Below are 55416 nucleotides of genomic sequence, written 5' to 3' on the forward strand. Positions count from 1 at the left end.
AGTCCTAGAAAAAGCGGTGAAATGCGCCCAGGACGCGTTGGCCAGCCTCCAGGAGGCAGAGGTCGGTTACACTGTCCTGTCAGTAAGGGACAAGTTCATGGACGGCGAAAAACTAGACAAGATATCAGTTGCTACAAGGAAAAACACAAGGGACGGCTTGCTACTTGTCTTCCTGGCCCTAGCTATATCGGTTCTACTCTTGCTCTTTTAGCAGCTTGGCGATAGACTCCCACTGTGCATCTACGAGCCTTTGGATCTCCTCTATGTCCTCCTCTCTCAGGTGTGCAAACCTTCCCTGAAGCTTTAGATATTCTTTAACAGGTTTTCTCTTGTCTTTGTCTAATAGGTTCTTGCTGGGTCCCGTAAGCCTGAACTTTCCATGGTCAACCTCGTAGAGAACCCACATGCCCGTCTCAACGGCTAGACGTGCAATCTTTACCGTCAGGCTCGAGTCGTATCTCCAGCCCGGCGGGCATGGCGAGAAGGCATGTATATATTTTAGACCATCCTTTATGCCCTGCGCCTTTCTGAGCTTCTCGTAGATATCGTTTGGGTATGCGAGGTTAATCGTCGCTACATAGGGAACCCTGTGGGAAACCATTATCGACGGGACATCCTTCTTAAAGCTTACATTACCCGTTGGGGTCGTAGTGGTCCAGGCCTTGTACGGCGTAGAGCCGGACTTCTGTATACCCGTGTTCATGTATGCCTCGTTATCATAACATATGTATATTATGTTGTGGCCCCTCTCAGCCGCTCCACTCAGAGCCTGGATGCCTATATCAACAGTGCCTCCATCTCCCGCCCAAACCACGACGTTCGCTGGCTTCCCAAGCTTGTCGAGTGCCTCAATCATGCCTGAGGCAGCAGCCGCGCTGGCCGCGAAGGCTATGTGGAGAACCGGAACCTTAAACGCCGACCTTGGATGGGGGCCAGCAATCACGCTCGTACAGCAGGCAGGTATAACGAGGTAAGTGTTTGGCCCTAGAGCCTTCAAGACATGTCTAAGTAGCAACGTGGCTCCACAGCCTGGACAGGCAGCGTGCCCTTTGAGTATGTATTCCTCTTTCGGGAACATCCTGTGCGACATCTATCTCACCCACCAAACATTCCTACCAGTATTCTTGTGAGCATCCTTAACCATTCCAACAAAGTCCTCTGCATAAACATCCATCCCGCCAACGCCAGCCGCATAGTCAGCTATCTTTGCGTCTAGACCCCTAGACGCTATCAGGGACGCAAAGTCCAGTCCGATCGGAGACATGCTCCCAAACACGGAAGACCTAGACACAGTGACTATTGTATCCACGTTTTGGACAGCCTTGTAGAGCTCCTCATATGGGAACGGCCTATACACCCAAAGCTTTAGAGCACCAACCTTCATGCCCTCGTCACGTAAATTGTCAACAGCCCTGTAAGCCTCGCCCATAATGGACCCCATGCCAACGATTATTGTATCTGCGTCCTCACACCTGTAACACTCATACATCCCCGAGTAGTCGCGGCCCGTAAGCTTCGCATACCTTACCGCCGCCTCCCTAAATACCCCGAGAACCTTGTCAGACGCCTGGCGCATGGTATGCCTAATGTCCAGATACTCGGGCGGGTAGGCGAGGTTTCCAAGAGACCCGGGCTCCTCGCTACTCAAAGACGGCTTAAACGACCCCTTCGGCGGCAGGAATCTTGAAGCTTCCTCTCTTCCTAGAACGGAAACAGGCTCATACGTGTGACTAACCTCGAACGCATCCCAACCCACACAGGAGGGCAGGACCACTTCCTGGTTCTCGGACACCGCATAGGAAATCAAGAGCAGGTCGTATACCTCCTGGGCGTTTGAGGCGAAGAACAGGTTCCACCCGCTATCCCTCATAGTATAGAAATCTGCATGTTCGCTCCATATGCTCCAGGGCGGTCCAAGAGCACGTGTAACCAGCCCCATGATTATGGGCAACCTGGCGCCCGACGCCCACCACACCACCTCATACATGTATAATAGGCCATGGGCGCTCGTAGCTGTAAAGGTCCTTGCCCCCACGCTGGATGCGCCTATGAGGGCAGCCATAGCGCTGTGTTCGGACTCAACACGTACAAACTTTGCGTTCAGCTCTCCCGAGGCAATAAAGTCGGCGATCTTTTCTATGACAGTCGTCTGGGGAGTTATGGGGTAAGCTGAGATCACGTCTACGTCTGCGTCCCGTGCGGCGTATGCGGCGGCATAGTTTCCAGTCAAAAGGAGTCTTTCCTTGCCAGCCACAGTCTTCACCCCTCCCTCACCATGGATATAGCCTTGAACGGGCACTCCTGTGCACAGATACCACAACCCTTACAGTAGTCGTAGTCTATCTTGAGCATCTTCTTTTCGTCGTCTATCTCTATTACGCCGTCAGGGCAGTATAGCCAGCAAACGCCGCAAAGCTTACACTTAGACATGTCGACGACCGGTCTCTCGGTTCGCCAGGACCCCGCAGATACAGCCCCAACTGTAGGCCTCGCCAAGAGCTTAACTGCACTTCCCGACATTCTCCCAACCCCTCTTCACAGCCTCAACATTCTTTTCGACCTGGGACCTAATAAGGTCTTTCACGGCTTCTTCGAGATGCATAAACTCTACCCCGCCATACATCCTTGCAGTTGCACCAAGCATAGGCATGTTTACAAGCACTATGCCCGCGAGCCTAAGCCCAAGAGACTCGGCAACCGAGACAGCGTCAAGACAGTAAGACTCTACCCCGCTAGGCAATTTAAGTCTTCTCCCCCCACTATTCACCACTATTTTCCCTCCAGGCTTCAAAAAGCCTTCAAGCCTAAAAGTCTCCAGAAGAGTAGGGTCAAGCACAGCCACGAGATCTGCCCGAGTCACACGGGCCCTGCTAAGAATCTTGCCGCCAGAAATCCTGTTATATGCAAAGACCGGGGCTCCTCTTCTCTCGGCACCGAAGAAGGGTATAGAGAGTGCATACTTGCCGCTCCTAATGGACGCCTCTGCCAGCAGGTTTGCCGCCGTAACAACGCCTTGGCCACCCCGCCCAAGCCATATAATGTCAAATGTTACATCCATAACACTTCGTGTAGAAATCTTCGCATAGAAATATATATATTTACCGTTAATAGTTTATAAATCGATGAAGCCAAACATCGTGGTTCCCCCTCCGGGACCCAAATCAATGGAAATAGTCAAAAAAGACTCCGAGCTACTCATGCAGAGCTTTGCCAGGTGGTACCCCCTCGTCGTTAAACGTGCCTACGGCGTATGGATCGAGGACGTTGATGGAAATGTTTACCTAGACTTCAACTCGGGCATAGCCGTAACAAATGTAGGCCATGCACACCCCAAAGTCGTCCAGGCAATAAAGGAGCAGGCAGAAAAGTATCTCCACTACTCGCTTACAGACTTCCTATACGAGGAGCCAGTAAAGCTTGCCGAAAAGTTGTCAAAGATAACGCCAGGAGCCTTCCCAAAGAAAGTCTTCTACACCAACAGCGGGACCGAGTCTATTGAAGCCGCAATAAAGACAGCTAGGGGACACTTCCGCGGGACACGGCCATACATCATAGCATTCGCTGGCTCCTTCCACGGGCGGACATACGGGTCCCTCTCGCTGACCAGTAGCAAGCCTGTCCAGAGGAGGCACCTAGGACCCCTACTCCCGGGAGTATATCACGCCCCCTACCCCTACTGCTACCGTTGCCCCTTCAAACAGAAATACCCAGAATGCAACACGTGGTGCGTAGATTTCATCGAGGAATGGATGCTCAAGAAATACGTCCCGCCAGAAGAAGTAGCCGCAGTCGTCATAGAGCCAATTGCAGGCGAGGGAGGATACATTGTGCCCCCACCAGAATTCTTCAAGAGGCTCCGGGAGCTAGCAGACAAGTACGGCTTCCTACTCATAGTGGACGAGGTACAGAGCGGCATGGGTAGAACAGGCAAGTGGTTCGCGATAGAACACTTCGGCGTAACACCAGACATAATAGCAGTCGCCAAGGGAATAGCCAGCGGCCTACCCCTAGGAGCAATCATAGGAAAAGCAGAAGTAATGGACCTCCCGCCCGGCTCACACGCCTCAACGTTCGGCGGAAACCCAGTAAGCTGTGCAGCTGCACTGGCAACCATACAGGTAATTGAAGAAGAAAAACTACTCGAAAACGCCACACGGGTCGGAGAATATGCGATGAAGAGGCTAAGAGAAATGCAGACAGAGATACCCGCCATAGGAGACGTAAGAGGCAAAGGACTAATGATAGGCGCAGAACTCGTCACAGAGAAAGGAGAACCACACACAAAACTCCTACAGCTAACCCTCGACACGGCATTCAAAAAGGGACTGCTCGTCATAGGTGCAGGCCAAAGCACAATCAGAATAGCGCCACCACTCACAATCACACAAGAACAAATGGAGACAGGACTATCCATACTAGAAGAATCTATAAAAGAGGCACAAAGAAAACTCTAAGAAAAACTTTTTCCTATTTCATTTAATAGTGATCCTAATAGATATCCTATTAAAAACGAGATCGCAGTTCCAGCTATCGTCCCAAAAACACCTCCTGCATGCCTCCTACTAGTTCTCTGATTAGTGCGTAAATGCCCAGCAAAGAAAAATTTATTACCAAAAAACACCTCTATCTAATGACCTCTTGGGCCCGTAGCTCAGCCAGGTGGAGCACCCGGCTCATAAGCGCGCGCCGCGCGCTGGAACACCGGGGGGTCCCGGGTTCGAATCCCGGCGGGCCCACCATATGTTGGGAAGTTTCTATTTGCTTCGGAGCTTTAATAGGATCTCAATGACTTTGTCTTCCCTGGATGTTTTTGTATGGTTTTTGGGAAAAGTTGTTTTCTGTTAGAACAACTTTAATAAAATGTTGTTTTCTGTTAAAACAGTATGCGTGATGAGGATTTCCGTTGGGTTCTAGCCGATTGGAAGACTCGGAAACTTCCAAGTGTCATCGAACGAGAGATAAAGTTGCCCCTGGATCCGACCTATATAGTCACTGTTACGGGTCCAAGGCAGGCAGGAAAGACGTATAGGCTTTTCCAGCTGGTAGGCGAGCTTATGGCTCTGGGTGTCCCGAGGAGCAACATTCTCTATGTTAACTTTGAGCATGAGAGGCTACGTAGGCTTGACGCTAATGATCTCGAGGACATGGTTAAGGTCTACTATGAGATGTTTGAGCCCGACGTGAGCCGACCTATATACTTGCTCCTCGACGAGGTACAGCTCGTGAACGACTGGGACAAGTGGGTCCGCAGGGTCCACGACTCGGAAAAGTACAAAATATACATAACGGGGTCTACCTCAAAGCTTACAAGCAAAGAGATAGCAGACGCCCTCAGGGGCAGAAGCGTAGACTATACAGTCTTCCCATTTAGCTTCCGGGAATTTATCAAGGCGAAAAGGGTCGAGATACGGGACCCAGAGACCCTTTCATACCTAGAAGAGAGAGGCATAGTTCTACGCCTACTAAGAGAGTACCTTGTCTATGGGGGCTTCCCAAGAGTAGTCTTAGCGGAGACCCCAGAGGAAAAAAGAGCGCTCCTCAAGTCCCATTACAACGCCATATTCTACAGGGACCTAGTTGAAAGATGCAGGCTGGACCCAGGCATCCTCGACCTTGTACTCTCCTCCCTCGTCACGGGCGCGACAGGTCTATTCAGCGTTTCAAAGCTCTACAACTTTGCAAAGTCCCTGGGATACAGGACAAGCAAAGCTAAACTCATTGAATACGTCGAGTGCGCCAGGCAGGCCTACCTAGTACTCCTCTCCGAGATATACTCCCCAACAATCAGGAACAGGAAACAGTACCCCAAAAAAGCCTACATAATAGATAACGGCATCATCACTACCTTAAGCACGGAATCTACAGAAAACCTCGGCAAACTAATGGAAAACATCGTCGCAGTCGAGCTAGCCAGAAACGGCTACACACTAAACTACTGGAGAGAATACGGCAAAAGGGAAGGACCAGAAGTAGACTTCGTAATTACAGAGGGACAAAGACCAAGACAACTCATACAAGTCACCTATGCATCGAGCAAGACAGAAATAAAGCCTAGAGAAAAAGCCGCACTCATAAAGGCATCCCAAGAACTCCAAACAACCCATGCACTAGTAATAACCTGGGACCTCAAAGCCCAGGAACAACAAGGCGACCTAAAAATAACATACATCCCACTATGGCAATGGCTACTACAGCCACAAAAATACCTCCAACCAGTCTAGCAATCTGTACCAGCGCTATCATTATCCAGCTTATTCAACAATTTAAGGAAAAAACCGTGAAACAAGTAAGACCCAGAATTTTATAGGCTCCCATGAAAAAGTCCACCCGTCCCAGCAATCGTACAGCACGCGAAAACAGCTACTGCCGCGGCTTCGCATACAAAAGAAGCTTCGCAATGTCACTCTTAGTAATAATCCCCACAATCTTCATCTCGTCCTCCACCAGCACAGCCGGCAAGCCCCTACCAAGCATCCTCGCAACACTCCTAACCTTCGTAGAGCAAGACACAATCGGCAACGGGTCCGACATCACGTCCGCAGCGGTAAGCATAGACGCCCGGGCATTCTCACGAATAAACGCCCTCAAAACATCATCATCAAAAACCGTCCCCAAGTTCTCGGACCCCTCCTCGTCCAGCACAGGCAACTGGCTAAACCCCTTCTCCCACATAAGCCTGGCAACCTCCAACAGAGACGCAGAAGGCAAAACATACACAACAGGGCTACTCATAACCTCACAAGCCGTCAACTCCTCCTCCATAAACTCCTCGAGCGCCTGATAAATCCTAACAAGAGTCGACACCCTAGGATTAACCTTCCCAGACTCAATCCTAGCAATCAAGCTCTGGCTCACACCAGCCCTCTCAGCCAGCTCCGCCTGGGTAAGACCAGCACGAATCCTCAACAGCCGAAGCTCCTCCGGCGATGGAATGGGCATACCAAAAAACAATTAACCGCAAGCATTTTTAACATTTATGGCAGTGATGACTCCTAGCCGGATGAAAAGTGATTTAGAGCCTAAAAACTGAGCCGCCCGAGCCTAAAATTTCGAAAATGCTTATAAGCTATTCCAAACACGGATAAGCCTTCAAGCACCGCACAAGAAGAAAACACACGAAGCTACCCCCTAGCATACATTTACTCCTGTAAAACTTTGGTTTCAATTATCGGAGCCTTAAAATAGAAACCCTTTGAAACTTTACGACGCTAGGTCACACTCGAATATTTCTAAGAAAAATAACGATTTCTATCAACCAGCTTCATATTTATGATGACAACTTCAGGCGCAGGCTAGACAAGGTCGCCCGGAAATAGAACGTTTTTTGCCCAGAAGATGCAGCGTCCCTGAGCCCGTTCGCATAAAAGAAGGCATTCGCCTTGATAGCTACCTTAAAATATAGGACCCCTCTTATGGATAAGCCGCCTCCCGCCTAACCGACTGGACCCTATAACGAGTGTTCGGCTTCGACCCCCTCTTAACAAGCCTCCCCTCGCCGACGAGGCGGGAAACATACGTAGACACAGCTGTAATCTTCAGGTCCGGCATTTCCCGGGAAGCAACGTTATACAGGTCCCGAATGCTAAACCACGTCCCATCACCAAAATTCTCCACAATAACCCTCCAAATCCTCTCCTTAATGCTCTCTCCCTCCTCAACCACGCCCCCGCCAGAAGACTTGAGAAGCCGAAGCATCTGCAAAACCTGCAGAACCTTCTCCTCGCTGATCTCCGACCCCTCAATAGTCAACGTGATCTTCTCCCCAGACCCCGTCGTATCCTCAATTTTGATCTTAGGCGCCATCAACAACTCTAACAATAATACAACTACGGGGTAATATAACCCCAACTCTTAATTTAACACACCCACTCAAGAAGCAACCAAAAACGAAAAACAGCTCAACCACATAATATTGACTGCCCTGATTGCATACACCTCCAGCACACCAATATCACTCTTAACAGAAAAAGCGCGCCCCTCCATCACTTATGTGCTCATGCTTGGATACACAGCGACGCCAGGGCATGGGCTACCCCATCCATCTATTATGCGCAGCTATTAGATCTCACGTTATCCCCATTAGAGTTATAGGATTATGTTACGGTTCCGAAATCAGAGATGCAACAGCAATTGTTGAAACTGTATAATCATGGAAAATTCTCTGTTTTTTCAACAGATATTTTTCTACTAAACTAAAAATAAAAAGATAATGAAGACTGTGAATAACACCATAAAGAGCCAGAACTAGACCGTTTCCAAAACTCCAGTGGAAACGGAGGGGTTATTTAAACCCCTTTTCCCATCCCCATTATACAGTTATACGGTTGAAAAATCCCCGTAGCATGTATAATCTTCTCAGACCCCTCTATTTCAAGTGGAAACTATATTAAAGAAAAACTTGTGAGTAGAGTAAAAGAGAATATATTATGCCTTCTTTTTTATTCTACTCCAGTAGAAATCCAGGGGTCAATCACGTTTCTAGTAGGCTTAGCTCTTTGGTATGGAGCGGTAAGTTATGCCTAAGAAAGCAGAGGAAATCTTTGCAACTATGTAATCATTTATAAATATTACAATAAGGTTTGCGGCGAGTACTTGGCGTGTGACACACGCTAGATTTCTTTATGCTTGGCTATTACCATTATGACTGTGTGCCCAGCGAGCCGCGCACCGCGCAGTTGTTGTTCTTGTGCGGTTGTGGGGCTAGGATAACGGTCTGTGTCAATACTAGTATTGCTAGGAGTGCTGTGGAGACTTTTCTCAGGGCTTGTTTTTGGGTTAGGGGAAGGTTTTAATTTTAGCATGGTGTTATTGATGGTGGTGTTTATACGGGTGGGTATGTTTTTGGTCCTGTTTTTTCGAGGCGTCTTGGCCGTAGTTTGGGGGTTAATAATATTCCTTATAAGACATGTACGTATAGCTGTGTGTATTGTCAGCTTGGCCGGACGGCTAGGTTGAGTGTTGAGAGGAAGTGTTTCTATGACTGGAGGGACGTGGCTGGAGAGGTTGTGGACATCGTGTCGAGGAATAGGGATAGTGTTGACTATGTGACTTTTGTTCCGGATGGTGAGCCGACCCTGGACGCGTGTATGGGCAGGATTATAGAGTTTGTTAAGGGGGGAGACTGGTGTCAGGGTGGCTGTCTTGACCAATGCTTCCTTGTTGTGGATGGAGGATGTGCGTAGGGACTTGGAGCAAGCCGACGTTGTCTCGGTGAAGGTTGACAGCGTGTCGGAGCGGGTTTGGAGGAGGATAAATAGGCCGCACCCGTCGCTGGTGTTGGAGAGGGTCCTAGATGGGATAAGTGAGTTTTCGTCATCCTACAAGGGGACTCTGATCTCTGAGACAATGCTTGTTAGGGGCGTGAACACGGATAAGGGGGTGTATAGGGACATAGCCACTTTTCTCAGGGGGCTAAGGCTGTCAAAAGCATATATCTCTGTACCTATAAGGCCGCCTGCGGAGTCCTTTGTCGAGCCGCCCACGGAGAGGGAGCTTGTGGAGGCCTACGAGGAGTTTCGGGAGATTCTAGGATCCGGTAGGGTGGAGCTCTTGAATATGCCGGAGCCTCCCCCGAGGCTGGTCAGTGGGGACCCTGTTGCGTGGCTTTTGAATACGTGTGCTGTTCATCCTTTGAGGTATGGGGAGGCCGTGGAGGCACTGGTAGGCAGGGTTGAGGACCCCGTGGGGCTTATTGAGGGGCTTGTGAGGGAGAACTTGTTGTTGAAGACGGAGTATGGGGGGACAATGTTCCTTGTTAGGAACTTTAGGCGTAGGCAGTGAATGTGGGTAGCGTATAGGGCTGGGTCTTTGGGATAAGTTGTTTGCAGGTTCTTTGAGGGGGTCCCTGCCCATATAGACGCCCACTGTTTTTCCATAGTTGACGCTTATGTGTATTCATCCTTACCATGTTTTGGCTAAAGCGGAGATGGTGGCTAGTATGGAGTCGAAGCTGGAGAGGGCCTGCTTGTATTCGAGGTGCTTGCTTTCTGTCTTGTCTATTCAATGTTGATAACGGATTGCTTCCTGTAAATTTACCGTTACGGAACGGTATGTAACGGTATTTCTAAGGGAGTGTTGCGTTCTGAAGTTTCTATGCACCGAGGCTGTGGGCTGTTTTTATAGGGCTAGGTTGTATTGGGCGCGCTGGCCTGCCTGTATGGGTTTATTCGACTAGTGTCTTTACCCGTACTAGGTCGATGGAGTACCTGTATAGAGATACTCCTAGGGGGAACAGGATTAAGGCGGAGAGTGTTAAGGCTGCGAAGTCTTGCCAGAGGCTGCTGAGCCCGAGGCCTTGTAGGAGCGCCAGCCTCGCTATTCTCATCGCATATGTCTGTGGGAGTAGTCGGGAGACTGCTTGGAGTTGTTCTGGTAGGGCCTCGACGGGGAAGTAGTGCGCGCTCCGCAGGGCATGTTCCGTACAAAAAACAAAGAAATATTATTTTGTCTCTATCTGGGATGAGATAGCCCTAAGGACGTCGTATAGTTTCTCGTACTCTTGCCTACCCTTTTCGGTTAGGTAGGCAACTGTCTCCAGTACTTTTTTCTCGCCTGGCTCTTTCCAGAGCTCTACGTAGCCTTGTTCAACTAGTTTCTTTATGTGGGTGTCTAGGTCTCCCCATGACAGGCCGAGTATTTTCCTTAGCTCTGAGAGCTTCATTTTTCCAAATATGTAGAGTAACGAAACTATCATGAAGCGTTTCGAGTTGAAGAGTTCGCTGTTTAAGTTTCTGAGCAGGTAAGCCACGTCATTGGTCTTATGCACCTTGGAGCCACCTGTAGGCTTTACGTATAGAGATAAAGGCGGCAATCCCGTAGCCGAGAAGCGTTAGCCCGACGGCCAAGATGTTTCCCGCGCCAATATATAGGTGTCCAAAATAGTAGACTGCCGGAGATGTTGCCAGCATAAAGACTCCTGCGATCAGGAAGGGTTTTGCTAGAATTTGTCCTTTATTATATGCTTGCTTCTCCCAGACAAAGTGGTTTAAAAGCAGGCCTAGTGTGACGGCCAGGTACCACCCAGCGCCACCCATGTTGAGGGTTTTTCCCATATCGGTTAATAGAGGATCTTTGGAAAGGATTAATGAAATGCTAGCTGTGTATAGTATGATAAATGGCAGAACCCAGGCGGAAAGCTTTTTCACAATAGAGGCTGTTTTTATAGGTGAAGGATAGGGAACGAGCCGCATAGAGAAGGGTATAAGGACCCACATTAAGATTAGAGCCCCAAGCCAAAAGGTTAGCGACTCGAAGAGGTTGAAGACAGTAGCTGTAGCAAAGATTATCATCCAGTACGATGCTATCACAGTACCTATAACGAGGAAGATGTTGGCGCCATAAACCGTGTCAAAGTATTTGCGTAGCTTTATGGTTAGCTCGGCAACTGTTATGCCTTCTACGGGTGGTACGCTTTCGCTCATATTTTTCAACATTAATGTTTCTGGCCTGCTTATATTCCCAGAAGAAACTCTTAAATCAAGAGTTTAGGGGTGGTGCGAGAAATGCCTCTTGACGGCGTATGCGAGGCTTTTCTCTCATCACGTTTATTAAAAATATTGTCTCTGAGGGTCGGGGAGGGCGAGTTTGTATGTGTTCTGGGTCCTAATGGGTCTGGAAAGACGACTCTCATCAAGATTCTGGCTGGGATTATACCGCCGAGTAGCGGGAGGGCTGAGGTTATGGGTTATGATGTGGTTAAGGAGAGGGATATGGCCGTCCGGCAGGTTACCTATATTCCTTCCCTGGCTGTTGCTGGGGCGTGGGCTCAGGCGAAGTTGACGGTGAAGCAGAATCTGCGCGCGCGGCCGCATACTGGAGCACCTTGAGAAATTGTCTTCTGGCTCTGAGAAGCCTTCTGGAGGAATCGGGGAGGCGAGAGTGGAGGTTCTCAGAGACAAGGGGAGCAGGTTCGGTAGGATTGAGAAGTTTTAGGGGGTCTTAGAAGGGTCGAGTTTTTCTCGTTAGCTGAGGAGGTTTTCCAAGGTGAAGGCTTAAAGGGAGGCGTTATCTCAAAAATGTTTTGCTTAGGAGCTGGGAGGGGGTTTGTGTTAGATTTCGTCTAGTGTTTTGACTAGTTGTCTAAGTTGGGGCGTGAGTTTGTTTTTTAGTTTTTTGTCTGCGGTGTAAAGTGTTGTGTTTTTGATTATGGCTAGTGCAATGTATGAGGCGTCGTAGATTGTTATGTTGTTTTCGTGTGCTGTTTGGATTGTTGTGTCGCGGAGTTTCCCGTCTAGTGGATATAGGTCTATGGAATAGGCCTCGAGGGCTTCGCCTATTGTTTTTAGCTCTTCTATTGTGAAGAGGTGTTTGTAGCGCAGGGCGTTTAGTACTTCATATGGGAATAGTTGGGGCGCTATAAGTTTTAGTTCTCCATCTATGTAGCGGTCTCTTAGTTCTAGTGCTTTTTGTGTGCCGTGTTCTTCTACGAACCACTTGACTGCTACGTTTGCGTCAATTACCGCTGTCTCCATAGCGGCTTTCCCTGAATGTTCGTATGATCTCTTCGGCGGGTGGTTCGCCCTTGGATTTTTTTCTGAGTTTCTCGTTTAGTAGGACTGCTTTGGCTATGTTTTTTCTTTTTTCTTCTTCTATTCTTTTCTCTATGGCGGATCTGATGTATTCGCTCCAGTTAATGTCTATTTCGCGCATTTTCTTTTTTAGATCTTCGGGGATCCTAACGGTAATGATTGCCATACATGTACTTTTTGTAATACATGTGTATATGTTTTTCTAGAGCTTACTTCGTTGTTTAGCTGGCTTTTCAGGCGTGTAGCTGAAGTTTGGCGCCGGGGATTTGTAAATAGGTTTATAAAGTCGTGGTTTTAGTTATATAGTGGTATGGTATGCTGATTTATCAGGGCGTGTCCAAAAGGTTTGGGGACACCGTTGTCTTGGATGGTGTTTCCGTGGAGTTTAGACCGGGTGTTGTTCACGCGTTGCTGGGTCCCAATGGGTCGGGTAAGAGTACGCTTATGAAGATGGCTCTTGGCCTCGTGAGACCTGATTCCGGGCGTGTTGTGGTTGGTGGTGTTGACCCTGTCCGGGATCCGATTTCTGCTAGGCGGATTGTTGGGTATTGTCCGGAGGAGGTTGTTCTTTATGAGAGTTTGACTCCTGGTGAGCTGTTCTCGTTTGTCGGTTCTATATATGGGGTTCCAGGCGAGGTTTTGAGGGAGAGGGTAGAGCGGCTCGTGAGGCTTTTTAAGCTTGGGGACCAGGTGGGGAAGCTTTGTGGGGAGCTGAGCTTGGGGAACAAGAGGAAGCTTTCGCTGGTCTTGGCCCTTCTCCACGAGCCTGCGGTGCTCATTTTGGATGAGCCTTTTAATGGTCTCGACCCGGAGTCTGGGAGGATTCTCAAGGAGCTTTTGAGGAAGCTTGCAGGTGAGGGGAGGACTGTCGTGTTTTCTACTCATATTCTCGAGATTGCCGAGGCTGTAGCTGACAATGTTGTTATTTTGAGTAGGGGGAGGGTTGTGGGAGCGGGGTCCCCGAAGGAGCTAAAGGAGAGGCTTTCGGCGCCCGACCTGGAGTCAGTTTTTCTTAGGGCTACTGGCCTCAGCGACGAGGTTAAGGAGATGATCCGGTTGCTGTGGGGGTACTGATGGGCTGGAGGGAGCTGTCCAGGGTTCTTGTTAGGGAGACTGCTTACCGTGCATCTAGGAAGTTTGGGTCTGGGGTATCTGGGAGAAAGTATTTTCTTGGAGGGTTTTTCTCTGGGTCTATGGCCCTAGGCATCCTGTTTATGAGTTTTTTGTCTGTAGTGTCTTCTGTAATGTTTTTGTCTGATATAGGTGCGCTCCCCTTGCTTATGGGGGCTCTCGGCCTTCTCGGGCTCTTTTTTGGCGCCTTCGCCGTGACTGCGGCTACAAATACTATTCTTAGCGAAGACCTTTTGAAGCCCATTTCTTTTATGCCAGTGGACGAGTGGGACCTTAGGATTGCCCTTCTCCTGGTGGGGGTGTATCTTGGCGGCGCTTCGGTGCCGTTTCTGGTGATTCCGGGGGTCATAGTGGCCTCGCTGTATTTCAAGATGTGGGGCCTGATTTTCTGGGGCCTGGTGGAGGCTTTCTCGGTTCTCTTGTTGGCTTTTGGCATTGGCTATATTGCGGGGTCCCTTGGGGGGAAGTATACGAGGAGCTTGTTTTTGAGAGGGGTCCAGACGGCTGTGTGGCTTGTCTTTTTGAGCTTGGCCGGTATCCTGCAGATTGTACCCCAGCTTTTTCCAGGGGCTAGTTTGCCCAGGGAGGTTTTGGACGTGTTGCCCCCGTTTTCCTTTGGGGGAGCTGTATTGGGCTTGGGTCCTGCTATCCTTTCCTCAGTCATTTTCGTCGTTGCTGGGGCGTTGGTTTTCTGGTATGGGGTGTCCCGGCTTTGGCGAATGGCTGGCTCAGGGCTCTCTTCTGTGCCTGTGTCTCCAGCTGGCGGGAGACCGCTTCTGCGGTCAGGGTTTTTTGAGCCTTTGTTGAAGGATTTGAAGCTTCTGGCTAGGAATCCAAGGATGCTCGCATATGTCGTATACTACATGAACGTGGTCCCGTTAATGATTATATTCTCTTTCATGAGGGGATCCAAGACTGCACTGATGATCCCGTCACTTAGCCTGTTTATGGCGGGGTTCGCCGGTGCAGGTGCGGGCTACTTCTATGTGGCTGAGGGGGAGGGCTCGCTTCTACTATATGTTCTACCTGTAACTAGGGGCTGGCTGGCTAGGCGGAAGGCGGCGACATGTCTCGTTTTTTCACTTCCAACAATGGCTATTATAGCGACTCTTGGATATGTTTTTGGGGAACCGAGTATAGCGGTTACAGGAATTATCATCTTTTTATTGGGGGCTATCGGGTCTAGCTTGGCTTTCTCTTTTCTCGCCGCTAGGGGTCTTCCTAGAAGTCCAGCCGTGTGGACATATGAGACTCTCCGGGAGGGCTATGCAGGGGCACAGATTATTGGTCTCCTGTTTGTCATCGGGCTATTCCTGGTGTCTGCTTTTCCTGTTTTTGTAAGCGAATCACAGGGTTTTCACTCGTCCTTGCTTATGGCTCTTTCGGCTTCTATAGCCTTTTTCCTCGTGGGTCTAGCAACTATCAAGGTCAAAGATGAGCCACTATAGGTATTATGTAACAGGTTATAGCACGGCTAAGTGTTTACCACGAGGATTCGTTGTTTTGTGGGGATCAAGCAAGTTTGAGACGCAATATTAATATATTGATGTAGTGCTATATTGTTGTGCGCAGGAAGGTTAGGACTGTAGCTGTGTCTGAGGAAACATATGTTTTGTTGAGTGAGTTTAAGCAGAGGGCAAAGTGTTCCACTTTTGAGGATGCTATACGCATGGCTGTAGAGCTGGCTAATCGTGCCTTGGCCGTGGAGGTGTTTGAATACGTGAAGAATAAGGATTTGTCCGAGGAGGAGAAGCGCGTACTAGCAGAGGTTAGGGGGAGGCTGAGGGAGGAGAGCGCTTGGCTGAGAAGATAGTTGTGGATACGAGTATTCTCATAGATGTGTTAGAGAATGGAGACGAAGAGCTATTTATGAAGCTTTCAAGCAGAATAGCTTTAGTTCCGTTTGTAGCACTATACGAGTACTTATATGGCTATGCGTATCTAGGCAAGAGCGTTGAAAGGGAGAAAAATGTTATCGAGAAGCTCTTTAGTGTTGTCTTTCTTGATCAAAACATACTAATGAAGGCTCTTGAGCTTGATGTAGCATTATATAAGGAGGGCTATAAGGTTCCCCAGGCTGATGTGGTTATTGCTGCAACTGCTATATCACTGGGTCTGCCATTGTTGACGCGTGACCTTCGACACTACCCTAGATTTCAGAAGCATGGTTTGAAGCTGTTGACAGAGCTATAGGTAGACGTTAGTTAGGCTCTGGGTTCAAAGTATTTTTCCTACAAGTTATACCGTTACTTATTGTTCTGCAACTTTCTGAGGGAAGATTTTCAGATCGAGAGAAAAAGGTTGGGAAGCTCGCTACGAAAGAGGTCTAGAATTGCGGCAAAAATGAAAAAGGCTGTTAACATGTTTTAGTTATTTGTTTTCCTGTCTTTTTACGAAGACTGTGTATGAGAGGGCTAGGAATATTATGATGTATCCTGTTAGAACCAGTAAGGAGACCCATGCGTTTGTAAGTATTTCGGGGACATAGATTTCTTGGGATTCTTGTCGTCCATATATGGCTGAAGCGAGCGTCGAGAAGTGCTGATCCGGAACAATGGAGAGAATGGTGCCAACGATGATTGTGAATTTTTGGTAATAGTCTTTTGCCTGTGGAGGGATCTGTGGGACTCCGCTTGTCTGTGTTGGTAGGGCTGGTGGTGGTCCTAGTATCATTACGGCGGCCAAGTAGGCTAGTAGGGGCATAATGATGTGGAAGAGTATCCAGGCTATGATTGAGAGGACAAGCGAAGTTCCCGACCTGTTGGAGACTGTCGAGAAGAAGAGAGATATCGAGAGATACACGAGGGCTAGGAGCTCTGCTGGGACTATTAGGAGAAGTAGCTTTACGACATCAGTCGTGGTCAGGTTCACGCCTCTAAGCAGGATGGCTGAGGGTATGATCAAGGAATAGGAGACAAAGAGTGCCAATAATATTAGTAGTGCCCCTGCGATAAGCTTTCCGTTGAGTAAGTCATCTCTGTATATTGGCCTAGCAAGTAAGAGTCTTATTGTGCCCCTCTCTCTTTCCCCGGATATCGAGCTAAAGCCAAGGGATATTCCAATTATTGGTAGTATGAAAGAGAGGGAACCGACAAAGCTACTCCAGAAACTTGTGAAGAGTCTTTCCCGTCTCTCTCCAATCGTGATTGATACAGTTAGATAGGTGGAGAGGGCTATGCCAAAAAGTACTAGGATGGCTACAAGCGCCCAATATCTCTTGCTCTTTATGTTGTCTTTTATCTCTTTCTTTGCAACTATCCACGCCTTACTCATTCCAGCCACCTTCCTAATAGAACATGTAGACCTGGTTCCATACTGGTTTGATCTGGCTGATTGAGGCTAGCCATGTAAGCGCGCTTTGAGTACGCATATGATAGCTTGTAAAAAAGGGGATTTAATATTTTTGTAATATATTCAGAAAGAGGTTTATCATTATCCAATATGTGGAGTGACTAGGTTTTTTGAACCTTGTTAGGTTAGTCTTTGGGAGTTGTAGAGAATTATGTCATATGATGTCATATTTTAGGGCTTCGATGAATTGTTAGCTTCGGAAAATTCCCACGCAATATATGTTATTCTCGGTGTTCATAATGTTTAAAAGGGGTTGTTGTTTGTTGTTGGCAGGGTATAGAGTGATGTCTGAAGGGAAGATATACGTCCCTGACACGTCTGCGATACTTAGCGGCGTGTTTCGAGAGTACATACTAGATGGGAAGGTGTCTGGCAAAGTCGTTGTTCCAGCGTACTTGCTGAACTACTTTGAAGAGCAGGCCCGTAAGGGTAGCAGTATTGGGTATAGTGGGGTCCGTGAGCTTAGCTTGTTAAGGGAGGCAGTCGAGTCTATGCCAGAGGTTGTCGAGCTGGAGTATGTCTACGAGTTGCCGGGCTCTGTTAGGGGCCAGCGGGACCTGAGTCCAGATGTCGTGTCGAGGCTTGTGGCCCTGGAGGTCGACGGGGTTCTTGTGACGTGTGACGAGCTATCCGCAACTGTTGCCAGGTCTATGGGTATAGATGTTTGGGTGTTGCCTCCTAGAGGGGAGAAGGAGTTCTTCTTGGAGAAGTTTTTTGGGCCCGACGTTATGAGTATACATTTGAAGGAGGGGGCCAAGCCCTACGCGAAGAAGGGCGTGCCTGGCCAGTGGAGCTTTGTTAGTCTACGTGAGGAGCCGTTAACGAGAGAGGAGCTGGAGGACTACGTGAGGCAGATCTTTGAGATGGTTAGGACTAACACTAGCACGTCGTTTATCGAGTATGAGGGTGTAGGCGTCGTCATTGCACAGCTTGATCTTTATCGTGTGGTTATAACTAAGCCGCCCTTCTCAGACGGCATAGAGATAACTGTTACAAGGCCGGTCGCCAGGTTGCGGCTGGAAGACTACAATCTGCCTAAGAAGCTTTTGGAGAGGTTAGAGAAGCAAGCCGAGGGTATACTTATTGCGGGCGCGCCGGGCATGGGTAAGACCACTTTTGCCCAGGCCTTGGCGGAGTACTACTACAGGAAGGGCAAAGTTGTCAAGACGATTGAGTCTCCGAGGGACATGCACCTGCCAGCCGACATTACGCAGTATTCCAGGAACTACGCCACATCCGAGGAGATACACGACGTCCTGTTGCTGAGCAGGCCCGACTACACGTTTTTCGACGAGATGCGTGACACGAAGGACTTTGAGCTCTACGCGGATCTGAGGCTTGCAGGCGTGGGTATGGTTGGGGTTGTACATGCTACTTCGCCTATAGACGCTGTCCAGAGGTTTATCGGGAGGGTGGAGCTAGGAATGATTCCGTCGATTATTGACACTGTTATCTATGTTAAGCATGGACGTGTCGAGAAGGTCTACTCGCTTGAGACAACGGTCAAGATTCCTTACGGCTTGAAGGAGGAGGATTTGGCAAGGCCGGTGGTCGTCGTTAGGGACTTCTTGTCGGGGGACCCAGAGTACGAGCTATACGTGTTTGGTGAGAGAACCTTTGTGGTCCCGATCAAGCGCCACTCCGAAAAGATAAGCGTCGAGAACTACAAGATGAAGAATGCCTTGGAGAGGGCGCTCTTCAAGATTATTGGAGACAGTGGCTACGAGATAACCATCAACGATGCTGATGCAGTTGTAACAATCAGGGTGCCGGTCGACGAGTTTAATTATCTCGCCGGGAAGCCCAGGAGAAAGCTTGAAAGAATCGTGCGTAGATACGGCTACGACTTGGACTTGAAGCCGTCGCTGGGCTAGTTTTCCCATGCGATACCTTTATTAATGATACGTCGTTAAACACGTTGCCGAAAAGGTGAACAAAATGTCCGTGACAGAAGGAAGCGTACTAGTAGGAAACAAGAGCGTAATGAACTACGTCCTAGCAGCCGTCATACAGTTCAACCAGGGCGCCAAGAAGGTTCTCATAAAGGCAAGGGGAAGAGCAATCAGCAGGGCTGTCGACGTTGCAGAGATCGTCAGGAGCAGGTTCCTCAAGGGCGAAGTCGACGTTAGTAGCATAAAGATTGGCAGCGAGACTGTCGGCGAAGGAGACAAGAAGAGGACCATCAGCACCATCGAGATACTGCTCGAGAAAAAACAGTAAAGAGATTATAGCGTCGTCTTTTGCTGTTTTTCTTTTATAGTATCTCTGGCTTCTTCGAGAAGTTTACTATTGGTATCGTAATGTAGCCGGGCTTAGTGCCCTTGGCTACCTCTAGTTGTTCGCCCGAGTCGTCCATCTTGAATAGGATGTAGTTCCCGTTTAGGGGCTTTTCGGTCTCATAGTAGTAGAACATGGGGAGGCCATACATCTTGTAGTAGTCCCGAAAAACAATGAATACCCCGTAGTAGTGTTTAGAGTTTTCCTCGTAGTGTATGATGTAGACCATGTGTCCAAGCGTGGTTGCGCTACTTGCTAGTCTCGCCAAGTCACCGAGTGTCTCCACTTTGACTTTTATTGCTCTCTCTATTTTTGCCTCGTTTTCACCGCTAGACACGGTCTATAGTGTGCGGCTTGGCTTTTAAACAGTTTGCTCTTCTTCGGCTATGATTCTGGCCTTGAGCGTGACTATGGATCCGTCTTCCAGTTTTAGGAGGTTTTCCAGCCCGTCCTTTACTGTCCCAGCCTTGTATACCTCTAGGGGTAACGAGTCCTTGTCCTGTGTGACTATTGCCAGTGACTTAGAAGAGGGAACCGTGAGTACTTCGCCTGTCTTGTAGCCCGAGGCAATTGAGCCCTCGGGGCTCATTGGTAACTGGATGTTTATGAGGAGGAGTGGTCCGGCCTTTTTTACCACGGTTACGAGCCTGGTTAGTTGGGATAGATTGCTAAAGGAAAGGGGTATCTGTGCCTCTTTTAGTTCGAGTACTGCTAGCTGTTTCCCGAACTTCTCAATCGTTATCTCTATTTTTCTTGGCATGTGTTGTGTAGGGATATTCAGTATCTAAAAGGTTTTCGACTCTTCTCGTTGGCGCCGTTAAAAGCATAGTGTTTATTTATGTTGATTGGTCTTGTTTTGTGGGTGTAGGTCTTGTCGATAAGCGAGTACAAGAAGAAGTACGTGTATGGAGAGGACTACGGGACAAGCCAGTTCAAGTTTGGTCCCATAGCCGAGAAGCCTCTAGTCATAGATAACAGGGGCTTGTTTCTTATCGGCGAGTCGAAGCTCCTGCTGGATATCTTCGGCGTGAGGAAGGATGTTGTTGTTGGTCCAGAGCTCTCTAGGTACCTGGGTAGCATCGATGATGTTGGACGTTACCTGGTTTATCCCATGCGTGACGGTATAGTTGACAAGGACGACGAGAGAGCTTGGAGGGTCCTTCTAGAGATTACGAGGTATGGCTTCGAGGCTACTCGTCCAAAGAGCAAGGACTTTGAGGGCTTCTATGTGACGGCGGCCTTGTCAGCAATTGCCCCAGACTACATGTATGAGAGGATATTCGATATTCATGCAAAGATCGACGCCGAGGAAAAGCTGGTCAAGGCAGTCACAATTATTCCCCAGCCTCTTGCGGTAGCCATTGCAGAGAAAACTGTCACATGTGTTGTTATAGAGTCTGGACATGGGAACACACAGATAACGCCTATCTCGATGTATCCCATAAGGAATGCAATCGTCGCGCTTAACAGGGGAGGAGCCGAAGCGGACGCAATTGCCGCCGAGATACTTAGGGATCTTGGCTACGAGGATAGGGCTCACGAGGAAAAATTTGTGAGACAGTTTAAAGAGGCTGTGGGCCTAATCCCCAGGGATCTCAGCCAGGCAGTGGAGAAGGCCAGGAAAGAGCCCGAAAGGTTTAGAACTGTCTTCAGTGTTCCGGGGACCACTATACAGGTGGATCTCGGGAACATGGGCTGGGCGAGGTTCCTCATAGGGGAGGCTATCTTCAATCCGGAGCACGAGATGTTTGAGAGCTACTATAAGCGTGGAATGCCCAGGCCCCGTGACACTGTTATTGGAGGCGAGAGGATAAGGGGAACAATGCCGCTATCGCAGGCCATTGTGCACTCTGTGTCTAGGACAAGCATAGAGCTACAGCCCGAGCTTTACAGGGACATTATTCTCAGCGGTGGCAACTTTGCCTGGAGGGTTCCGAAGGGGCTTGAGGATGTGGCTGTCGATAGCGCCCAGAAGGTTGCCTATGAGTTGAAGAAGCTGGGCATTGAGAGCAATGTTAGGCTTGTGTCAGACCCGCTTTACTCGGTGTGGAAAGGGACCATTGTGTACGGTATAGCTGTTCCAGACGAGGTAGAATGGAACTGGAAGACCCGTGAGGGATGGTACAAGAGAGGGGTTCACTACTAGGACGCGGCACCTGTTGTGTGTTTATATATTAGTTATGTGTCTCTTTTTTAGGAAAAATGTATAGTGGAGGGCTCCAAAAGCGGAAAATACTAGGTCTGCTATCAGGCTATCTTGTTGAAGAGCAAGGATTAAAGATAGTGGAGGAGCCGGCCGGCGACTTTGACCTCGTCGCCGAGGACTCGTCTGGCCTAAGGTATGGCTTTATTGTTGTAGAGGGAGCCGGCAAGGTCGAAGACAAGATACTTGCGGCTGGCCGTGTCTGTTACAAGGCACCCTACGACAGGGTCTATATAGTGATTGACCGCAGGGCGTGGCTTAAGCTTACGGGTCTAAGAGAGCTGAAGAACCATTTTAAAGAGGTTTATCAGGCTGGCCTCCTAGTGGTTAGCGAGGAAGGCGTTCTAGAGATTTTTTCTGCGCCCAGGCGTGGCCCGAAGCAACCCGTGGAAGCACGGGAAGGTCCCGTTAGGGAGGAGTTACCTGCACGTCCAGTAAAGGTTCCCGAGGAGCGGCGGGTCGAGAAAAGGACTGTAGAGGCTCCACACGTAGAGGAGGAAACATACAGCATAGAGGCGAAAAGAGTAGAAGAGGAGGTCCCCGAGTCCCCGAAGACAGAAGATTTGTCTGGTCTTCCAAGCTTTATACAGGATAATCCTTGGCTTAGGATTCTCTCCAGGGAGAGGAAGAGGTGAGCGCTACGTCTGAAGAGAAACACATTGGGAAAAGCATAGAAAACATGTTGCGGGAGATTTTCGAGAAAGAGCTGAGCGGGGATCCCGAAGCAAGGGACCTAGCCCTGAAGATACTTGAGGAATATAAGTCGAGGGGTAGAAAAGGTGTAAAAGAGCTGCTTGAATCCCTGGTGGAACAGTATGACGCTTCTCTTGAGGGAGCTTGAAGTTGAAGGATTCAGAGTCTTTAGGGATCCCTTCAAGATCAAGATAAATGAAGGCTTAACGGTTATCTCTGGACCAGTCGGATCCGGAAAGAGTAGCATCATCTCCGCCATCGAGTATGCCCTCTACGGGACAGACGCCAACATCGACAAGAAGCTTTACACCAGGCGGGATCTAGTAAATGATTCATCGGAAACGGCAAGGGTTTCACTGCTGGTCGAGGCTGAAGGGGAAGGTCTCTATAAGTTTGAACGTATAATAACGAAGAGTGGAAAAGAAAAAGCCACACTTGTGTTGCCAAGCGGTGAAACAATCCAGGGAGCCGAAGCGATAAAGGGTCTTGTCGAGGAACTCACCGGACTAGACTTCTTCGAGTTCTCTAGGAGCGTCGCTGTGAGCTATGTCTCGCTTTTCCTGCTCGCCTATGGTGGCCCGTCAGCTAGGAGCAATGTCATAGATCGATTGCTGGGGATAGAGTCTGTCAAGGAGCTTGCAAGTTCCCTCTCAATAAAACTCTTCGAAAACAAGCTCAACGAGATAGATTCACAGATAGAGAGCATTCGGGAACTATTCGGCGGAGAGACCTACGAGACAAGTGGCCAAGAAGAGTATACAGTTGTAAAGAAGGAGCTCGAGGGTCTTAAGGCAGAAAAGGAAAAGCTTGAAAACGAGAAAAAGAAGCTCGAACCCTACGCAGAGAAGTATCAACAAATAGAACAACAGATTAAGGGTGGAGAAGGGGCTTTAAAGGTTCTAGAAGAACAGCTAAAGAAAGGAGTTCTAAGCATGGAAGAAATAACAGAGGCTCTAATACAGGTTCAGGAAAAATTACTAAGTACAGCTGAAAAGCTCCAGGTACCCGATTCCACGAGAAAAAAAATAGAGAACATAGAGATAGGAGGCAAAAACCTGGAAAATGTTTTTGGAGAACTCGAGGCCGCTTATTCGGAGCTTACAAACATATACTACGAGAAATATGAAGCACTAAAGGAGCAAGAGGCCCACCTTAAGGAGCTCCATGGCAGGCTTAGAGCCATAGAGGAAAACCTTGTCAACTTTGAGAGGGACGTGGATAACTACGAGAAAGCCGAAAGAATAGTTGAAGAGCTAAAAAACAAGTATGGAGACGAAAAGGAGCTTCACCAGAAAATACAGGAGCTTTCTAGGGAACTCGATGAACTTCAGAGGGCAAGCCAGATGGAACGCTATGCACTTGTCTTGAAGAGACACGTTGCCGAGAAGGTTGCAAAGAACGGCGAGGCAGACTGTCCAGTATGCGGCTCCAAGGTAACGTCGGAGTTCCTTGAAAAGGCCAAGCTAGACGTGTCCCAAGGCTCAAAGAAGATGCGGGACATAGAGGAAAAAATAAGACAGCTGGAAGAAAGAATAAAAGAACTTAAATCCGCCCTCGAGGACCTCAGGACATACAACTTGGTTATTATTTCTCTACAGGACAGATATGACACCTATCATGAAATGTTAGACCAGAAACAGCAAATCGAGGAAGAGCTGGAGACAGAGAACATGGAGTTCCAGAAGGCTAAGGCAGCTCTCGAAGATATAGAGGTAGAGCTTAAACAGGCCAGGAACGAGCTTTCAAGGCTTCGAAAAGAATATGCAAAGATACCCCTCGTAAACCAGGCATACGAGATAAAGTCAAATTTATCCAAGCTTCAAGCCAATTTATCCGAGCTCAAACCATACTGGGAAAAATACAGAGAGCTCGAGGAAAAAATCAGGGAACTGGATAGCCGGATAAATGAGAAAACGCAAAGGCTAAGTTTTCTCGAAGAGAAGTCAGAGGAAATAAAAAGAACAATGGATAAATTGGAAGAACTCAGACTAGAACGTGAACGCATAGCCCGCATGGCACAAAACATCTCAAGGATAAAGGGTATCCTAATAAACGTCCACTCGGAGCTCAGAAAAAACAAGATCCATGAACTCAACAACACAATGAACAAGCTTGTGAAAACCATGTATCCATACACTGACATAGAAGAAGTTAGAGTACGCATCAGGACGCCCCCAAAAGCAGAGGACAGGCAACCCCAGAAAAAGTACAGCACCTACGTTATAGAGGCAAAAACCTCTGGAAACTGGCTCCCGTTCACCTCCCGTATGAGCGACGGACAAAAAACAATAATTTTCCTGGCACTGGTACTCGGAATAAGCATGCTCACAAACAAGAAAGTCGGCTTCGTCATACTAGACGAGCCACTGCCCAACGTAGACACACAGATCAAGATATCCTTCCTGAAAAATATTCTCCCCAGTCTGGGACTTAGACAAGCAATCATAACTACCCAAGCAGAAGACATAGCCGAAAAACTCGAAGGAGTCACGCTCGTAAAACTAAAAAGGTAAAGAGTCTACCCTAAGTCTGTACAGCCTCGGGAGCCTCCACGCCTAGAACAACATGGGGAGTATTCTCCTGACACCTTGGACAATACAGATAAACCTTCTTAAACTCATAAAGATTAAAACCAAGATCCAGTACCCTTTCAGACGAGCACTTCTCACACCTCAGCCTCCACTTCGACATATCACAACCACGCAAACAATCCATCACACACATATAAATAAATCTACAGCAGTCAGTGGCTGCTCACACGCTCACAACTCGCACCACTAAGAGTCATCATCCCAGGAACAAATGCCGAGAAACAAGTATTTTTACGTTACGCCCCAGTAAAATTAATATCTACTTGCAACCATTATTTCTTAGCCGGGGTGGCCGAGCGGACCAAGGCGGTGGACACCCCAAAAGCCACACTCGAGATCCACTACCCCAAAAGGGTGCCCGGGTTCGAATCCCGGCCCCGGCGCCATTCTACCTCCCACATGCGCAAAACAAATTCTAACAATGAGAAATACGTGTCGACGTCAGAAACAGAACTATTATTGAATAGCTAAATGAGATGTTTGTTTCCATGATCATATAACAAAAAACCTATGGGGCCCCGGCCGGGATTTGAACCCGGGTTCGCCGGATTTATGCGCGCAGGAGCGCTCCACACTCCGGCGTGTATAAGGGCACGTGTCCGGCGTGCTACCGCTGCACCACCGGGGCCTCCGTTGCATGAATACTATATTTGAGGAGTTTAAATGTTTTATGAAAGGGAATAAGGTTGGATGATTCTGGTGGCGAGGGATAGCCTCATTGTGATTCCATATATTATGAGGTTTTTCTTTTTGTTCGCGTTAACGTTTTTTATAGGTGATTCTGATTGTTGTTTATAAAATGATGGTCTGGGGCTCTTGTGGCGCGTGGTATGCTTAGGGAGTATGTGTATGGATTGGCGGGTCTTGTTGGGGTGAAGAAGCGTCTTGGCCAGCATTTTTTGGTTGATGACTTAGTTGCTGAGAGGGTTGCGTCTCTGGTAGAGGACAGGGTTGTCTTTGAGGTTGGGAGTGGCTTGGGCAGTTTGACTCTCTATATGGCCAGAAAAGCGGAGTATATCTATGGCTGTGAAGTTGACAGGGTTTTTCTGGGGCTTTTGAAGCGTGAGCTGGAGAGGCGGGGTGTCGGCAATGTGGATCTTATGCTTTGTGATGCTACGTGTTTTGAGAATAGTTTGTCGAGGCATGTTGCAGTGTCGAACACTCCGTTTAACCTGTCGTCTGTTCTGATTGTTAGGCTGTGTTATGACCTCGGTCTGGAAGAGGCTTTTCTGGGGGTTCAGAAGGAGGTTGCTGACCGCGTTCTCGCTAGTGAGGGGTCGAGGAACTATGGCAGGCTCAGTGTTATAGCGAGGCTGTGTTATGACGCTGAGAGGCTGTTTGATGTTTCTCCCTACTCTTTCTATCCTAGGCCCAAGGTTTACACGTCTTTTTTGAGGCTTGTGCCTAGGCGGGACAGAGACCTCGAAGAGGTAAGGGTTGTTGAAGAGTTTACTAGAAGGGTTTTTCCCTACATAAACAGGAAGATAGCCAGGGCGCTTGAATTTGGCCTGCAAGTGGACAGGAAGGCGACGAGAGAGCTTCTCGAAAATTGTAATATTTCGGAAGAGAAAAGGGTTAGGGAGCTGTCCCCGAGAGAAGTGGCCTGTCTAGCGAAAAAGTCTCTAGAGTCCCATTTGTTTTAGTTCTTCTGGTGTGAATGTTTTTCCAGCTTCTGTCTTTGGTAGCCAGGCCCCGCCAGCGAATTTGTAGCCGCATTTTTCGCAGTACCAGATGCCGACGCTGAGACGCCTAACTGTGCCGACTGCTTGGCACCTTGGGCACCTGTGTTTGCCTTTCATTTTTCTCTCTATTGCTGCGACTTTTTTACGGAGTGTGGCTCCGTACCTTGCGCCAAAGCGTCCAGCTGGCCCGACGACTTTCGTGTGTTTACCCATAATTAACACCTTGGGAAGAGAAGGTCATCATTAATATAAATTTAGCGGTAGTGCTACGCTTGCTGGGCTTGCTGAGACGTGTCTGCGAGGCCTACAGTTTTCTTGACGGCTTCGAAAAGTTGCTTCGAGGCATTTATCGCTAGGTCTCTTGCCTTGAGGACTTCTTCTGGTTTGAAGGATCCCTCGCCGCTCTTCTGTATTGCGCATATTTCCCCTTTTTCTGTTACTCCGAAGGTGATTTTTGCGTCGGCTGCAAGTTCTTCTTCGAGTGTCGGGTCGAGGATAAGGTATTCGTCTATCTTTGCGACGGTTACATAGGTTACAAGATTGGTTACGGGTAGCGGTTCTTTTTCTTCTAAGACAGTTATCTTTCCATTGTCTACTGTGGTTTTTGGGACCTTTGTGTCTAGGAGTGCAAGGAGGGCAGCGAGGCCCGCTGCGTCTATGATGTTTCCGTCGTGGTCTAAGGGGTATATGTCAATGTAGAGAGTCCAGACCTTTGTGCCCGGTATTATTACAAGTTTGGAGAGGTCTACGGTGCGGGCGCTTCGAAGGCCTCTGTCTATGACTCTTGCAAGCTCGATATCTTCTTCGCCTGGGGGCCCCCACTCGAAGAGCGGGGACGCTAGGGGTGATAGCTCGGCGTTTACTATTTGGACTCCTTCATTTGGCGTGTCAGGGAAGGGGTTGCCTATAGATAGTTTTACACCGGCGATTACCTGTGTGGATCCTATGTATACCCTGGCGGAGCCCTCGGCTTTGCCCACTATGCCTTTTTCCAGCCTTATTTCGCGGTACTGGTCGAATTTTCTCCCGTCTAGTCTCTCGCCCTTTGCTAGTGAGGCAAGTATAACGTCCCGCTTTATGGAGGGTAGATATATCCTTTCCTCAGACATTTTACTCACTCTCTTTTATCGCTTCATACTTTGATTTTAATGCTCGCACCTGCTCGGCATATATCTTTTGGATTGCCTTTTGTGCGAGCTTGATTGCTTCCTCTATTTGTTGGGGCGTATATACTCCGTCTGCTTGGAGAAGTGTTATTTCTCCCCTGCTCGGCATCATGGCTATCGGCATGTCTCCGTCTCCGAACTGGTCTTCTATGCCGTTTATGTCTAGGACTAGTATATCTCCTATTTTCCCGACGGCTATGGCGGCTACGAGGTCTCTCATTGAGATGCCTGCGTCTGCAAGTGCCACCGCCCCAGCTATTATGCTTGCTGTTCTTGTTCCGCCGTCTGCCTGGATAATGTTTATGTAGACCTCGATTGCTGTTCTCGGGTACTCCTGGAGGAAAATCGCCGGAGCAAGGGCCTCTCTAATAACTTTTGAAAGCTCCACTTCGCGTCTAGACGGCTGAGGACTCTTCCTCTCGTCCACCGAGAAAGGCAACATAGTATACCTGCATCTGAAAACCGCGCGGTCAGGCAGTGCCTCGTGCCTTGGCACGACTTCTCTTGGGCCATATGCCGCGGCTATGACCTTGTTGTTGCCTAGCTCTACGTATGCCGAGCCGTCTGCGTTCTTGAGTACCCCGGCCTCTATGCGTAGCGGCCGCATCTCGTCTGGGAGTCGTCCATCGATTCTTCTTCCATTTTCATCTATTAGTCTTTCTGGTGGAGTCTTCTTCATGTTCTCAACCTCTCTTCTATAAACTTCTTAATACGATCTGTTAATCCAGTGGTATGAGCCTCTGACTCGATTTTTCTGATTGTTAACACGGCTAATTCAACCTTGTATGGGTCTTCTCCAACTATAACTATTCTACCGTTCTGACCAACTATGAGCTCGACGCCGAGCATTTCTTTTATCATTGAGATCATTGAGCCTTTTTTCCCGATTATTCTCGGTATTTTCTGTGGAGGTATCTCGACGAGGACGCCACGGGGTATCTTGCCAAGCTTAGACTCCTTAATTGTGAGCACAGGGTCCTTGTTTAAATCAAACGAGACTATTTTCGCCAGTATCAGGTCTCCAACGTCAAGTATCTTGGAGAGGTCTGTCCTAGAGATTGTTACAGGCTTGCTTGTAACCTCGGAAACAGGCAAGACAGCTGTGTATGGAGAATTTATGTCAACGTCCCAGCTGGTGAAGCCAACGTCAATGATTTTTCCTATAACTGTGTGACCCTCGACAGGGAAATATTTTCCCTTCAGGGGTATTACTCTAAGAACCTTTGCGTCCTCGTTTATTGTTACGACTCCTAGCACCTTTGAATAGTATTTTTTCCCAATCCTGAAGACGTGTCCCTCTATCTTTATTTTTCCCTGTTCACCAATTGCTTCTCCTGGCACCACTATTTGTCTATCCTTAACATATATCGGCATAGTGACACCTATACGCTTTCTGTTTTAAGTAGTTTTACTTCGCCGTTTCCTTTTGTCAGAGAGGCGACTCTCTCTATTAGAGTTGTCTGCATCCCTGCGGGTATCTCTATTTCCAGCTGTAGCGAGCCGTCGCTAAGATAGTTCTCACGTAGAACCTTGCCCATTTTGCCAATGGTGCTGTAGGTTTTACCCACGTAGGCTGCTGGAATATGAACAGCCATTATGGCGCGCATCATCTTCATTGGTAGTATCATTCTTAGGGCCTTAACGACGTCGGGGAGCTGTTGCTCGACGGGTTTGAATGGATCTATATTTACCCGTGCCTCCTCAAGTGCTAGCTCTATCCTTTTGACGGGGATAGGTGCGTTTGTCCTAGGGTCGACAGCGTTACGGGAAATAGCCTCGATGATCTGTCTCTTTTTCTGCTCAATTAGTTCCCGTCTCTGCTCAGTTGTAAGAAGCAGTTCACCGTTCTTTAGGATAGTCTCGGCAATAGCATATATGTCCTCTGTTCCAAAGATTTTCTTCAGCTCTGCCTCTGAAGCTTTAAGGCCCCTATTTGCATCGTAATAGATGAATTCTCCCTCTATTATTTCTTTAATATTGATATGTTCACCGTTCTTGTATTTCCAGGCTTTTTCAACATCCACAAATATCTCGTACCGCTTTCCTCCCTTCTCAAGCCTTGCTATACTAAGCTTCTTCTTGCTCGACATGTTTCACGCCTGAAAGAATAATTCAAAAACCAATATTTAAAAAAACCGTAGATGAATAGCGCGCTACTCAAAATTTAGAGCTTTTTCATTAGCTCGGCGACTTCGTTAACGCTGAGTATTTTGAATTCCTTGCTGTATACATCTATCTTGGCAAGCTCTATGTTTTCTGGAGAAAATCCCTCCTCCATAGAGTCTCTTAGGGCCTTTAGAGCCAGTATAAGTGCCTCGTCGACCTTGATGTCTTCGCGGTACTCCTTCATAAATAGGTCTGTTGCTTTCTGGGCACCTATACCGATTGCCCTCGCCTTGCACCTCAGGTAAGTGCCTCCAGGGTCCGTCTGTACGAGGTGTGGTCCAGCCCTATCGACGCCTGCGAATAGGAATGCTACACCGAACGGTCTAACTCCGCCGTGCTGGGTGTAGACCTGCTTTATGTCGCATATCCTCTTTACGAGTAGCTCGATGGGTATTGGCTCCCCATAAACGAGCCTGTGAGACTGTGCGTATACCCTAGCCTGGTCGATCAAGACGCGTGCATCACCAAAGAGTCCTGCAAATGCTACTCCTACATGAGTGTCTATTTTCTTGATTTTCTCGGTACCCTCGATCAATGGGGAGGAGCTTCTCTTCTCGACTGCTAGAACGACGCCGTCTACGGCTTTTACTCCAAGCGCAGTCATTCCCCTCTTGACGGCTTCAAATGCATACTCAACTTGGTAGAGTCTGCCTTCAGGGCTGAAAATTGTTATAGCTCTATCGTATCCAGCCATAGGTGCAGCTGGGAACATTTATTTCACCTGTCTCTAAGAACGTCAAGCCACTTATTTAAGCTTTTTAGCATGTATTTGGCATGAGGTGTGTCACTTTTTTACTAAGATGCTTATGAAGAATCCAGGTGTATCGTGGAGATGGGGATCAAACTGGAGACCAGGGATGCCTAGGAGCGGTGTCTTGATGTTTGGAAAAGAGATTGGGACGGGCTTGAGCCCGAAATCGCTGAAAGCATGGACGACGTTGAGCTCGTTCTCCAGTGGAGAAAAAGTACAAGTGGTATAGAGTAGTTTTCCGCCTCTACGTAGAACATTGACTGCTTCTCTTATAAACTGTCTCTGGTAGTTTGCAAGCTTGACTATGTCCTGGTAGGAACGGTCATAGTAGAGTTTAGGTCTCACGCCAAGAGCACTACAAGGAGGGTCAAGTATCACGGCATCTACGCTCTCCTTCCCAAGAACCTCCGAGATATATCTGCTGTCATATACTACGCCCTTGATAATGTTTATCCCAAGCCTCTTCGCATTCTCCAGGACTATATCTACCTTTGACTTCGAGCGGTCGACGGCAATTATTTCTCCAGTGTTTTCCATTAATTGGGCTGCATGGGTGGACTTTCCCCCCGGGCTACTGCACATGTCCAGAATTGTTTCTCCGGGCTTAGGGTCAAGTAGCCTCACGGCGACCATGCTGGGCAGCGACTGGTGATAGATATGTCCAGAGAGGAAATATGAAGTATCTCGGAGCGACTGGGCCTTGTATACAGACCTTGTCACTCGTACGGCTAGCCCTCTTCTCTTCGAAAAAATCTCGTCGGGCTCCATCTCGAGTATTCCCTCTGCTACAAGTATACCGTTAGGAGAAATGACCGATACGTAGTCCCCCTTTTCGGCATTCTCTACCTTGTAGACCCCTGGAGCAAAAACGTTGGCGCCCACGTAAACGCTTTCGGCAGTGTGTTTATCCACATATACAACCTTGTCTAGTCTTCTTATCTCGAAAGGGCCCTCCACGGGCACAAAGAGCGCTTCTGGAACATGTGCATGCTGATAAACATTTACGCCCTGACTACGTAGCTCATGCAACAAGTCTTCTGGCTTAGTCTTCAGTGTGTTGACCCTGAAAAAATAGCGGGTGCCAGGCGTAGTTACACTTTCAAGTAGCTTCTCAGCATATTTTCTGCCAAGATACCTGGCAAGATATGCTATGATATCTTCTCTGAAGACCGTGGACGACACTGTGCAAATATAGAATCAAAAAATATTTAAGCTGGTTAATTGACAACACGGTGAATGAGCGAGGAGTGAGCGATATGTCGAAAAAACCGTTTTATGTAAAGTTTGAAGTGCCCCCAGAGCTTGCCGAAAAAGCCTACCAAGCACTCCAAGTGGCAAGGGAAAAAGGAAAAATAAAGAAAGGAACAAATGAAACAACAAAAGCGGTCGAGAGGGGACAAGCACAGCTCGTCCTAATAGCTACTGACGTTGACCCGCCAGAGGTTGTTGCCCACCTGCCCCTACTGTGCGAGGAGAAAAAGGTTCCCTACATCTATGTCCCAAGCAAGGAAAGGCTAGGAAAGGCAGCCGGAATAAACGTTGCCGCCGCCGCTGCGGCCATAATTGAGCCAGGAGAAGCAGCAAGTCTAGTAAACGAGATCATAAAGGAGCTATCAACACTAAAGATAAAACAGTAGATCTTAGGAAAAGAATACTTTCAATCAAAAACTTTTTATTTTGTTGTTTATTGGTGAATTCATATGAGTACGCATGGCTCTCAACCGGCGGATAAATTTAGCGACGCCTTCCCAGCGGAAGTAGTCCAGATTATAGGCAGGACTGGGATCACTGGAGAAGTCACACAGGTAAGGGTCCGAGTATTAGAGGGCAGAGACAAGGGCAGGATACTAACAAGAAACGTCAGGGGCCCAGTCAGGATTGGCGACATTGTGTTGCTTAGGGAGACCGAGAGAGAAGCAAGAAAGATTAGTACGCGTTAGAATGTCTTTTGTCTTATCTTTGTATTACGTTTTTACTTTCACTGTTATCTAGTAGAAAACCTCAAAGAAACACAATTGCCTAATACTAAATGATGATAGATAAACTGGCGGGCACCCTGCTCTACTACGATGCAGAGGTAGATGTCGAAGTAGTACAAAACGACGTAGTTGTGCTTCCAGGCGGACTACAGATACAGCTCCAAAAGGGGACAAAAGTCAAATTACCGTTCATCATTGCTAAGGAGCTCGAGGCAAAGGGCAGTGTAAAATATGACGAGGGGAAGCTACTCGACCTCTCAGCAGTGCGTAAGCAGACCTGGATCGAGGAAAAGTCTGAGGGCCTCTCTTCTCTAGACGACAATTTTTACCTGAAGCTTAAAATCTACTTTTATCTGCTAAAAAGAAAGGCGGCTTCGGGAGACGCGGCCGCCCAAGGCATGCTGGAAAAGACACGCATCGCGTTTCTTGATCTCTTGAGGTTACGGCTCACAAAAATAGTTAGACTTGCTGCTTCGCATCCAGAGATAAGCAGAGAGTTTATGGAGTCCATGACGAAAGAGGAGCAGATACTCTACACGTCTCTATGCAAGTCTATAAATGAGTGGACCCAGTCGATGAAAATGTTCGTAATGGAGGATCAACATGTCTAGCCAAGTAGTTGTCCAAAGTCTTCCACTCGTTGAGAGGATAACAGAGTTCCTTAAGGGTTTCACGGTTAATGGCAGGGAAAAGTACAGGGAAGCTATCCGCAGGATGAGTATAGAGCGTAGTATTTCACTTGTTATTGATTTTGAGGATCTATTGTCGTTTGATAAGGAATTAGCTGATTATCTATTAGAAAAGCCCCACGAGTTTATTGAGGCCGCCTCAAAAGCTGTCCGCGAGGTTCTAGAAATAGAGGTTCCAGAGTACGCGAAAGAGGTAGAGACAGTCCACGCGAGGCTCTCAAAGCTTCCTGAGAATGTTCACGTCAAGATACGGGACGTGAGGGCGCGGCACCTAGGCAAGCTAATAGCTATTGAGGGGATAGTAACAAAGATTTCTCCTGTAAAACAGGAACTTATCGAGGGGGTTTTTAAATGTAAAACATGTGGAACCGAGATACGTGTTCCACAGGAGGGGGAGGGCCTCGTCAAACCAACTGTTTGCCCAGTATGCTCTGAGAATGGACAAAAGTCTGCGGGCTTTGTTCTTTTACCGGAGAAGAGCAAGTTCATTGATTTGCAGAAATTTGTGCTGCAGGAGAAGCCCGAGGAACTACCTCCGGGACAGCTCCCCCGTTCTATAGAGGTTCTAGTAAAGGAAGACCTAGTGGACCTAGTGAGGCCGGGCGACAGGGCGACTGTTATTGGCTTCCTAAAGATGGAGGAGGACAAGAAGCTAGTGAGAAATGCCCCGCCAATTTTCCACATGTATCTCGAGGCCAATTATATAGATATACGTGCAAAGGAGAACCTAGACGTAGAGATAACGCCTGAAGATGAAAAAGCAATTCTAGAGCTTAGCAGGAGAAGCGACCTGGAGGACGTCATTGTCAATTCTATTGCACCATCTATATATGGCTATAGGGAGATAAAGACTGCAATAGCGCTTCTCCTGTTTGGAGGAGTCCCGAAGGTTCATCCCGACGGGATAAGGGTCAGAGGCGACATACATATACTCTTGATTGGTGACCCGGGCACCGCCAAAAGCCAGTTGTTGAGGTATGTTTCGACGATAGCCCCTAGGGGGCTCTACACCTCTGGAAAGGGCGCATCCGCGGCTGGTTTGACGGCTGCGGTTGTCAAAGAGAAGAGTAGCGGCGAGTTCTACCTTGAGGCTGGAGCCCTTGTCTTGGCAGATGGCGGTATCGCGTGTATAGACGAGTTCGACAAGATGGAGACCAAGGACAGGGTGAGCATACATGAAGCAATGGAGCAACAAACGGTGAGCATAGCTAAAGCTGGAATAGTCGCTACGCTAAATGCACGTACATCTATACTTGCTGCTGCGAACCCTGTGTTTGGTAGATATATTGCAGGTAGAAACATTTCAGAGAACATTGATCTACCAGTAACTATACTCTCGAGGTTTGACCTTATATTTGTCATACGTGATATTCCTAACGCCGACCGAGACAAGGAACTGGCCCAATACGTAGTGGATTTCCACGGAGAAACATATCCAGCAACGCTGGAAAATGTTCTCAATGCACAGCTTCTGAAGAAGTATATAGCCTATGCAAGGAAACATGTAAGACCAAAGCTCTCCCCTGAAGCAAAGAACAAGATTGTCGAGTACTATGTGAACATGAGGTCTAAAAGTGAGGACCCAAATTCTCCAATCGCTATCACGCCGCGCCAGCTAGAGGCACTTATCAGGCTGTCCGAGGCACATGCCAGGATGCATTTAAGGGAGGTTGTTACTGCAAAGGATGCTGAGGTAGCCATTAGTCTCATGGAATACTTTTTGAGAAACGTGGGCATCGATACTCAGACAAAGACAATAGACATCGACACAATTATGACTGGACAGCCAAAGTCCCAGCGCGAAAAGATGCTTGCAATAATAGATATAATTAAGAGCCTTGTCAGAGAAAACAATGGTGAACCCGTGAGTATTGAAGACGTTATTGCAGCCGCTAGTGAGAAGGGCATAGAGGAGAGTTTTGTGAGGAAGACAGTAGACAAGTTGCTAGAAAACGGAGAGATAATGATGCCTAAACAGGGCTATATAACTGTCGTGTCTCTCTAGCGGATCTGTGGTATTCATGGAGTACACGCCTGCACGTCAGGTTTTGTCGAAATATTTTTCCCAAGAGATTATTAGTAAGCTGGAAGAGGAGGGCGTAAAGTCCCTCTACCCTACACAGCTACTAGCGATAAAAAATGGTGTTCTAGACGGCGAAAATATCGTTCTAAGCGCGCCGACGGCCTCTGGCAAAACACTCGTGGCTGGGCTGGCTGCATTGAAGCACCTAGAGGAAGGAGGAAAGGTTCTATACCTGGTTCCCCTGAGGGCTTTGGCGTCCGAAAAATACAAAGAATTCAAAAAGTTTTTTGGAGCCTTCGGGTACAAGACCGTTCTCAGCACGGGGGATTATGACTCTGCCGATCCAGCACTGGGCAAGTACGACGTTATCGTTACCACTAACGAAAAAGCCGACAGCCTCATGCGTCACAGTGCTCCATGGTTTCCCAGCCTAACGCTTATAGTTGCCGACGAGATACACCTATTGGGAACAGAGAAGCGTGGAGCAACGCTAGAAGTGTTGCTGACACGTATACTCATGTCTGAAGATACCCCGCAACTTCTGGGGCTTAGCGCGACAATTGGAAACCTAGAAGACGTAGCTAGATGGCTCCATGCCAAACCTGTGAAAGTAGACTGGCGGCCTGTTGTTCTGAGAGAAGGTGTATACTACGACGAAAACATTTTCTTCGCTGACGGCTCTACGCGGAGGATAGACAGCCTGGGAAACAGTGTTCTCAGTCTCACATATGACACATTGAGAGAGTCTGGACAAGTCTTGATTTTTTCTCCGACAAGGAGGGCGGCAGTTGCAGAGGCGAAAAAAGTTGCAAATATATCGAGAAAATTTGTAGCGGAAGGATCTAAAAGGGTTCTTCAAGAAGCGTCAAGAAAGCTAGTGTCGCTACATGCCGATAAACTTACACATGAGCTCGCAGAGTTGTTGCTCAGGGGTGTCGCTTTCCACCACGCGGGTTTATCGGGTGACGCGCGTGAAATAGTTGAGGATCTCTTTAGGGCTGGCCACATAAAGGCAGTTGTTGCAACTCCCACCCTTGCGGCAGGCGTGAATCTACCGGCGAGAAGGGTTGTCATCACCGATTACAGGAGATACAATGTTGAGCTGGGCTACCAAGAGAGTATCCCAGTTATGGAGTATAAGCAGATGGCTGGTAGGGCTGGTAGACCAAAGTTCGACAAAGAGGGTGAAGCCATACTTATAGCGAGGAGCTTCGAGGAGGTAGAATACTTGTTCAAGAAGTATATCTATGCTGAGCCAGAGAATCTACAGTCACAGCTGGGTTCCGAGCCTGTCTTAAGGTCTCAGCTACTAGCGGTTATCTCCACTGATGAGAAAATAAGAAGCATGGATATGCTAGAGAAATTTCTAGGCAGAACATTTTTCGCACAGAGATACGGAACATTTGGTATCCTCCCGCTTGCAAGGAAAAACCTAGAGAAACTTATCGCCGGTGGACTTATAGAGGAAAAGAACGGAGTCCTTAATCCTACTTTTCTAGGGAAAAGGATTGCCGAGCTATACATTGATCCGGATACAGCCCTCGAAGGTATAAGACTCTTCAAAGAGCATGAAAGCCTGGAGGTGTTGGGCTACCTCTTCCTTGTATCTAAAACTCCGGACATGACGACTATAGGTGTAAGGCGAGGTGACTATGAGTATCTAGAAGAAGTCCTTGAGGATAGAGGAAGAGAGATTCCATACCAGGTTCCTCAGGACGAGATAGAGTATGAGTTCTTCCTTTCATACCTCAAGACAGCCCTCTTGCTCGAGGACTGGATAAATGAGGTTCCAGAAGACAGCATCGTAGAGAAGTATGACGTGGGCCCAGGAGACATATACTCATTGACGCAGACAGCCGAATGGATATCTTTTTCTCTTTCCCAGATAGCGGAGATTCTAGGCTTCCATGAGCACTCGGTGAAACTAAGCATTTTAAGCAAGAGAATAGCGCATGGGGTAAAAGAAGAACTACTTGAACTCGTGGCGCTGAAGGGCATAGGCAGGGTAAGGGCCAGGAAGCTGTACGAGCATGGCTATAGGTCGATATATGACCTAGCGGTTGCAGACGAGAAGGAGCTGTTGCGTATACCGGGCTTTGGGCCGGCACTCGTAAAGGCAATAAAACAGCAACTGAAGAGCCCAGTAGAGAGCCAGGAAGAGGTGGAGGGGGAAAGACTAGAAGAAGCTGAACAGATAAACCTCGAGGAATATTTCGGTGTTTGAGAAAAATTTTTACTCAGGGGTACTCCTGCTCCTCATTTAGTGTCGGAAGGCGTTTTTTCATCATCGCCCTTGGAACGTTAGGGGTACTCTATTGAGCTACTAAGCCCCATTTTAAATCTTAACAGTTTCTTTAAATAGTTTCTCTCGTTTTCTGTAAGATACTTGTCATATTTTTCCAACAGGGTGTTTATCTGATCCAGAGGTATATCCGAGTAGAGATAGTCTCCCTCGTTGACTTGTCTCCCAACCATCGCTTTGCTTCTGATCGAGATGGCTACCTCTGCCCCCTCAGAGGCGTATTCTAGCACGTTTTCATGTTCACGGATCTGCATTATCTCTCCTATCTCCTTACCTGTTTTAGTTATAAGAGGGACGCCGCTACGGATACGCCCAGTAATTACTTTAACCCCTACTATTATGGGGTCTCTTCTCCTAAAAACGTAGCCCGGCAGTATCTGTACAACAGCTGGAGGCGTTAGTTTCTGGAACGCGGCTTTTATGGCTTGTTCTCTCTGGGCCTGGTGCCATGCCTGGAAATCTTCTACCAGTCTATACATTATGTTTCCCCAAAAGATTGGTATACCGTTCATTGCGGCCTCTTCTTTGGCTTCGGGAAGAATCTTCACGTTGAAGGCGAGAATTGCGGCATAGAGCGGGTCTTTTTCCTTGACCATTAATGCGTGCACCAAGTCGCGACGAGCGACGGGGCCAATGTCTGCTACACGTATAGGTATATTGTTCTTCTTCAAGAATCCAATTAGTGCCTCCAGGGTCCCCAGCGTGTCAGCTTTTACAACAACGCCTACAACGTCTTTTTCGAACTTTACTCCTTTTATTTCTTCTTCTACGAGCTTGCTGAATTTCTCGATCTCAGACTCGTTTGTGACAACGTAGAGAGGTGCGCCTGCTATCGCTTCTTCAAGCCCCTCGGCTACAAGTTTGACACCGGCGGCGGCTACAACCTCTTTTACTTCTTGGAACTTGTCTTCTGGCGACCGCATTTCGTCCAGTGGCTTAGGCATTAAAAGGGATCTCACCCTTGTAACTATTGGACCATTTAGACCGCCAGTTACAACTAGGTCTCCGCGCTTTATAACTCCATCATATAGAATCAGCGTTGCAGTGGTGCCTAGCCCGACTTCTTCCTTTAGCTCGAGCAGTACGCCCCTGCCAGAACTAATCTTTGTCTCGAGTCTCTTTTTCAAGTATCTCTGGGCGAGCCCAGCTAAGACAAGCATCAAGTCAGGGACGCCTTCCCCAGTCAGGGCGCTGAGAGGCACTAGTGCGAGAACCTTTGTAAAGTCGCGGACACGGTCATATCTGTCTGCGCGGAAGCCAAGGGAATTAAACTGCTGTATAATGTAGCTTAGAAATTCCTCCAGCCTAAACTGTACAGAAGGCTCCTGTTTTTGGAAAGACTCTATGAAGGGTTTATCCGGAAAACTTTTCCAGCCAGGGATCCTGTCAATCTTGTTGACTGCTACAACGAATGGGACTTTCCGTTCGCGCAGAATATCTATTGCTTCGAATGTCTGTTGCTCTAGGCCACGTTGCACGTCAACAACCAGAATCGCTATGTCCGCAATGCTGCCCCCGCGTTTCCTAAGGTTCGAGAATGCCTCGTGCCCAGGCGTATCTATCACTAAGAAGCCAGGAATAATGATCTCTGCTTTGATCCTGTTTAGCAGGTCTCCACAAATACTTTCCAGCGCCTTCCATGGCAGAAAAGATGCTCCAATATGCTGTGTCATTGTTCCGGGCTCACGCTTTGCCACAGCTGTCCCCCTTATCTTGTCTAAAAGAGTAGTTTTCCCGGCGTCAACGTGTCCTAGGACAACTACAATTGGCGACCGAATAAAGGTTTGAGACTGTTGTTCGGATTTTGCCTCTAAATTTTGGATGCCAGCCTCGCTAGACATAACTTTCCCTGTGCGAGTTTCGGTGCAGACGTTTATAACTATTATTGTGCCACGGGTCTACGACTGGCACAAGGTGAAAACTAGGTATAGAAACAGAGACGTGTAACAAAATTATATCTATTGGAGCTACAAGATGAAAGTTCTATGCCTGTGCCTTTGCTTTTCGTACCCAGGCTAGGCGTCTAGGGTTCCTATGGTACTTGACCGCGCTCTTGAAGCACTTGGAGGAACAGTAGCGCTCAACTGTGCCGTCTAGCCTTACGTACATTATTCCTTGGCCCGGCTTTATTGGCTGTCCGCAAAATGTGCACGTGACTACCCTAGGCATAGACACACCTCAGAAACTTACAATTTGAACCCTTTATAAACTTGGCGCCTATATGTTGCTCAGTGGAGGTGCGATGTCTTCACAGCATCCGATCAGGCCAGTGTCTTCATTGCTGAGATCTATTTGTAGCCACTGTCTTTAATTTTTTGTCACTGCTGTGCCTGGGCGCTTGGCTGGTTTTCTTGATGCACTGCGTCTTGGTTTTCCGTGTTTGAATTAGCGTTTTCTTGCTGGACAGGTGTCTCAGGCGAGCTTTCCGGCTTGACGGTCGAGAAGGTGGCGAGAACTGTGTTGTCCGGCTTCCTGATGATTTCCCCTATACGTACACCAATGAGTGTCTTCACTCCCTTTGTGTACGCGATGTCTACCAAGCGTTGAGTTATGATCCCGTCCAGCACTACGTGTGCAGCTTTATCTACCTCTTTTAGCTTGTTAACAAGATCCCTCACAGGAACCCTCTCAAGCATCTGCCAGTTGTCGTCATAGATTATGGCTTCCAGGGTTCCCTTTAATTCGTCCATCTTCTGGTAAACCTCGAGGGGGACAACTACTTCTTGAGCCATATCGGGATTTTTCTTGATGGATTTAATAAGCTTCGTGGGTGGGACAATAACCTCGGCTTTTGTCTCCCTCTCTTTCTGCAGTTTCTTTTCTTTCTCAAGCTCTTCAAGGAAATCTTTAACTGGTACAGCATTCTGTAGGGACCTTGCAATTTCTTTTGCGGTGAGCTCCTCGACTTCTCTGCCCTGCGGAGCCCTGGCTATATAGTCGACCTTTAGAGAATTCACTACGTTCCTCGCTATCAGCTCGCCGCCCCTATCCCCGTCGACGAACAAGATAACTTTCTTGTTTGAAAGGAGTTCCCTTAAACTTGGGGGAATAGTGGCGCCTCCCAGTGCTAACACGTTCTTGTAGCCGTACCTCAGCAAGTTTAAGACGTCCGCCCTTCCCTCCACAAGTATAATGGTATCCGAGGTCTTTACGTCGGGTCCGCCTGGAAGTTTTTCCTCCCCGTATTCTACAAGTTCAGCAGACCGAACCCTGCGGAGAACTTCTTCGACTAATTCCTTAGACTCAGGTATACTTTCCTGCAACTTTTTGTATAGCTCAACAGCTCTCTCTATAATTTTCTGCCTTTTTTCGGCCCTGGCGTCTTCTATAGATACTACCTCGCTCCTGGCAGGATAAGGACCCACCTTATCAATGGTCTCGATAGTCGCCGCTATTATCGCTGTCTCAGCCATGTCAAGGTTCGTCGGTATCTCCACCTCAGCCACAACGTTGCCGTCCTGTTGCTTCATCTCAACCTCAATCCTGCCAATCCTCCCAAGCTTCTGGAGCTCTCTCAAGTCAAGCTCGTTTCCAATCAAGCCCTCAGCCTGTCCAAAAATCGCCCCTATTATATCGTGCTTCTCGACGTTACCCTTAACATCTATTCTAGCCCTTATAACATATTTAGGTGAAACAGGTAAACCACCCATATATACCACACCACTAAACTAGCAACAATATTCAGGTATTTTAATTTTACAACTAAAGGGTGGTCGTCCTCGGTGCGCTGTAGCCGCCAGGCAACACGCCTTTTCACAGCTACCGGCGGTACACCGCCTTTAGCTTGAAGCGCTCTCTACTGGCGGCTATGCCGCGCGCACCGCTCGGTTGAAAAATTCTTATTTGATATTTAAATACTTTCCTAAGAGAAAAATCACGTCGTTTCGGCGGAGGCTTTTTCCTAGTCTATGTATTTTTGACAATTATAGCAGTACCAGCGCTGATACTGGGGTATCCATGTGGCTGGTTTTCCACAGTAGGGACAAATCTTCTGTTCGCTTTTCTTAAAGATTCCAAAGCGGGGTTGCTGGGCAGGTTGTGCTTGTGTAGTCTGTGGAGTTGCAACAGGCATGGCTGGTTGTACGAGGAGGTCTTCTGGAACCTGGAAGTCTGGTTTCAGCAAAACTATGTCTTTGGCTGCCGCTACACTGCTCCAGGGTATCTCGAGGGGTTTTCCGGAGGGAGTTCTCACCACGAAGAAGGGCGTGGTTTCGCCTATCTTGAAGCCGAAGTCAATTATTTCTCCGATTCGACGCGCGTCCTGGGTGTAAACGTTTTTGCCTTTAAGTTCTGAAAGTGTTATTCCCATAAATTTGATTCGCGAGTTGACATATAAAAGCTTATCTATACTCAAGTGAAAAATCAAAAAATTCAAGGAAAATGAGGAAGTTCTTCAAGGTTCCTTAATTAAAAATCAATTGTAATTTTCTCATGGGAACCGGTGAACTGAAAAAAGTAGCCAGGGAATCAGGTTTTATCCGAGAGGGCTAAGAGAAGGGTGGCAGTCCTACTCTACGCGACCTAGACAACTGTTTTACCATTTTCTTCATGTTTTTGTAGGCATCTAGAAGTTGTCTTACATCCCTGGGTGTAACTCCTGAGCCTCTTGCTATTCTTCTAATCCTCGAGGAGTCAATAATGTCTGGGTTCAGCAACTCTTGCATGGTCATGGAGTTCATGATGTTTATCCAGCGATCTACACTCATTTCCTCCTCGCCTGTAACCTTTACCTGTAGACCCATCATTTCAGCTATCTTGGACAGAGGCCCAAGCTTCTTTATGCTCTCCAGCTGTTCTTTAAGGTCTAGCAGAGTTATTTTTCCAGCGGCTATAGCTTTTGCTCTCTCTTTCTCATATTTACTGAATTCGGCAAATCTCTGAAGAATCGCGTCGAGGTCTGGCATCCCAAGTAGTCTAGCTACAAACTTTCTCGGGACGAAGGGCTCCAGGTCATCGATTTTTTCCCCGACACCTATAAAGAGGACTCTAGCATTCGAAGCGGCTACGGCTGAGAGCGCGCCACCACCCTTGGCAGAGCCATCCATCTTGGACACAACGACATAGCCATAGGGTACAGCCTCGCGGAAAGCACGCGCTTGCCGGGCGACTGCACTGCCCTGAGTCGCGTCGACAACCAGAAAAACAGAGTTTGGCTTTAGTTCCCTGTAGAGTACCTTTACCTCCTCCATCAATGAGTTCTCGTCTTTGTGGCGGCCAGCCGTGTCGATAATTATGATTTGGGCGCCGGCTTTCTCGAGTGTCTCTATGCCTTTCTTAGCTAGGGAGACAGCGTCCCGTTCCTGGGGGTCACCATAAAACATTACGCCTACAGATTCGGCGAGCATTTTTAACTGGTCATAGGCGCCGGGCCTATATGTGTCTGCAGCTACGAGTCCAACCCTGTAGCCCTTCTTCTTGAAATAGTTGGCTATTTTGCCAGCGGTGGTAGTTTTTCCTGACCCCTCGATTCCTACGAGCATTATCTTGTAGGGAATCGGCTTAATTGCGAGTTCCTCTGTCGTCTCGCCTCCCAAGAGATTAACCAGCTCGTCATAGAGGATCTTTATCAACACGTCTTTCTTTGAGAAGCCTGGCGGATGCTCCTCCTCTAGAAACCTCTTTTTTATGCGTTCTGAAATCTCGAGTACAAGCTTTACCTCTACGTCTGCCTTCAGCAGGGCCCTTTGCAGTTCACGGATTATAGAGTCGAGTTCTTTTGTGTCCAGCAGGACTGAAGACTTAATCTTTGAAACTACTTGAAGTATGCCCTCCTTAAAGCTCTCCACATAAATCACAACTAGCTATCCGAATAAAAACATGATGACGATTTACGAGGTCAGCTTTTCAATGGCCTGCCTGATTTTCTCTACGTGTTCCCGGCGTACCTGCCCAGTTGCTTCGACATTTTCGATACGTGTAAAACCTTTGTTCTTTAATTCTTCTAATACCATTTTTCCCGCAACGGGTCCCCAGCCATAGCTCGTCAACACAAGAACTGGTAGATTGCCAGCCCTATAGCCTAGTTTGGACGCTATGAGGTGTAGAATGTAGCCTAGCAATGGCTGGACACCAGCCTCATACGTGCCCCCACCGATGACCATTAGACCAGCGTCGGAAAGGTCTCCAAGCAGGTCTGAAACATTATCCCTATGGTTGTCGGTAAACCTGTAAATCTTCACATTGAAGCCTTTCTCCCTCAGTAGTGAAACGGCTGCGTCGATCATTTGTTCAACAAAGCCATACATGGACACGTAGGCGACTACCGCCTTGTTCTCTTTTGGAACTCCCTGTGCAATTTCAATATACTTGTCCAGTATGTGTGCAGGCTTGTCTCTAAAGATCGCTCCATGGGAGGGTGCAATTATGGAAGGGGACACTTGGAGGCTTTTAAGCTTCTCTAAAGCCTTTAATACGTTTTGTGAATATTTTCCAATAACGTTTACATAGTATTTCCTAATTGCAACATCCAGCTGGTTCCAGTCTTCAACTTCGCTGTCAAAAACTGGGGGCAAAGAATATGAGCCGAAAGCGTCACATGTCAAAAGAACGTTTAGGTTCACTATATGGGTGAAGATTGTTTCCGGCCAGTGAAGCCATGGAGCATGGATAAATCTCAAGCTGTGTTCGCCTATCTTCAATTCTTCGCCGTCACTGACCGGCTTAAACTTGTATGCACCATAAAAGTTTGAAATCATCTTTCCAGCCAACGGGTGTCCAAGCAGAACGGCGTTGGTCGCACGTGCCATCAAGGCCGGAATACTGCCGCTGTGATCAGGCTCCATGTGGTGAACAACGACATACTTTATATCGCGAAGGTCTACAAGTTTCTCTATCTCCTCGACTAACAGATCAGCATATGTCTTTTTCCATCCATCGAAGAGAACGGCTCCCTCACCAGTCTTCAAGAGGTATGCGTTGTAGGAGATGCCCTCTGGTATCTCCCATAAGCCCTCAAAGAACTTTGTCTCGTGGTCATCTATTCGTAGAACATAGAGGTCTCTAACAACTTCCCTAATAATTGGCCTGCTGGCATGCATACCTTTTTACCTATTGATTTATTCTACTTTTACTTCGACCTCTCTTTCGGCACCACTCTTGGGAACAACTACTATTAGAACCCCGTCTTCAAACCTAGCCTTAGCCAGCTCCGGTCTAACTTTTGTCGGAAGAGTAATCTTTTTGTAAATTTGCTTGTAAAGCCTTTGGCGATGGAGATATTTCCTTGATTCTTCCTCCTTTACTCTTTCCTCGTTCTTTTGAGCAATAACCTCCACTGCGTCCTCCGTGACCCTAATCTTTATCTCGTTTTTTCTGAACCCAGGCACGTCGACATAGACAGCTATCGAGTCTCCTCTATCCTCAATGTCGTAGAGGGGATCCATCATTCTCAGCTTCTCTGGATAGAGAGAAGAGTGTCTAGCCCAAATTTCGCGCAGAGTATCGTTCAGTTCTTTTTGTATTTTTGCGATAACCTCGGCAAGCTCAGAGGCAACACTATTTGCATCAATACTCATGTAAATTCACCAATTATTTTTAAATTTAAGATAAAAAAGTTTTCTTTTTAATATTCGGGAAACAGGTCCCTACTCTACAATTATGTTGCTCTCTGGAAAACCATTGGCCACAAGGAACTCTTTAACCTTGTAGCGATGCTCTCCCTGAAGCTCCACGTGGTCGTCCTTTATTGTCCCGCCGCACGCAAACTTTGCCTTCATTTCGGACACAAGCTTCTTGAGGTTGGGGTCTTTGAGGTCTAAGCCCTGAATAATGGTAACTTCTCTGTGACCTTTTCTTTTCTCTACACGTATCTTGATAACTTGTTGCTCTTTGAAGACGCCCTTTAATATATTATCTAGCAACTCCGCGCTCATTTTCTCCCGTACGCTAAGAAACACATGAACATGCCGCAATATAAACTTTACTCATTGTTTCTCTCCTAGAATGGCAGGTCTCGCTAAACAGCCTTCACGCGCTTAGGAATAGGCAACCTAACCTTTTCAAAAATCCTAAACCCGCACTGGGGACACCTTATCCCAGGAAGCCTCTCCTGGTCCTCCAAGCTAAAAACATTACCACACCTAAGACACCTGTACATCTTGATCTCTCGTGCCTCACCAAAACCCTCCATAAATAATCAGCCAAGAATCCCCAGCTTGTCGTTAAAAACTTTACTATCCCAAATATGGGAGCAGGCCCACCAAGGCATACATCAATAGTTTAGCCGCCAGCCTAGAAGTCACATCATTGACGTCAACAAGCGGGTTAACCTCGACGATGTCCAGGCCCCTTATCTTCTGGGAATACCTCGGGAATGTCTCCTCTATTATCTTCCGTACAGTATCAGGATGCAATCCAAATGGCTCAGGTGTCCCCGTCCCGGGGGCAAACGAGGGGTCTACAGCATCTATATCAATTGTCACATATACATTCTCGGCCCTCCTAAACCAGTCATCCACCTCTGCCTCGTCCCCGAGGACCTGAACCCTTTTAGTCTCCTTAGCGTAGAGATACTCCTCCTTGCTCCAGCCCCTAGGCCTAAAATACGCAACCTCGATGTTTGAGTTCTCCTCCAGTAGCCTCCTGAACACGGTCGCATGGCTGTACCTGCAGTCGAACGGGTACTCGTCACGCAGATCCATGTGAGCATCAAACACAAGCACACCTAGCCTGCCGGTCTTCCTCGCCACAGTGGAGATGACAGGGTACGACACAAAGTGGTCCCCGCCAAGAGAAATAATTCTCTTCCCGGAGTCATAAACCTCCTCGACAACTCTGCCCACAACCCTAACCAGTGAATCCACACAGGTAACCAGCGGCAAGTCGCCCGCGTCAAACACGTTGGCAAACTCGACGTCGAGGCCTGTTGCAGGGTGAAAAGTCTCAAGCTCCACTGAGACCTCCCTAATCCTCCTAGGGGCATAACGTGCACCAGGCACACCTGTTGCGGCGGAGTCAAAGGGAATACCCATCACTACAATCCTTGCAGAATCATAGTCGCCATTCACGCCGAAAAGAGTCGGCGACACATGATGCATGTAAAGTTCCCTGAAAGACATACACAGCAAACCACCAAAACATCTTTTAAACTTTTACAATATTGCTAGACGCCAGGCGTCCTTAGAACTACCAGCGCCATCAGAAACCTGCTTATACAAAAGAAAAACTATGCAAAGAAAAATTTATTACCACACAAGGCCCCTCTAAATACCGACCTCCAGGGCCCGTAGTCTAGTGGTTAGGATGCCGCCCTTACAAGGCACAATTTCCTAGGAGCGGCGGTGGTCCCGGGTTCGAATCCCGGCGGGCCCACTATTTATTAACATAGCCTATATGTTTCACTCTGGGAAGCGCCAACCATGCAGGAATACACGTTTAAACCCGTCCAAGGCATCCTTCTGAGCCCCTACACAGCCACTAGGCTTTTAGGGCTAAAAGGGAAAGGAGAGGTCCCGGTAAACGTAGGGCTCGACTCTGCCGTTGCGGAAAAAACCGGCGAAGGATACGTTATCAGCCTTGAGAACAACTCTTATACAATTGAGGAGAACATTTTAAGACGCATCGTCGACAGCGACAGGTTCCTGTATCTTGGCCCGGAAGGCGTCTACCTAGTTGAGCTCAGGGATAGTAACTACTACAAGCTGAAGTACCTAGGCGAGAAGACAGCCCCAACACTAGAGATAAACGGGGTACACATGCACAACATCTCTGGGACAACCCCTCTAGACGATGCACGCCTAAAAGTAAAGCTCTTGGGGGTCCAAAGAGGCGACACTGTATTGGACATCTGTACGGGCCTTGGCTACACGGCCATACAATCCCACAGCCGTGGCGCAGAAGTAACAACAATAGAGAAAGACATAAACGTCCTAAAAATAGCGGAACACAACCCGTACTCGAAAGCCCTAACCAACATAAAGATCCTACTAGGCGACGCGGCCCAAATAATCAAGCAACTGCCGGACGAGGCCTTTACAAAGATACTGCACGACCCACCAGTATTTGCATTCGCAGGACAACTCTACAGCGAAGAATTCTACAGGGAGATATACAGGGTTCTAGAGAGAGGGGGAACACTTTTCCACTACACAGGGGCCCCAGGCAAACACAGGGGAGTCAGCTTCCAGAAAGGAGTAGCAGAAAGACTCAGACGCGCAGGCTTCCAAGTCAAGAAAATAATAAGGGAATACGGGATACTCGCAGAAAAGCCATGAGGCTCAGCGAGGTTCGACTCCTCACAAATTCAGACCTCGCAAGGCTCACCATCGCCCATTAACAATACAAAAACCTGTTTATTGAGTTTTCGAGCCCCAGCGTTCCAAAGCTAAACATTCTATCCTCTGCATCTTTGCTATTCAGCCAAGTTAGAACTGCGAAACCCATTTAAAACTATGGCTTTACTATTATCTTCAAGGATAAACATTAAGGGAGGATAAATTGTCAACAAAAGTTAAAGAGAAAGAAAAAAACGTGAAAAAAGGATCAAAAGAGAAAAAGAAGGCAGCAGAAGCTTCAAAAGAAGAAGAGAAAGTAGTTCTACTCCCAGTACAGGACACATATAGGGTCATAGACGAATACTGGGTAGTAGAGCCCTTTGCAAAGGTAAAAATAGTCGAGATACCCGAGGCCGGAAACCAGCGCGCATACTTCGTAGAAGAAGTACAGCTCACAAAGACAGAGCAAAAAGCCCTCGAAAAACTCATAGACATACTAAGCGTCGAGCTCGAGCCCCCGGTATCCTTCGACCTAGAACTCAGACAACACATAATCTCCGAGGCCAGGCGCCTCGCAGAGAAGTACAGGAGCGTCGCCAGGGGCCTCTCAAAAGAAAGCTGGCAAAAAGTAATCTACTACATCGAGAGGGACCTCGTAGGCTACGGCCCAATAGAAGTACTCATACGCGACTACAAGCTGGAAGACATCAGCTGTGACGGCGTAGACCGAGCAATCCACGTGTGGCACCGCGACTACGAAAGCATACCCACAAACATAATCTTCAGGAGCAGGGACTACCTGAGAGAATTCATCGTCAAGCTGGCACACATGTCTGGAAAACACATCTCGGCCGCGTTCCCGATAGTAGACGCAATGCTCCCAGGCAGGCACAGGCTGGCGGCAACCTACGGAGAAGAAGTCTCGCCACGCGGAAGCACATTCACCATCAGAAAGTTCAGAGAAAAGCCAATGTCGATAGTCGAGATGGTCAACTCTGGAAACCTCGACTCCTGGAGCGCCGCCTACCTCTGGCTAATGATCGAGAACAGGATGACCGCAATGGTCATAGGGGCAACAGCCGCAGGAAAAACCACCCTCCTAAACGCCATAGCAAACTTCTTCAAGCCAGGCTTCAAAATAGTAACAATAGAGGAAACACCAGAGCTAAACCTCCCACACGAGAACTGGGTCCAGCTCGTAAGCAGGGAAAGCTACGGACTAGGCGAGTCCAAGGTCGGAGAAATCTCACTTTACGACCTAGTCAGGGTCTCACTCAGGTACAGGCCAGACTACATCATCGTCGGCGAGGTCAGGGGAGAAGAAGCCTTCGTACTATTCCAAGCAATGTCCACCGGCCACGGAGGCATGTCCACAATGCACGCAGACTCCCTCGACAGGGCAGTAAAAAGGCTCACAAGCCCCCCAATGAACGTCTCCCCAACCTACATACCCTCGCTTAACATCGCCCTCCTCAGCGAGAGAACCCTCCTCCCAGACGGCAAGTTCGCAAGAAGAGTCAAACACATATGGGAAGTCGAAGACTACGAGAAATACAGGGAAATAGTCAGATGGGACCCAGTCAGAGACAAACACGTCATAATGTCTGAAAGCTACCACATACGCTTCCTCGCCGAGAAGACCGGAAAGAAAATAGAAGAACTATACGCCGAGATAGAGCGCAGGCGAGCCGTCCTAGAATGGCTAAGACTCAAAAAAGTCTTCGAAGTCAAAGACGTATTCACCGTGATCAACAGGTACTACATCTACCCAGAACAAGTCTACGAACAAGCAGAAAAAGAACTCACAGAAATGGGCGCAATGCCACAGCCCGTCAAAATAAAGCCCACAATAACAGTAGAAGTAGCCAAGCCCCCAGAAATCGCCAGGCCAATCGCGAGACTACCAGAACCCCGGCCAACGACAGACACAACCATAAATCCGGCGCCAAGAATAGCCACACCGCCCCCAGCCCAGCCAGCCCCACAGCCACCAACACCGCCACAGCTCACAGTCGGAATAAGCCCAGAAGGAATAACCATACTCAGAGCAATCGCAACAATGGGCGGCGAAACAGACCACGAATCCCTCTTCAACTTCGTCAACCTACCCAAAGAACTATTCAGCAGAGCAATAAGCGAACTCAGCGGAAAAAGACTAATAGTCCCATCCCTCCTCTACGAAGGCGGAAAACCACTCATAGGCTACAAACTCACAGGCGACGGAGAAAAAATCCTAAAAACACTACAAACCTAACCCATCCACCAGCCAACCCCGTCAACATACATAAAAAGCTACAAACAAAAAAGATTAGTATCACTTAGCCGCGCGCTAAACAATAAATAATTTATATACATAAGCAGGAAGACCAAAACTTATTTATGAAGCTTCTCGATAGGAAGATTATTTAAAATCTAGGCCACGGGAAAAGTCTCCGACAAATCATCACAATACAGCTCGCAAAGAATTGAAGCTTGCTACTCTAAAAACCACTGCTTTCCAAGTTCTCTCGAATAGACACAGCTAAGAAAAGGCCTCGATAATTTACGTTAACAAGCCTCCCCACTACCACGAGGAAACTTGAAACACGGATCCGAAGACAACTGAAAGAGCTAAATTTTTATTCCGAGCCACATGAATCCCCACGTGAATAGTCGAGACCTAGTAGCATTCGTAACAGGCATAAGCGGAAGCGGCAGATACGACCTACTAAAACAGCTCACAACCACAGCCCCCGACCTAAACATAATAGACGTAGGCACAAACATGTACCAGAAATCCCGCGAACTAGGAGTAGAAATCCCAGACGGAAAAATCCTCGACATGGACCCACTAGCCCTCGAATACCTCCGCGCCGCCACATTCGAAGACATACTAAAAGAAGTCGAAAAAACCAGACAAAAAGGACAAGTAGCCGCAATAAGCACACACGTATGCTTCCGCTGGAAAAAACACCTACTCCACGCCTTCAACTTCCACTACGTAAACATGCTCTCCCCAGACGTCTACATAAACATAATCGACAACGCCCACTACATCTACGCCGCACTCGCCTCCTCAAACGCCTGGCGGGGAAAACTAACACTCAAAGAAATACTCGTATGGCGCGACGAAGAAGCCTTCATAACAAGACTACTAGCAGAATACCAGAGAAAACCATACTACGTATTCCCCAGACACGAAGACCCACAAATGCTCCAAAAAATACTCTACGACGTCGAACGCGCAAAGAAAACAGGCCAAAAACCAGCCCCAAAAGCCTACCTAAGCTACCCAATCACACACGTAAAAGGAGACCCCGAATTCATGAAACAAAAAGACGAAGTCAAACAACGCCTAAAACAAGCAGGAATAGTAGTATTCGACCCAATCTCGATAGAAGACTCCATACTAGTAGACATGGCATACGAGGCCGAAAAAAACGGCAAAGACACAGTAGAAATACCCACAGCCACCCAGACAGTACAGCTACCAATCAAGCAAATCTACGAGGCACTAGACGACATAAAAGACCAAATAGTCGCCAGAGACTACCAGCTCATAAACCAGTCAGACTTCATAGTCGTATACTACCCAACAACAGTCCTCTCCCCAGGAGTACTAAGCGAAATAAAATACGGCTACACCCACAACAAACACGTATACGCAATCTTCCCACACCAGTCCGCAAGCCCATTCTTCGAATACTACACAACCAAGATATTCAAAGACCTCGACACACTCATACAGCACCTCCAAGAAACACACACCACAGGCGAAAACAATGACTAGCCACAAAATAAGAGCCCTAACAATACACATCGACCAAGACCAGCCACCACAAACAATAGAAACCCTCCTCGCCCGCTTCGCCGAACAAGCAGAACAACTAGCCAAAAACACACAACTAGAAATATGGACCAAGCGCCTAACAACAAAACCAACAACACCAGACAAATTCGACAAAACAGCACAAACAATACACGAACTAGCAGAAAAATACCAAATAAACTACACAGCAGTCCCACAACTCAAACCACTACACCCCAAACAACTAGCAGACACAATGGCCACACTCCCAAGACTATACACAACAACACTATACACACCACAAAACACACAACTACTAGCCCAAACAATCCGCACACTCTCAGAACAATCCCCACTCACAGCCGCCAGATACGCAGTAACCTACGGACAATTCGTCCAGACACCATACTTCCCAGCAACAGCAACACTCACACCAGGAACATCAATAAGCCTACTCTACCCATCCCTCTACACCACACAAACACCACAACAACTCCAAAAAACACTCACAGCCCTAGCACAAACAGCAAAACAAACACTCGACAACTTCCTAGGAATAGACATCTCCCTAAGCCCATGGCAAGACCAAAGCGTAGCCACAATAATCGAAAAACACTCAGGACAAACCCTAGCAGCACCAGGCACCATAACAGCAATCAAACAAATAAACAACCAACTAGCACAACTAGCAAAACACCTCCCCACAATAGGCTACAACGAAACAATGCTACCACTAGCAGAAGACAACAGACTCAAAGAACTAGCAAGACTACAACAACTAAAACTCAGCCACCTAACCGCATACACAACATACTGCGTCCCAGGATTAGACATGACCCCAATACCAGACACAACACAAGACAACATAATACACAACATACTCACAGACCTACACCACACACAAACAACCAAAAACAAACCACTAGGACTAAGACTCATCCTAGCCCCAGCAGACGAAGGACAAGACATCCACCTAGGACCATTCGGACCCACACCAGTACTCTCACCACTCCAATAACAAAAAACTTATAAAAAACCCCACAATAATACTAATAACAGGGGCGTCACCCCGCCCTGAAAGTCCACCCCGCGCGACCAAGGTATTCAGCTTCCCTCTCGAGCGCGCGGTGGGGAAGCCAGGTATCCCGCGGGGCACCCGCGCCCTGTGGCGTGGGCCCGAGTCATAACCCCGAGGACGGTGGTTCAAATGGGTGTATAATGGGTGACGCCCCCTCCTAATTACGTTTCTGGCTGGGGTGGGTTTTCCGCGAGCTCGAGTAGCCTGCGTAGCATTGGTGTTTTTGGCTGTAGGCCGTGTTTTTCTGCCAGTTGCTTTAATGCCATGCGCCATTCTGGGCTGTTTTCCGCCAGTTTTAGTATGTTTTGTCCCGTTATTTGTAGTATGTGGTAGCCGGTTTTCCACGTGTTTATCCGTGCCTGTATGCCGTTTTCTGCTAGGGCTTTTGCCAGTCTGTGTGCCTGGGCTGGGTCTTTGAATAGGGCTCGTGCCTGTAGGACTTGTTTGTCGTCGTAGTAGTTTAGCCAGAAGATGTGGCCTTGTAGGGTTGCGTATACTGGGTGCTGTTTTGGCTGTAGTCGTTTTATTGCTGTCCATTTTTCGCTTTCTAGGAGGTCTAGCAGTTTTCCGTAGCCTGTCTGGTACGCGGCTTGCAGGATTTGCTGTGCCAGATCTTTTGGCTCGTATTTTTCTTCGTTTCCAATTTTGTACCTTAGGTCGTATTTGTGTCTCCTGCCGTCGCCGAGGTACCATGCCAGCATGCCGAGCGGGTGTTGGCTAGCTACTTGCTGTGCCTGTTTTTTGCCTTCACGGGTGGGCCACTGTTGTTCCCAGCTTTTGCTTGTTATGGTCCAAGCGAAGGTTGGCTCAGTCATGTTTAGGTTTAAAGAACTGAGGTATATCCGAAGATAGCCGTAGCGCGCGACTGCCCATGCAAGTACTTGCCATGGCTGTGTCGTCCCCATTCGGGGTTCGTTCTGATCGCAACTTTCATCGCTAGCTCGCCATCCTGCCTGTAAGTAGTATAAGTCCTGGCTGGAGAGGTTTAGTATTTCTGGGAACTCGGCGTCGGCGCTCACCCTGTAGATTGGCAGTTTGAATAGCCATGTTTTTCTGCGTAGCTGTGCACTGACATACCACCTTTCCCCTTCTGGCATGACGTGTAGCGTCTTTTTGGCACGTGGTCCCAGCTCTACCTTGACGTTGCTGTTTTCTAGGGCTTTCAATAGTTTCTGTAGCTTTGTCTCTGCTTGCGGGTATGCCATGTCTAGTAGGCTGGCTAGTGTTTCTGTGAAGCCTCGCAATGTGTCTGCCTTGTCTGCTGGGAGACCTAGCCCGTGTATGAGGGCCTCAGTCGACTCGTAGAAGTATTTTTTCTGTCCGTTTACTAGGCTGTGTAGTTCCCTGTTTGCTAGCTGGGCTCTGGTGTATAGTTCTGCTAGGAGGTCGGTGGGGCCCGTCCGCCAGCCCTCGGGGCCTGTAGCCGTACCCATATCCATGCCTGCTCACCCCGGATCCCTGGCTCCGGGGGCGCCCTGCTAGGGCGCGGAGGCATGGATCACGCTAGGCCCCAGGGAACCGGCGGGACGGGCACTTCTTTGCGTGTTAGGAGAGGTAGCGAATAATGGTGGATAAGAGGAAGTGTGGGTTTCGTGGGTTCATGTATGTCATAGATTCTTTGTTAAGCGATGTATGGTTGTGTGGTTTATGGCTGTTAGTGGTTGTCGTTGGCTGGCCCCTTTCCCCCTTCCCCTAGCCGCGCCTGCCAGGGTCTCCCGTGGCGAGGCGCGACCCTCATCGCCCAAGCCGTGCAGGGTCCCCCATACACGGCCAGGCATCGAAGCCGCCCCCTATCGTGGGGGCGCCACCCATATGAGGGTGGGGGCGGATCGGGGAAAGGGGGGAAGAAAAAGTGGAAAGGGGCCAGAAAAAAGACTCGTTTTTTGGCGGACGGGCTGCATGCTTTAGGCTACCCGGCCCTCTGCGGGTCCCACCCCTAGCCATAGGCGTCCCCCCTACCCACGCCGAGCATACTACTCTTGGGGGTCATCCCTCGTGCTCGGCGTGTACACTTGGCCCCGAGGGGTGCACGTTGCCCAGGGGGCCCTAGACGATTGCCGTTGGTCATGCGCCCACGTGTGCGGGCTCGAGCGGCCAAACCCAAAGGAAAGTTACCGAATACATAAAACCCGGAAAAAGAGAAAATCTTCACTGCGACCGGCTTTTATCGCAAATGTATGCCGCTTTTTGTCAATGTTTTCCTTAAGGGAAAACTAAAAGTTGTTTATGAAGTTTCTCATCGGGAAGGTTATTTTAAAAAGAGATTACGGGAAAAATTCCCGACCTAAAACGGGGTGTTTCGGGAAGCTTCCCAATTGGGATGTTTCAGAAGTTTCCAACGAGTAAATTTGTGTGCTAGGGCAGTTTTGCAGACTTCTTGCAGGAAAAAGCGTAAAAAATTTAAACCTCGCATGGGTAAAACCTTTCGGATGCAACTCAGAAAGAATTGAAAGTGTAGATGCTCGAGGGTTTCTTTTAAATAATGAATGTTCTGATGCAACTCAGAAAGAATTGAAGGTCATCGGTTTCCCGAAGTATAAGTTTGCGTACCTCGCCGATGCAACTCAGAAAGAATTGAAGGGTCGGGTGAGAAGGTAATTTCCAGTGTGTATCCGTTATGATGCAACTAAGAAAGAATTGAAGGGGACAAAGGACTATTGAGAAAGGGATAAAAGAAATGACTATCGAAATGCAACTCAGAAAGAATTGAGGGAGGTGTTTTGTCTTGTTCGTGGCAGGCTGTGGAGTGTGCAGTTGGTTGGTTCTAGGGCTCGGGGGCTGGGGGTCTCGTAGGAGTAGTAAGCACTAA

At 48.1% G+C, this 55416-nt stretch carries 63 protein-coding genes and 4 tRNA genes (1 of these 67 only partly in view); 30 read left to right on the top strand and 37 right to left on the bottom strand.

The features are described 5' to 3' along the window. Nucleotides 1-211 carry the final stretch of a DUF2070 family protein gene (locus tag QXT17_RS02135; protein WP_342783242.1) on the top strand. The gene continues 1415 nt to the left of window position 1, outside the view, so only the last 211 of its 1626 coding nucleotides appear in the window; its start codon lies beyond the left edge, outside the window; its stop codon occupies nt 209-211. On the opposite strand, the gene porB is transcribed toward QXT17_RS02135, so the two are convergent. The 4 genes from porB to QXT17_RS02155 are packed head-to-tail and all read right to left on the bottom strand — an operon-like array spanning nt 194 to nt 3058. Beyond that, complete coding sequence (gene porB, locus QXT17_RS02140) at nt 194-1090, bottom strand: pyruvate synthase subunit PorB (RefSeq protein WP_342783243.1); 897 nt, start codon at nt 1088-1090, stop codon at nt 194-196. The genes QXT17_RS02135 and porB overlap by 18 nt on opposite strands. Then, the gene (locus QXT17_RS02145) at nt 1091-2254 is read right to left on the bottom strand and encodes a transketolase C-terminal domain-containing protein (RefSeq protein ID WP_342783244.1); all 1164 of its coding nucleotides are present in this window, start codon (nt 2252-2254) and stop codon (nt 1091-1093) included. Nucleotides 2255-2259: 5 nt separating this feature from the next. Continuing rightward, nucleotides 2260-2520, bottom strand: a complete 261-nt coding sequence (locus tag QXT17_RS02150; protein ID WP_020962493.1) for a 4Fe-4S binding protein — start codon at nt 2518-2520, stop codon at nt 2260-2262. Further along, nucleotides 2501-3058 (bottom strand): 2-oxoacid:acceptor oxidoreductase family protein, encoded by a 558-nt coding sequence (locus QXT17_RS02155; protein ID WP_342783245.1) that lies wholly within the window; start codon nt 3056-3058, stop codon nt 2501-2503. Before QXT17_RS02155 ends, QXT17_RS02150 begins: the two co-directional genes overlap by 20 nt. A 64-nt stretch (nt 3059-3122) precedes the next feature. On the opposite strand from QXT17_RS02155, the gene QXT17_RS02160 reads away from it, so the two are divergent. The 3 genes from QXT17_RS02160 (at nt 3123) to QXT17_RS02170 (ending at nt 6221) form a co-directional block, all read left to right on the top strand. Then, nucleotides 3123-4454: an acetyl ornithine aminotransferase family protein gene (locus QXT17_RS02160; RefSeq protein WP_342783246.1), complete on the top strand. Its 1332-nt coding sequence runs from the start codon at nt 3123-3125 to the stop codon at nt 4452-4454. Nucleotides 4455-4640: 186 nt separating this feature from the next. Beyond that, nucleotides 4641-4739: transfer RNA gene (locus QXT17_RS02165), tRNA-Ile, on the top strand. 144 nt (nt 4740-4883) lie between these two features. Then, nucleotides 4884-6221: an ATP-binding protein gene (locus tag QXT17_RS02170; protein WP_342783247.1), complete on the top strand. Its 1338-nt coding sequence runs from the start codon at nt 4884-4886 to the stop codon at nt 6219-6221. A gap of 139 nt (nt 6222-6360) precedes the next feature. Here the strand turns inward: QXT17_RS02170 and QXT17_RS02175 are convergent, their stop codons facing one another. Together QXT17_RS02175 and QXT17_RS02180 are read right to left on the bottom strand one after the other, a co-directional pair. After that, nucleotides 6361-6939 (bottom strand): CBS domain-containing protein, encoded by a 579-nt coding sequence (locus QXT17_RS02175; RefSeq protein ID WP_288004368.1) that lies wholly within the window; start codon nt 6937-6939, stop codon nt 6361-6363. Between the two features lie 471 nt (nt 6940-7410). After that, nucleotides 7411-7809: a hypothetical protein gene (locus QXT17_RS02180; RefSeq protein WP_342783249.1), complete on the bottom strand. Its 399-nt coding sequence runs from the start codon at nt 7807-7809 to the stop codon at nt 7411-7413. A 1142-nt stretch (nt 7810-8951) separates the two neighbouring features. On the opposite strand from QXT17_RS02180, the gene QXT17_RS02185 reads away from it, so the two are divergent. Together QXT17_RS02185 and QXT17_RS02190 are read left to right on the top strand one after the other, a co-directional pair. Further along, nucleotides 8952-9182, top strand: a complete 231-nt coding sequence (locus QXT17_RS02185) for a hypothetical protein (protein ID WP_342783250.1) — start codon at nt 8952-8954, stop codon at nt 9180-9182. After that, the gene (locus tag QXT17_RS02190) at nt 9175-9780 is read left to right on the top strand and encodes a hypothetical protein (RefSeq protein WP_342783732.1); all 606 of its coding nucleotides are present in this window, start codon (nt 9175-9177) and stop codon (nt 9778-9780) included. Before QXT17_RS02185 ends, QXT17_RS02190 begins: the two co-directional genes overlap by 8 nt. A gap of 382 nt (nt 9781-10162) precedes the next feature. Here the strand turns inward: QXT17_RS02190 and QXT17_RS02195 are convergent, their stop codons facing one another. From QXT17_RS02195 to QXT17_RS02205, 3 genes are all read right to left on the bottom strand, one after another. Next, a complete protein-coding gene (locus QXT17_RS02195; protein WP_020962465.1) occupies nt 10163-10324 on the bottom strand; it encodes a hypothetical protein in 162 nt (53 codons plus the stop codon). 114 nt (nt 10325-10438) lie between these two features. Beyond that, entirely contained in the window at nt 10439-10765 is a 327-nt protein-coding gene (locus tag QXT17_RS02200; RefSeq protein WP_342814509.1) for a transcriptional regulator, read from the bottom strand. Beyond that, a complete protein-coding gene (locus QXT17_RS02205) occupies nt 10758-11420 on the bottom strand; it encodes a hypothetical protein (protein WP_342814508.1) in 663 nt (220 codons plus the stop codon). The genes QXT17_RS02200 and QXT17_RS02205 overlap by 8 nt, the downstream gene beginning before the upstream one ends. An 81-nt stretch (nt 11421-11501) precedes the next feature. Between QXT17_RS02205 and QXT17_RS02210 the strand changes: the two genes are divergently transcribed. After that, entirely contained in the window at nt 11502-11825 is a 324-nt protein-coding gene (locus QXT17_RS02210) for an ATP-binding cassette domain-containing protein (protein WP_342783216.1), read from the top strand. A gap of 222 nt (nt 11826-12047) precedes the next feature. On the opposite strand, the gene QXT17_RS02215 is transcribed toward QXT17_RS02210, so the two are convergent. Then, the gene (locus QXT17_RS02215; protein WP_342783204.1) at nt 12048-12470 is read right to left on the bottom strand and encodes a type II toxin-antitoxin system VapC family toxin; all 423 of its coding nucleotides are present in this window, start codon (nt 12468-12470) and stop codon (nt 12048-12050) included. Further along, nucleotides 12451-12693, bottom strand: coding sequence for a hypothetical protein (locus QXT17_RS02220; RefSeq protein WP_287911708.1), 243 nt, complete (start codon nt 12691-12693; stop codon nt 12451-12453). The genes QXT17_RS02215 and QXT17_RS02220 overlap by 20 nt, the downstream gene beginning before the upstream one ends. Before the next feature lie 149 nt (nt 12694-12842). Here QXT17_RS02220 and QXT17_RS02225 point away from each other — a divergent pair, with 149 nt between their 5' ends. Then, nucleotides 12843-13601: an ABC transporter ATP-binding protein gene (locus QXT17_RS02225; RefSeq protein ID WP_342783205.1), complete on the top strand. Its 759-nt coding sequence runs from the start codon at nt 12843-12845 to the stop codon at nt 13599-13601. A 43-nt stretch (nt 13602-13644) separates the two neighbouring features. Here QXT17_RS02225 and QXT17_RS02230 read toward each other — a convergent pair whose 3' ends face one another. Both QXT17_RS02230 and QXT17_RS02235 read right to left on the bottom strand, forming a co-directional pair. Continuing rightward, nucleotides 13645-14094, bottom strand: coding sequence for a hypothetical protein (locus tag QXT17_RS02230; protein ID WP_342783206.1), 450 nt, complete (start codon nt 14092-14094; stop codon nt 13645-13647). Nucleotides 14095-14097: 3 nt separating this feature from the next. Next, nucleotides 14098-14322: a hypothetical protein gene (locus QXT17_RS02235; RefSeq protein ID WP_342783207.1), complete on the bottom strand. Its 225-nt coding sequence runs from the start codon at nt 14320-14322 to the stop codon at nt 14098-14100. A gap of 136 nt (nt 14323-14458) precedes the next feature. Between QXT17_RS02235 and QXT17_RS02240 the strand changes: the two genes are divergently transcribed. The 3 genes from QXT17_RS02240 to QXT17_RS02250 all read left to right on the top strand — a co-directional run bounded on the left by QXT17_RS02240 (nt 14459) and on the right by QXT17_RS02250 (nt 15851). After that, entirely contained in the window at nt 14459-15106 is a 648-nt protein-coding gene (locus QXT17_RS02240) for a hypothetical protein (RefSeq protein WP_342783208.1), read from the top strand. A gap of 116 nt (nt 15107-15222) precedes the next feature. Continuing rightward, nucleotides 15223-15471 carry a hypothetical protein gene (locus QXT17_RS02245; protein WP_342783209.1) on the top strand — a complete coding sequence of 83 codons (249 nt, stop codon included), beginning with the start codon at nt 15223-15225 and terminating at the stop codon, nt 15469-15471. Continuing rightward, nucleotides 15456-15851 (top strand): type II toxin-antitoxin system VapC family toxin, encoded by a 396-nt coding sequence (locus QXT17_RS02250; RefSeq protein WP_342783210.1) that lies wholly within the window; start codon nt 15456-15458, stop codon nt 15849-15851. The genes QXT17_RS02245 and QXT17_RS02250 overlap by 16 nt, the downstream gene beginning before the upstream one ends. Before the next feature lie 177 nt (nt 15852-16028). Here the strand turns inward: QXT17_RS02250 and QXT17_RS02255 are convergent, their stop codons facing one another. After that, nucleotides 16029-16931 (bottom strand): ABC transporter permease subunit, encoded by a 903-nt coding sequence (locus tag QXT17_RS02255; RefSeq protein ID WP_342783211.1) that lies wholly within the window; start codon nt 16929-16931, stop codon nt 16029-16031. Between the two features lie 362 nt (nt 16932-17293). On the opposite strand from QXT17_RS02255, the gene QXT17_RS02260 reads away from it, so the two are divergent. Together QXT17_RS02260 and albA are read left to right on the top strand one after the other, a co-directional pair. Then, nucleotides 17294-18883 (top strand): PINc/VapC family ATPase, encoded by a 1590-nt coding sequence (locus QXT17_RS02260; RefSeq protein WP_342783212.1) that lies wholly within the window; start codon nt 17294-17296, stop codon nt 18881-18883. A 64-nt stretch (nt 18884-18947) separates the two neighbouring features. Next, nucleotides 18948-19229 (top strand): DNA-binding protein Alba, encoded by a 282-nt coding sequence (albA, locus tag QXT17_RS02265; protein WP_052885645.1) that lies wholly within the window; start codon nt 18948-18950, stop codon nt 19227-19229. Nucleotides 19230-19263: 34 nt separating this feature from the next. Here the strand turns inward: albA and QXT17_RS02270 are convergent, their stop codons facing one another. Together QXT17_RS02270 and QXT17_RS02275 are read right to left on the bottom strand one after the other, a co-directional pair. Beyond that, on the bottom strand, nt 19264-19623 hold the full coding sequence (locus tag QXT17_RS02270) for a hypothetical protein (protein ID WP_020962450.1): 360 nt from the start codon (nt 19621-19623) through the stop codon (nt 19264-19266). 24 nt (nt 19624-19647) lie between these two features. Next, complete coding sequence (locus QXT17_RS02275) at nt 19648-20046, bottom strand: hypothetical protein (RefSeq protein ID WP_020962449.1); 399 nt, start codon at nt 20044-20046, stop codon at nt 19648-19650. 111 nt (nt 20047-20157) lie between these two features. Between QXT17_RS02275 and QXT17_RS02280 the strand changes: the two genes are divergently transcribed. From QXT17_RS02280 to QXT17_RS02295, 4 genes are read left to right on the top strand one after another with little or no spacing between them, the layout of a single operon-like run. Beyond that, nucleotides 20158-21432 (top strand): hypothetical protein, encoded by a 1275-nt coding sequence (locus tag QXT17_RS02280; protein ID WP_020962448.1) that lies wholly within the window; start codon nt 20158-20160, stop codon nt 21430-21432. 56 nt (nt 21433-21488) lie between these two features. Then, on the top strand, nt 21489-22124 hold the full coding sequence (locus QXT17_RS02285) for a hypothetical protein (RefSeq protein WP_020962447.1): 636 nt from the start codon (nt 21489-21491) through the stop codon (nt 22122-22124). Continuing rightward, nucleotides 22121-22330: a hypothetical protein gene (locus tag QXT17_RS02290; RefSeq protein WP_020962446.1), complete on the top strand. Its 210-nt coding sequence runs from the start codon at nt 22121-22123 to the stop codon at nt 22328-22330. The genes QXT17_RS02285 and QXT17_RS02290 overlap by 4 nt, the downstream gene beginning before the upstream one ends. After that, nucleotides 22305-24695 (top strand): SMC family ATPase, encoded by a 2391-nt coding sequence (locus QXT17_RS02295; RefSeq protein WP_342783213.1) that lies wholly within the window; start codon nt 22305-22307, stop codon nt 24693-24695. The genes QXT17_RS02290 and QXT17_RS02295 overlap by 26 nt, the downstream gene beginning before the upstream one ends. Before the next feature lie 10 nt (nt 24696-24705). Here the strand turns inward: QXT17_RS02295 and QXT17_RS02300 are convergent, their stop codons facing one another. Further along, nucleotides 24706-24873: a hypothetical protein gene (locus QXT17_RS02300; RefSeq protein WP_187148150.1), complete on the bottom strand. Its 168-nt coding sequence runs from the start codon at nt 24871-24873 to the stop codon at nt 24706-24708. 182 nt (nt 24874-25055) lie between these two features. Between QXT17_RS02300 and QXT17_RS02305 the strand changes: the two genes are divergently transcribed. Beyond that, a tRNA-Ser gene (locus QXT17_RS02305) sits at nt 25056-25159 on the top strand. A gap of 125 nt (nt 25160-25284) precedes the next feature. On the opposite strand, the gene QXT17_RS02310 is transcribed toward QXT17_RS02305, so the two are convergent. Next, nucleotides 25285-25401 (bottom strand) — tRNA-His (locus tag QXT17_RS02310). Nucleotides 25402-25603: 202 nt separating this feature from the next. Between QXT17_RS02310 and rsmA the strand changes: the two genes are divergently transcribed. Next, nucleotides 25604-26416, top strand: coding sequence for a 16S rRNA (adenine(1518)-N(6)/adenine(1519)-N(6))-dimethyltransferase RsmA (rsmA, locus tag QXT17_RS02315; protein WP_052887208.1), 813 nt, complete (start codon nt 25604-25606; stop codon nt 26414-26416). Here rsmA and QXT17_RS02320 read toward each other — a convergent pair. The 7 genes from QXT17_RS02320 to QXT17_RS02350 all read right to left on the bottom strand — a co-directional run bounded on the left by QXT17_RS02320 (nt 26396) and on the right by QXT17_RS02350 (nt 31720). Further along, nucleotides 26396-26668, bottom strand: coding sequence for a 50S ribosomal protein L37ae (locus QXT17_RS02320; RefSeq protein ID WP_020962441.1), 273 nt, complete (start codon nt 26666-26668; stop codon nt 26396-26398). The two genes, rsmA and QXT17_RS02320, sit on opposite strands and share 21 nt — an antisense overlap. Before the next feature lie 53 nt (nt 26669-26721). Beyond that, nucleotides 26722-27564: an exosome complex protein Rrp42 gene (rrp42, locus tag QXT17_RS02325; protein WP_052887207.1), complete on the bottom strand. Its 843-nt coding sequence runs from the start codon at nt 27562-27564 to the stop codon at nt 26722-26724. Between the two features lies 1 nt (nt 27565). After that, nucleotides 27566-28300 (bottom strand): exosome complex exonuclease Rrp41, encoded by a 735-nt coding sequence (gene rrp41 / locus QXT17_RS02330; protein ID WP_020962439.1) that lies wholly within the window; start codon nt 28298-28300, stop codon nt 27566-27568. After that, nucleotides 28297-28995 carry an exosome complex RNA-binding protein Rrp4 gene (rrp4, locus tag QXT17_RS02335; protein WP_020962438.1) on the bottom strand — a complete coding sequence of 233 codons (699 nt, stop codon included), beginning with the start codon at nt 28993-28995 and terminating at the stop codon, nt 28297-28299. Before rrp4 ends, rrp41 begins: the two co-directional genes overlap by 4 nt. A gap of 8 nt (nt 28996-29003) precedes the next feature. After that, complete coding sequence (locus tag QXT17_RS02340) at nt 29004-29711, bottom strand: ribosome assembly factor SBDS (RefSeq protein WP_020962437.1); 708 nt, start codon at nt 29709-29711, stop codon at nt 29004-29006. A gap of 74 nt (nt 29712-29785) precedes the next feature. Next, a complete protein-coding gene (gene psmA, locus QXT17_RS02345; protein WP_020962436.1) occupies nt 29786-30499 on the bottom strand; it encodes an archaeal proteasome endopeptidase complex subunit alpha in 714 nt (237 codons plus the stop codon). A 72-nt stretch (nt 30500-30571) separates the two neighbouring features. After that, nucleotides 30572-31720, bottom strand: a complete 1149-nt coding sequence (locus QXT17_RS02350; RefSeq protein WP_052887206.1) for an RsmB/NOP family class I SAM-dependent RNA methyltransferase — start codon at nt 31718-31720, stop codon at nt 30572-30574. 74 nt (nt 31721-31794) lie between these two features. Here QXT17_RS02350 and rpl7ae point away from each other — a divergent pair, with 74 nt between their 5' ends. The 5 genes from rpl7ae to QXT17_RS02375 all read left to right on the top strand — a co-directional run bounded on the left by rpl7ae (nt 31795) and on the right by QXT17_RS02375 (nt 37453). Beyond that, on the top strand, nt 31795-32175 hold the full coding sequence (gene rpl7ae / locus QXT17_RS02355) for a 50S ribosomal protein L7Ae (protein WP_052885644.1): 381 nt from the start codon (nt 31795-31797) through the stop codon (nt 32173-32175). Between the two features lie 63 nt (nt 32176-32238). Continuing rightward, nucleotides 32239-32478 (top strand): 30S ribosomal protein S28e, encoded by a 240-nt coding sequence (locus QXT17_RS02360; RefSeq protein ID WP_020962433.1) that lies wholly within the window; start codon nt 32239-32241, stop codon nt 32476-32478. Between the two features lie 89 nt (nt 32479-32567). Beyond that, nucleotides 32568-33128, top strand: a complete 561-nt coding sequence (locus QXT17_RS02365) for a DNA replication complex GINS family protein (protein ID WP_148682030.1) — start codon at nt 32568-32570, stop codon at nt 33126-33128. Next, complete coding sequence (gene mcm / locus QXT17_RS02370; protein WP_020962431.1) at nt 33121-35211, top strand: minichromosome maintenance protein MCM; 2091 nt, start codon at nt 33121-33123, stop codon at nt 35209-35211. The genes QXT17_RS02365 and mcm overlap by 8 nt, the downstream gene beginning before the upstream one ends. A gap of 16 nt (nt 35212-35227) precedes the next feature. Beyond that, the gene (locus tag QXT17_RS02375; RefSeq protein ID WP_020962430.1) at nt 35228-37453 is read left to right on the top strand and encodes a DEAD/DEAH box helicase; all 2226 of its coding nucleotides are present in this window, start codon (nt 35228-35230) and stop codon (nt 37451-37453) included. 77 nt (nt 37454-37530) lie between these two features. Here the strand turns inward: QXT17_RS02375 and infB are convergent, their stop codons facing one another. The 10 genes from infB to speB form a co-directional block, all read right to left on the bottom strand. Next, nucleotides 37531-39372, bottom strand: a complete 1842-nt coding sequence (gene infB, locus QXT17_RS02380; protein WP_342783735.1) for a translation initiation factor IF-2 — start codon at nt 39370-39372, stop codon at nt 37531-37533. A 142-nt stretch (nt 39373-39514) separates the two neighbouring features. Beyond that, nucleotides 39515-39700, bottom strand: coding sequence for a 50S ribosomal protein L24e (locus QXT17_RS02385; protein ID WP_020962428.1), 186 nt, complete (start codon nt 39698-39700; stop codon nt 39515-39517). 149 nt (nt 39701-39849) lie between these two features. Beyond that, nucleotides 39850-41181, bottom strand: coding sequence for a DNA primase DnaG (gene dnaG, locus QXT17_RS02390; RefSeq protein ID WP_020962427.1), 1332 nt, complete (start codon nt 41179-41181; stop codon nt 39850-39852). A 251-nt stretch (nt 41182-41432) separates the two neighbouring features. Further along, nucleotides 41433-41840 carry a PRC-barrel domain-containing protein gene (locus tag QXT17_RS02395; RefSeq protein ID WP_020962426.1) on the bottom strand — a complete coding sequence of 136 codons (408 nt, stop codon included), beginning with the start codon at nt 41838-41840 and terminating at the stop codon, nt 41433-41435. Nucleotides 41841-42018: 178 nt separating this feature from the next. After that, nucleotides 42019-43317: a signal recognition particle receptor subunit alpha gene (locus QXT17_RS02400; protein ID WP_342783214.1), complete on the bottom strand. Its 1299-nt coding sequence runs from the start codon at nt 43315-43317 to the stop codon at nt 42019-42021. A gap of 42 nt (nt 43318-43359) precedes the next feature. Then, a complete protein-coding gene (locus tag QXT17_RS02405) occupies nt 43360-44568 on the bottom strand; it encodes an FprA family A-type flavoprotein (protein WP_020962424.1) in 1209 nt (402 codons plus the stop codon). 18 nt (nt 44569-44586) lie between these two features. Continuing rightward, nucleotides 44587-45045: an Hsp20/alpha crystallin family protein gene (locus tag QXT17_RS02410; RefSeq protein WP_020962423.1), complete on the bottom strand. Its 459-nt coding sequence runs from the start codon at nt 45043-45045 to the stop codon at nt 44587-44589. A gap of 69 nt (nt 45046-45114) precedes the next feature. Further along, nucleotides 45115-45402 carry a stress response translation initiation inhibitor YciH gene (yciH, locus tag QXT17_RS02415; protein WP_052885643.1) on the bottom strand — a complete coding sequence of 96 codons (288 nt, stop codon included), beginning with the start codon at nt 45400-45402 and terminating at the stop codon, nt 45115-45117. An 83-nt stretch (nt 45403-45485) separates the two neighbouring features. Then, the gene (locus tag QXT17_RS02420; RefSeq protein ID WP_020962421.1) at nt 45486-45659 is read right to left on the bottom strand and encodes a DNA-directed RNA polymerase subunit P; all 174 of its coding nucleotides are present in this window, start codon (nt 45657-45659) and stop codon (nt 45486-45488) included. Between the two features lie 43 nt (nt 45660-45702). Beyond that, a complete protein-coding gene (speB, locus tag QXT17_RS02425) occupies nt 45703-46587 on the bottom strand; it encodes an agmatinase (RefSeq protein WP_020962420.1) in 885 nt (294 codons plus the stop codon). A gap of 161 nt (nt 46588-46748) precedes the next feature. Here speB and QXT17_RS02430 point away from each other — a divergent pair. The 5 genes from QXT17_RS02430 (at nt 46749) to QXT17_RS02450 (ending at nt 52547) form a co-directional block, all read left to right on the top strand. After that, a tRNA-Val gene (locus QXT17_RS02430) sits at nt 46749-46840 on the top strand. A 47-nt stretch (nt 46841-46887) separates the two neighbouring features. Then, entirely contained in the window at nt 46888-47742 is an 855-nt protein-coding gene (locus QXT17_RS02435) for an MnmC family methyltransferase (RefSeq protein WP_020962419.1), read from the top strand. A 223-nt stretch (nt 47743-47965) separates the two neighbouring features. Next, nucleotides 47966-49996 (top strand): type II/IV secretion system ATPase subunit, encoded by a 2031-nt coding sequence (locus QXT17_RS02440; protein ID WP_342783215.1) that lies wholly within the window; start codon nt 47966-47968, stop codon nt 49994-49996. 390 nt (nt 49997-50386) lie between these two features. Then, on the top strand, nt 50387-51511 hold the full coding sequence (locus QXT17_RS02445) for a hypothetical protein (RefSeq protein WP_020962417.1): 1125 nt from the start codon (nt 50387-50389) through the stop codon (nt 51509-51511). Then, on the top strand, nt 51504-52547 hold the full coding sequence (locus QXT17_RS02450) for a DUF711 family protein (protein ID WP_052887203.1): 1044 nt from the start codon (nt 51504-51506) through the stop codon (nt 52545-52547). The genes QXT17_RS02445 and QXT17_RS02450 overlap by 8 nt, the downstream gene beginning before the upstream one ends. Before the next feature lie 221 nt (nt 52548-52768). On the opposite strand, the gene QXT17_RS02455 is transcribed toward QXT17_RS02450, so the two are convergent. Both QXT17_RS02455 and QXT17_RS02460 read right to left on the bottom strand, forming a co-directional pair. Continuing rightward, on the bottom strand, nt 52769-54046 hold the full coding sequence (locus QXT17_RS02455; RefSeq protein ID WP_342784370.1) for a hypothetical protein: 1278 nt from the start codon (nt 54044-54046) through the stop codon (nt 52769-52771). Nucleotides 54047-54214: 168 nt separating this feature from the next. Further along, a complete protein-coding gene (locus QXT17_RS02460) occupies nt 54215-54385 on the bottom strand; it encodes a hypothetical protein (RefSeq protein WP_187147054.1) in 171 nt (56 codons plus the stop codon). A 74-nt stretch (nt 54386-54459) separates the two neighbouring features. Here QXT17_RS02460 and QXT17_RS02465 point away from each other — a divergent pair, with 74 nt between their 5' ends. After that, nucleotides 54460-54657, top strand: coding sequence for a hypothetical protein (locus QXT17_RS02465; protein WP_342784371.1), 198 nt, complete (start codon nt 54460-54462; stop codon nt 54655-54657). Nucleotides 54658-55416 lie beyond the last annotated feature (759 nt).

Source organism: Thermofilum sp., assembly GCF_038871435.1.
Lineage (GTDB): Archaea > Thermoproteota > Thermoprotei > Thermofilales > Thermofilaceae > Thermofilum > Thermofilum adornatum.

What these genes read in the sequence shown, in the direction of transcription:
- porB (WP_342783243.1), bottom strand. Translation starts at nt 1,090, where the DNA reads ATGTCGCACAGGATGTTCCCGAAAGAGGAATACATACTCAAAGGGCAC.
- QXT17_RS02150 (WP_020962493.1), bottom strand. Translation starts at nt 2,520, where the DNA reads ATGTCGGGAAGTGCAGTTAAGCTCTTGGCGAGGCCTACAGTTGGGGCT.
- QXT17_RS02155 (WP_342783245.1), bottom strand. Translation starts at nt 3,058, where the DNA reads ATGGATGTAACATTTGACATTATATGGCTTGGGCGGGGTGGCCAAGGC.
- QXT17_RS02160 (WP_342783246.1), top strand. Translation starts at nt 3,123, where the DNA reads ATGAAGCCAAACATCGTGGTTCCCCCTCCGGGACCCAAATCAATGGAA.
- QXT17_RS02170 (WP_342783247.1), top strand. Translation starts at nt 4,884, where the DNA reads ATGCGTGATGAGGATTTCCGTTGGGTTCTAGCCGATTGGAAGACTCGG.
- QXT17_RS02175 (WP_288004368.1), bottom strand. Translation starts at nt 6,939, where the DNA reads ATGCCCATTCCATCGCCGGAGGAGCTTCGGCTGTTGAGGATTCGTGCT.
- QXT17_RS02195 (WP_020962465.1), bottom strand. Translation starts at nt 10,324, where the DNA reads ATGAGAATAGCGAGGCTGGCGCTCCTACAAGGCCTCGGGCTCAGCAGC.
- QXT17_RS02205 (WP_342814508.1), bottom strand. Translation starts at nt 11,420, where the DNA reads ATGAGCGAAAGCGTACCACCCGTAGAAGGCATAACAGTTGCCGAGCTA.
- QXT17_RS02210 (WP_342783216.1), top strand. Translation starts at nt 11,502, where the DNA reads ATGCCTCTTGACGGCGTATGCGAGGCTTTTCTCTCATCACGTTTATTA.
- QXT17_RS02215 (WP_342783204.1), bottom strand. Translation starts at nt 12,470, where the DNA reads ATGGAGACAGCGGTAATTGACGCAAACGTAGCAGTCAAGTGGTTCGTA.
- QXT17_RS02220 (WP_287911708.1), bottom strand. Translation starts at nt 12,693, where the DNA reads ATGGCAATCATTACCGTTAGGATCCCCGAAGATCTAAAAAAGAAAATG.
- QXT17_RS02225 (WP_342783205.1), top strand. Translation starts at nt 12,843, where the DNA reads ATGCTGATTTATCAGGGCGTGTCCAAAAGGTTTGGGGACACCGTTGTC.
- QXT17_RS02230 (WP_342783206.1), bottom strand. Translation starts at nt 14,094, where the DNA reads ATGCCAAAAGCCAACAAGAGAACCGAGAAAGCCTCCACCAGGCCCCAG.
- QXT17_RS02235 (WP_342783207.1), bottom strand. Translation starts at nt 14,322, where the DNA reads ATGACTGAGGAAAGGATAGCAGGACCCAAGCCCAATACAGCTCCCCCA.
- QXT17_RS02255 (WP_342783211.1), bottom strand. Translation starts at nt 16,931, where the DNA reads ATGAGTAAGGCGTGGATAGTTGCAAAGAAAGAGATAAAAGACAACATA.
- QXT17_RS02260 (WP_342783212.1), top strand. Translation starts at nt 17,294, where the DNA reads ATGTCTGAAGGGAAGATATACGTCCCTGACACGTCTGCGATACTTAGC.
- albA (WP_052885645.1), top strand. Translation starts at nt 18,948, where the DNA reads ATGTCCGTGACAGAAGGAAGCGTACTAGTAGGAAACAAGAGCGTAATG.
- QXT17_RS02275 (WP_020962449.1), bottom strand. Translation starts at nt 20,046, where the DNA reads ATGCCAAGAAAAATAGAGATAACGATTGAGAAGTTCGGGAAACAGCTA.
- QXT17_RS02285 (WP_020962447.1), top strand. Translation starts at nt 21,489, where the DNA reads ATGTATAGTGGAGGGCTCCAAAAGCGGAAAATACTAGGTCTGCTATCA.
- QXT17_RS02295 (WP_342783213.1), top strand. Translation starts at nt 22,305, where the DNA reads ATGACGCTTCTCTTGAGGGAGCTTGAAGTTGAAGGATTCAGAGTCTTT.
- QXT17_RS02300 (WP_187148150.1), bottom strand. Translation starts at nt 24,873, where the DNA reads ATGTCGAAGTGGAGGCTGAGGTGTGAGAAGTGCTCGTCTGAAAGGGTA.
- rsmA (WP_052887208.1), top strand. Translation starts at nt 25,604, where the DNA reads ATGCTTAGGGAGTATGTGTATGGATTGGCGGGTCTTGTTGGGGTGAAG.
- QXT17_RS02320 (WP_020962441.1), bottom strand. Translation starts at nt 26,668, where the DNA reads ATGGGTAAACACACGAAAGTCGTCGGGCCAGCTGGACGCTTTGGCGCA.
- rrp42 (WP_052887207.1), bottom strand. Translation starts at nt 27,564, where the DNA reads ATGTCTGAGGAAAGGATATATCTACCCTCCATAAAGCGGGACGTTATA.
- rrp41 (WP_020962439.1), bottom strand. Translation starts at nt 28,300, where the DNA reads ATGAAGAAGACTCCACCAGAAAGACTAATAGATGAAAATGGAAGAAGA.
- rrp4 (WP_020962438.1), bottom strand. Translation starts at nt 28,995, where the DNA reads ATGCCGATATATGTTAAGGATAGACAAATAGTGGTGCCAGGAGAAGCA.
- QXT17_RS02340 (WP_020962437.1), bottom strand. Translation starts at nt 29,711, where the DNA reads ATGTCGAGCAAGAAGAAGCTTAGTATAGCAAGGCTTGAGAAGGGAGGA.
- psmA (WP_020962436.1), bottom strand. Translation starts at nt 30,499, where the DNA reads ATGTTCCCAGCTGCACCTATGGCTGGATACGATAGAGCTATAACAATT.
- rpl7ae (WP_052885644.1), top strand. Translation starts at nt 31,795, where the DNA reads ATGTCGAAAAAACCGTTTTATGTAAAGTTTGAAGTGCCCCCAGAGCTT.
- QXT17_RS02360 (WP_020962433.1), top strand. Translation starts at nt 32,239, where the DNA reads ATGAGTACGCATGGCTCTCAACCGGCGGATAAATTTAGCGACGCCTTC.
- QXT17_RS02365 (WP_148682030.1), top strand. Translation starts at nt 32,568, where the DNA reads ATGATGATAGATAAACTGGCGGGCACCCTGCTCTACTACGATGCAGAG.
- mcm (WP_020962431.1), top strand. Translation starts at nt 33,121, where the DNA reads ATGTCTAGCCAAGTAGTTGTCCAAAGTCTTCCACTCGTTGAGAGGATA.
- QXT17_RS02375 (WP_020962430.1), top strand. Translation starts at nt 35,228, where the DNA reads ATGGAGTACACGCCTGCACGTCAGGTTTTGTCGAAATATTTTTCCCAA.
- infB (WP_342783735.1), bottom strand. Translation starts at nt 39,372, where the DNA reads ATGTCTAGCGAGGCTGGCATCCAAAATTTAGAGGCAAAATCCGAACAA.
- QXT17_RS02385 (WP_020962428.1), bottom strand. Translation starts at nt 39,700, where the DNA reads ATGCCTAGGGTAGTCACGTGCACATTTTGCGGACAGCCAATAAAGCCG.
- dnaG (WP_020962427.1), bottom strand. Translation starts at nt 41,181, where the DNA reads ATGGGTGGTTTACCTGTTTCACCTAAATATGTTATAAGGGCTAGAATA.
- QXT17_RS02395 (WP_020962426.1), bottom strand. Translation starts at nt 41,840, where the DNA reads ATGGGAATAACACTTTCAGAACTTAAAGGCAAAAACGTTTACACCCAG.
- QXT17_RS02405 (WP_020962424.1), bottom strand. Translation starts at nt 44,568, where the DNA reads ATGCATGCCAGCAGGCCAATTATTAGGGAAGTTGTTAGAGACCTCTAT.
- QXT17_RS02410 (WP_020962423.1), bottom strand. Translation starts at nt 45,045, where the DNA reads ATGAGTATTGATGCAAATAGTGTTGCCTCTGAGCTTGCCGAGGTTATC.
- yciH (WP_052885643.1), bottom strand. Translation starts at nt 45,402, where the DNA reads ATGAGCGCGGAGTTGCTAGATAATATATTAAAGGGCGTCTTCAAAGAG.
- QXT17_RS02420 (WP_020962421.1), bottom strand. Translation starts at nt 45,659, where the DNA reads ATGGAGGGTTTTGGTGAGGCACGAGAGATCAAGATGTACAGGTGTCTT.
- speB (WP_020962420.1), bottom strand. Translation starts at nt 46,587, where the DNA reads ATGTCTTTCAGGGAACTTTACATGCATCATGTGTCGCCGACTCTTTTC.
- QXT17_RS02435 (WP_020962419.1), top strand. Translation starts at nt 46,888, where the DNA reads ATGCAGGAATACACGTTTAAACCCGTCCAAGGCATCCTTCTGAGCCCC.
- QXT17_RS02450 (WP_052887203.1), top strand. Translation starts at nt 51,504, where the DNA reads ATGACTAGCCACAAAATAAGAGCCCTAACAATACACATCGACCAAGAC.
- QXT17_RS02455 (WP_342784370.1), bottom strand. Translation starts at nt 54,046, where the DNA reads ATGGATATGGGTACGGCTACAGGCCCCGAGGGCTGGCGGACGGGCCCC.
- QXT17_RS02460 (WP_187147054.1), bottom strand. Translation starts at nt 54,385, where the DNA reads ATGCCTGGCCGTGTATGGGGGACCCTGCACGGCTTGGGCGATGAGGGT.